The sequence below is a fragment of the Cryptosporangium sp. NPDC051539 genome, from assembly GCF_044454545.1.
In the GTDB taxonomy this organism is placed as follows: domain Bacteria; phylum Actinomycetota; class Actinomycetes; order Mycobacteriales; family Cryptosporangiaceae; genus Cryptosporangium.
In genome coordinates, this window is sequence record NZ_JBITDV010000024.1 from 1 (window position 1) to 51,001 (window position 51,001).

Here is a 51,001-nt window from a genome sequence, read left to right on the forward strand (position 1 = left end):
ATGACTCACTTCGGTCGATTCATCATGGCGTAGAGAACCTTGATGATCTTCCGAGCCGGTCATGCCCGTCTTGCTGCCACCAACAGCGGCGCTTCCACTCCAAACAGGACACCACTGCGACTTTGCCGGGGCCCTGCCCCTCGGACACGTCAACCCCCGCAAGCGATGTTTTCGCTGGTGGGGGTTCCGTGCTTCTGAGCTCAAGCGCATTGAGTTCATCCGTTCGCCCGACCGCCCCTCCGGATGGGCCTAGGGCGTGTTTTAGAAGTGGGTCCGCCGGTCTGAGGTCACGGCGTGGCGGTGGCAGATGAGTGACGAGGTCTCCGGTATTTGGTTCTGCGACCAAGCAAGAACTGCATACCGGAGACCTCGTGCCGAGCGTAGCGGTGACGAGGCGGCATGACCTGAGTGATGCGCAGTGGGCTGTCCTGGCTCCGCTTCTGCCTGCGCGTTCGTCGTCGGGTCGTCCGCCGAAGTGGGAGAAACGGCAGCTCATCGATGGGATTCGGTGGCGGATCCGGATCGGTGCTCCGTGGCGTGACGTCCCGGTGGAGTACGCGCCGTGGCAGACGGTCTACGGGTTGTTCCGCTGCTGGCAGCGCGACGGCACGTGGGACCTGATCCTCGCCGCGTTACAGACGGCCGGGGACGCGGCCGACGTCATTCCTTGACGGCTCTCGACGACGCTCGTAACATCCCATGTTCGTATGGCGCACGAGTGGGCGTCTAGTGAACAGGCGGAGGGGCTGATGGCGGAAGACGCAAGAGCCTGCCCGGTGACCGGCTTAGGGTCCATGACGACGGCAGCGAGGCTCAGCCCGTTCGCGGAGGAGTACCTACGGGACCCATACCCGGTCTTCGGCCAGGCAAGGGCCGAGGCCGGTGCGTACTACAGTGACGACCTCGGATACTGGGTGCTCACCCGATACGACGACATCCGGCAGGTCGTCAGGGACACGACTAACTTCTCCGCGGACGCCTCGAACACGGCCCTGCAGCCGTTCAGCCCCGCCGTCATCGAGGAACTCGCCAAGGCCGACTTCCGCCCGGTCCGCGTCCTGGTCGACAACGACCCGCCCGACCACGTCCGCGTCCGGCGCCAGGTCAACAAGGCGTTCAACGTCAAGCGTCTGAAGCTGATGGAAGACCCGATCCGCGAACTGGTGCGACGTCACATCGACCGCTTCGCGGCCGAGGAGAGCGTCGAGTTCGTGTCGGCACTCGCCTGGCCGCTGCCCGCTCTCGTGCTCTTCCACCTCTTCGGGATGCCCGAGTCGTACTTGGACGTCGTGAAGAACGGGTCGGCCGACCGGGTGATCCTCACGACCGGGCGTCCGGACGAGGAGGAATCGCGACGAGCGGCCAAGGGGCTCGCGGAGTTCTACGCACTCTGCCGCCAACTCATCGCGGAGCGACTGGAAACGCCGCGGGACGACTTCCCGAGCGACCTCTTCCGTGCGGGTGCCGGTGAAGAGGCCGCTCTGAGCACGCCCGAGTTGATCCAGGTCATGTACTCGATGCTCTTCGCCGGTCACGAGACGACGACGGCGCATCTCGTCCACCTGATGCGCCGGGTGCTGCTCGAACCGGGCCTGTGGCAGCGGTTGCGGGACGACCGCAGCCTGATCCCGAACGTCGTCGAGGAAGTCCTTCGGCTCGAGCCGCCGGTCATCAACTGGCGGCGGCGTGCGAAGCACGACGTCGAAGTGGCCGGCGTGACGCTCCCGGCCGGGGCGAAGGTCTTGCTGCTCCTCGGCTCCGCCAACCACGACGGCGCGCGGTTCGACGCGGCCGACGAACTGAGGCCGGAACGCGGTGACGCCCGGGCGCACCTGTCGTTCGGGTTCGGTGAGCATCTGTGCCTCGGTGCACCGCTGGCCCGGATGGAGGGCCGGATCGTCCTGGAGGAGATGGTCGGCCGGTTCGCCGCGCCGCGTATACCGGATCAAAAGCTGGAGTTCCTGCCGAGCCTTCTCTTCCGGTCGCCGAAGGCGCTCACGATCTCGTTGGACTAATTGCGCATCTGCAGGATGCGCTCGATCTCGCGGCCGGTGGCCTGGAGTGCGGGTAGGTACTCGCGCTCCAGGGTCGTGATCGACGTGCGGCTCGCGTGCGCGGCGACGCTGATCGCCATCGTCGGCCGGTTCGCCTGTCGGAGCGGGACGGCGATCGCACAGATGCCCGTCTCGATCTCCTGGTCCATCGCGCAGTAGCCCTGCTCCTTGACCATGGCGAGCGTCCGGGCCAGTTCCCCCGGGTCGGTGATCGTCCGCTCGGTCTCCCGGTGCAGTGCGGCGGTCTTGAGGTACTCCTCCAGTTGTGCTTCGGTGAGGTCGGCCAGCAGGACGCGGCCCAGCGCGGTGAGGTAGGCCGGGATGCGCGTCCCGACCCTCAGCGCGAGCGTCATGATCCGGGGAAAGCTGGTCAGCGCGCGCGCGACGAACACGACGTCGTGTCCGTCCAACACGCCGGCCGAGCACGACTCGTGAAGGTTCTCGGCGAGCTCGTGCAGTTCGGCTTGGAGCGTCTGGTCGACCGACATCGTGGAGAGATACGAGTATCCGAGATCAAGGATCGTCGGCCGGAGGCTGTAACGACCGTTGTCGTTGGTGGCGTACCCGTCAGCTTCCAGCGTGTGCAGGAACCGGCGGGCGGTCGCGCGATTCAGTCCGGTCAGACGGGCGACCTCGGCGATCGTCAGCGTCGGCTGGCTCTCGGAGAAGCAGCGGATGACGGCGAGGCCCCGGCCGAACGCAGTGACGTACGGGGACCGGGCTTCGTCCTCGATCGGCGCGGCGTCCGCGGTGCCGGCGATCGGCATTTCCTGGCTCACGGTGTCCCTGGATGTGTCGATTCGGTGCGCCGGATCGAACCGGTGCTCGGACAGGTGCGGCGATCATAGGTCCCGATGTGCCCGTTGACACCTTCGCGACCGCAGCTTAGATTTTCGCACACATGGGCGGTGTGCGAACATCAAGCGTCGAATCTTCCGGCGGCCTCGCCAGCGGATCCAACGTCGCAAGGGAGCGCGTGGTGGCTGAACTAGCAAAACGGGGGTCGGGTGATTCGATCCTGGACGTCCGCAACCTGGGTGTCCGCTACGGATCGATCACCGCGTTACGCGGTGTGGACGTGTCCGTGGGCCAGGGCGAGATCGTTGCCCTGCTCGGTCCCAACGGCGCCGGAAAGAGCTCGTTGGCCCGCGCTGTGACCGGAATGCTGCCGCAGTACGGCGGCGCGCTGAGCACGGGGACGGTCGCCGTCCGCGGTACCGAGGTGCACCGGCACTCACCCGCCGCGATCGTGAAGACCGGCGTCAGTCAAGTCCTCGAAGGTCGTCAGACGGTGATGGAGCTGACGATCGAGGAGAACCTCAAGGTCGGCGGCTACACCCGGCGTGGCGGCGGCTCCGCGGAGGTGCTGGAGCGCGTTCTCGAGCTCTTCCCGGTCCTGCGCAAGCGCTTCCGTGATCGCGCCGGCTACCTGTCCGGCGGCGAGCAGCAGATGCTCGTGATCGGCCGCGCGCTGATGCAGGAGCCCACGGTGCTGGTTCTGGACGAGCCTGGTCTGGGACTGTCGCCGAAGATGGCGGCACACATCTACGACCTGATCCGGCAGATCAATTCCGACGGTGTCGGCGTGCTGCTGATCGAGCAGAACGCGAACGCGGCTCTGGAGGTCAGCGACTACGCCTACCTGCTCGACTCAGGCCGGGTCGAGCTTGAGGGGACCGCCGCTGACGTCGCCGCCGACGACCACGTCAAGGACTCCTACCTCGGCCTCGGCGAGGGAGCGGGCTCCTACCGGCGGGTACTGAATTTGCCGGAACCGACGGATTCCGAGAGCCCCGACCGGCTGGTCGTCGAGAACCTCGGCCTGAAGATCGGCGGGATCAAGGCGATCTCGGATGTCTCGTTCTCGGTGCGCGACGGCGAGTTCTTCGCGGTGATCGGGCCCAACGGCGCCGGAAAGACGTCACTGCTCAACTCGTTGAGCGGCTTCTACCGTCCGCAGCAAGGCTCGATCACGTTCGACGGGACCCCGCTGCTGGGCAAGTCACCGGCCCAGATCGCCCGGCTTGGCACCGCGCGGACGTTCCAGAACATCGCACTCTTCAACAAGCTGCCGGTGATCGACAACGTGATGGTCGGGCGCGAGCGCTTCCGCCGGGCCGGTGCTCTCTCCGGAGCGCTGTGGATCGGCCGTTCCCGGCGGGAGGAACTCGAGTCCCGCCGGATCTGCAGCGAGCTGATCGACCTGATGGGGCTGTCGAAAGTCCGCGACCAAGCCGTCGGCGAGCTGTCGTACGGGCAGCGCAAGCGCGTCGAGCTGGCCCGGGCGTTGTCCTCGGAGCCGCGCCTGCTCCTGCTGGACGAGCCGGTGGCCGGGATGAACTTCGACGAGACCGCCGAGCTGGCGTCCTATGTGCTCCGGGCGCGCGAGCAGATGAACTTCACGGTGCTCCTGGTCGAGCACGACCTGCACCTGATCATGGACGTCGCCGATCGGGTGCTCGTCCTCGACTTCGGTCAGGCTCTCGCGCTCGGTACCCCGGCCGAGGTGCGGGCCGACCCGGCCGTGGTCGCCGCCTACCTGGGAACGGTCGAGGTGGCAGCATGACCGACGTCGTGCAGACCGGGCTGTCCGGGCTCGCGCTCGGGTCGCTCTACGGGCTGATCGCCCTGGGGTTCGTGATCGCGTACAAGGCCACCCGCGTCATCAACCTGACCCAGGGTGGTGCTGCGCTGCTCGGCGCGTACCTGACGTACTGGCTGCACGTTCAGGCGGGGTTGAACTACGTGCTCGCCGTCCTGCTCGCGGTCGCACTGTGCGCCGGGCTCTCCGCCGTGATCGAGCGCTGGCTGATCGAGCCGGTGCTGGACCGCGACATGCACGCCTCGCTGATGGTGACGATGGGTGGGCTGATCGTTTTCCAGGCGATCGTGGCCGGTCTCTGGGGGAGCGATCAGCTCAACCCGGACGACCCCTGGAAGCTCGACAAGGTGACGCTCGGGGGAGTGTCGATCACGACCAGGGATCTCTGGGTGATCATCCTGGCCGCGGTCGCGGTGATCCTGTTCTTCTTGTTCTTCCGGTTCACGCTGGTCGGTACCGCGATGCGGGCCACTGCGTTCCATCGGGTCGCGGCGTCCGCGCAGGGCATCGACTCGAAGCGGATCGGGATGCTGGCCTGGGCGATCGCCGGTGGTCTGGGCGGCCTGGCCGGAATCCTGCTCGGCACGACCGTGGGCGGCGGGCTCCAGCCCGGAATTGCCAACGCCGCGCTGGTGGCGCTCTCGGCAATCATCGTCGGTGGCCTCGACTCGCCCGGCGGCGCCGTGCTCGGCGGCATCATCATCGGGCTCGCGCAGCAGTACGCGGCCAGCTACGCGCCGGCCTTTCTCGGGCAGGACGTCTCGACAGTTCTTCCGTACGTCGTGATGGTCGCCATCCTCGTCTTCCTTCCCACCGGCCTGCGCGGTACGGCCGAGATCCGGAGAATCTGATGACCGTTCTTCAGGATCGCGCCGGGGTACCCGAAGTCCGTACCGCCGACCTGGCCAAGGAGATCCGTCTCGTCCGCAGCTGGCCGCAGGCGACCGGGCTGGTGCTCTTCCTGGTCGCCGCGGTTCTGGTGCCGCTCAGCGTCGCCAGTGCGTTCTGGTCATCGCTGATCGTGCTCTCGGCGATCGCCGGGATCGGTGGGATCGGGCTCAACCTCTCGATGGGCTACGCCGGTCAGCTCTCGCTCGGCCACTCGGCGTTCCTGGCGGTCGGCGCATACACCGCCGCGGTGACCGGCGGCAACGGATGGCCGCTCTACCTGTGGCTGCCGGCAGTCGCGGTCGTCACCGGACTGCTCGGCTGCTTCGTCGGACTGTTCACGTTGCGGTTGCGCGGCCCGTACCTGGCCATCGTTTCGCTCGGCTTGGTGTTCTTCGCGATCTACCTGTTCAACAACTGGGAGTCGGTCAGCGGCGGCGTCAACGGGCTGTCGTTCGACCTCCCGAGTTCGCTCGGTCCGCTCGACTTCACCGGGCTCTCGGTGGGTGGCGTGTACTTCGGGCGGGAGCAGAGCTTCGGGGTCCTGTGCTGGCTGCTCGTCGGCCTGGCCCTGCTGCTCTCCCGGAATATCGTCCGCAGTGGGTTCGGCCGGGCCATGCTTGCGGTTCGCGAGCAGGACATCGCCGCCGAGGTGCTCGGCGTCCGGCCGTTCCGGACGAAGGTCGTCGCGCTCGGGATCGGGAGCGCGTTCGGCGGCGTCGCCGGTGCCTTGCTGGCCAACGAACTCCAGTACGTCCTGCCGGCCGGGTTCGACCTGAACATGTCCATCCAGTACGTGGCGATCATCGTGCTGGGCGGTATGGGCACCACGTTCGGACCGGTGATCGGGGCGGCATTCGTCACCGCCGTGCCCCAGCTGATCAACATCTACGCCGCCCACATCCCGTTCGTGAAGGACGCGAACGAACCCGGCTTCGGCCTGACCAAGGACAATGCCGGGCTGGTCATCTACGGCGTGCTGATCATCGTCACGCTGCTCGCCGAGCCGGAGGGTCTCTCCGGCCTCGGGCACCGGCTCGTCCGGGTCACCCGGCGGCTGGTGCCTGCTCGAAGCAAACCTGCCTAACCCCCTCCCGTTCCCCTATCCCGGCGGTTCCCCGGCCCCGGGCCGGTGCTGCCTGCCCGGATTCCCTTCAGAAAGGGAAGTACAACGATGTACAGACACAGATTGACCGGCCTCGCGGTCGTCGCGGCAGCCGCGCTGCTGGCGGCCGGATGCGCCGGCACCAGCAACCCGAAGTCCGCCGCCAAGGCCGACACGCCGGGCTACGACGCCGCGACCAAGACGTTCACGGTCACCGCCATCCTCCCGCTGAGTGGCCAGCTGGCACCCGCCGGCACCGCGATCTCGGCGGGCGAGGAGATCTACTTCCAGGCGCTCAACGCCAAGGGCGGCATCGACGGAAAGTACAAGGTCACGTACCGGGGCGAAGATTCGCAATACAACCCGCAAACCGCGATCCCGCTGTACAACCGGGTCAAGGGCGAGAGCGTCCTGATCTCGGGCTTGCTCGGCACCTCGATCCTCAACTCGCTCAAGCCGCAGTTCGCGACCGACACGATGACGGTGGTCGCCGACTCGAGCAGCGGTCTGCTGCAGCACGAGCCGAACCTGCTGCCGTACGGGTCGTCGACGCAGACGAACATGATCAACCTGGCCTCCTACGCGGCGACGAAGCTGGGCCACCAGGGCGACGTGTTCTGCTCGGTGACCCAGGCCGACGACCTCGGTAAGGAGAACCGTGAGGGCGTCCAATTCGCGGTCAAGGCACTCGGCCTGAAGTTCGGCGTGGACACCCCGGTGCAGACCACCGACACCAACTTCACGCCGCAGGTCCAGCAGCTGAAGAAGGCCGGCTGCCAGGTCGTCATGCTCGGTGCCACGACCAGCCAGGTCCCCGGTCTGGTCTCGGCCGCGGTACAGCTCGACTACCAGGCCCAATGGATGGGTCAGAGCAACGTCTACGTGCCCCAGTTCGCGACGTCACCGATCGCGCCGTACCTGCAGAAGAACCTGCTGACCTCTTTGATCGGGGTGGACTGGGCCAATACCGCGCCCGGCATGGCGGCTCTACGGGCGGCGTACGACCAGTACGGCAAGGCCGCGGGGGCCAAGCAGAGCTCTTTCACACAGCTCGGCTATGCCCACGGCATGCTTGTCGAGGCCGTGCTGAAGAAGGCGATCGCGAACGACGACTTCAGCCGCGAGGGCATCCTCAAGGCTAGCCAGCAGATCGGTGACCTCGACTACGGCGGCATTCTGCCCACGTACGGCTACACCGAGCCGGCGAAGCGCACGGCGCCGTTCGTCACGTCGATCTTCAAGGTCGACCCGAGCAAGCCGATGGGTCTCGCGCCGGTGGCCGTCGACTACGAGAGCCCTGAGGCTTCGAAGTTCACCGCGGAGTGATTTCGCGGGTGTCGGGCGCGTTGCCCGGCACCCGCACCCGCCCGGTTTCACCCTTGACGTGGCTCGACGCCCGTCCTAACGTCGTTCATATAGCGCCCATGTGGTCGCTCTGCGAACATCTGGAGGTCTGGCTTGATCACCGTCGAAGAGACCGAGGAGCTGACCAAGGTCGGACCGGGTACGCCGACCGGTGAGTACCTGCGTCAGTTCTGGCTGCCGTTCCTGGGCTCGGACGCCATCGAGGCCGGCGGCCAGCCGTTCCCGGTCCGGCTGATGAGCGAGAACCTCGTCGCATTCCGTCGCGAGGACGGTCAGATCGGCCTGGTCGACGTCGCGTGTGCCCACCGCCGGGCGCCGCTCCTGTACGCCCGCAACGAGGGCTGCGGACTGCGTTGCGTCTACCACGGCTGGCAGTACGACATCGACGGCCAGTGCACGGACATGCCGGCCGAGCCCGCGACCAGCCGCTTCAAGAAGCACATCAAGATCAAGGCCTACCCGTGCCGGGAGCGCAACGGCGTCGTCTGGACGTTCCTGGGCCAGGGCGAGCCGCCGGAGCTGCCCGAGGTCGAGTGGAACCTGCTGCCGCCGGACCGAGTCCACGTCTCGTTCCGGGTGCAGGAGACGGACTGGCTGAGCTCCTACGAGGGCGAGATCGACTCCGCCCACGCCCCGATCCTGCACGGCCGCCTCGACTCGACCAGTAAGCGGTCGCGCACGACGATGGCCCGCTCCGGCCGCCCGGTTTTCGACGTCATGCAACAGGCCTTCGGGGCCAGCATCGGCGCCCGCCGCACGGTCCCCGACACCGACGAGCTCTACTGGCGGGTCAACCAGTTCGTGATGCCGTTCTACACGCTGGTTCCGCCCAAGAGCGAGGAGTGGGCCGAGCTCACCGGTCACGCCTGGGTGCCGATCGACGATCACCACACGCTCGCGGTCGGATTCACCTACCTGCCCGACCGGCCGTTGAAGGATCGCATGGCCGACGTGTTCACGAACGGCTTCAAGGGCCGCGAGACCGGTCACCCGAGCGTGAACGCGTACGACCCGGACGTGCCGCAAAACGTGCCGTACTGGAAGTACGTCACCAAGTACCGCCACGACACGAACTACCGGTTCGACTACGGCCTGCAGCAGACCACCTACTTTTCCGGGCTGCCCGGCCTCTGGGTCCAGGACGTCGCCTCGCAGAACGGCGCCCAGCACGCCTCGCGGAGCCAGGAACACCTCACCTCAAGCGACGCCGGGATCGTGATCGTCCGCCAGGTGCTGCGCGACTGCGTGGCCGCCTACGCGGCGAGCGGTGAGTTGCCCGCCGCGGGCACCGACCCGTCGTCGTACCGGGTGCGCGCGGTGGCCGGGCTGCTGAAGTCCGACGAGGCCTGGGTCGAGGCCCTGAGCGAGTTCATGTTCAAGCCGGTGGGCGACTCGCTCGGCTACCGCGTTCCGTGAGTCGGAAGGACCAACTGGTGAAGATCGCTGCCGACCGCTCGCTCTGCAAAGGGCACGGGCAATGCGAGCTGTTCGCTTCCGACTACTTCGAGATCGACGATGACGCGCTGGTCGTCCTGCTGAAGGACCAGGTGGCGTCAGGTGACGAGAGCGCGGTACAGGAAGCGGTCACGCACTGCCCTGAGCTTGCGCTCCGGCTTGAGCAGGTCTGATGAAGGTCGGCGAGTACCTACGAGTGCCGTACCTGGTGACCGCCCAGTCGGTGGAGCGGCCGGACGGCTCCTGGGCGCGTCACGTCGAGCACCCGGAGCTGCCGGACTGCACCGCCGAGGCCGAGTCGATCGTCGATGCGCTCACCCAGCTCGAGACGAAGCGGATCGAGACCGTGGTTTCGCTGCTCAAGTCCGGGCGGACGCCGCCGATGCGTCCGTACCTGCTCGGTGACGTGCAGGCGCGGCAGCGGGTGCGGCGGGCCGGGCTGGCCGAGAAGATCGAGCCGCTGTGGGACACCGACGCCTCGTCGATGCGGGTCGGGTGAGCATGGGCACCGGAGCAGCCTTCATCGGAGTGGGCTATTCGGCGGTCGACCGCCGGACCGACCGCAGCCTGCTGTCGTACGCGCACGAGGCGTCCCTGGACGCACTGCGTGCGGCCGGGATCGCGCCGGACGCGGTCGACGGGTACGTGGGGATCGGGTCGAACCCGAACCCGTCGGCGGCCGTCGGGGACGGCGCGGATCACGTGTCGGCGTACCTGCTGGTCGACAGCCTCGGGCTGGGGCCGCTGGGCTGGGTCAGCGACGTCTCCGGGTTCGCGGTGAACATGGCCGCGACCGCGGCCGCGGCGATCCGGGCCGGATCGTGTTCGGTGGTGCTGGGGGTCCGCGCGGTCTCCGCCGGGTCGGTCGCGGGGAGGACACGCCCCGGCGGGCCGTCCTCCGCGCGGCCGGGTGCCGACGAGTCGGCGGCTGAGTCGGCCGGCCGGGCCGGGTTCGCGGCCGGCGAGGACCAATGGACGCGGCCGTTCGGGGCCGGGCCCCCTGGCACCCGGTTCGCCCTGCGGATGCGCCAGTACCTGGAGCGCTCCGGTGCGACCCGTAGTGAGGTCTTCCAGGTTGTGCGTGCGGCCCGCGCGCACGCTGCCAACAACCCGGTCGCCTATTTCCGGAACACCGACGTCATGCTGGACGAATACCTCGACGCGCCGATGGTCGCCGACCCGCTGAGCCGGCTCGACTGCGACCTCCCGGTGACCGGGGCGGGGGCCTTCGTGCTGGTCTCGGATTCCCTGGCCCGGGATCGCCCGGCCGCCTACCTGCGCGCCCACACGAACTGGACGAACGCCGACACCATCCTCGACCGGGCCGGTCTGATCTCCACCGACATCGACGTCTGCCAGCTCTACGACGGCTACTCGTTCATGGTCTACGAGTGGCTGGAACGCCTCGGCTGGTGTGACGAGAACACCGCGTGGAAATTCGTCGCCGACGGACACACCCGTCCCGGCGGTGACCTGCCGGTGAACACGTTCGGCGGCGCGCTCGGCGAGGGCCGTCTGCACGGGATGGGTCATCTCCGCGAAGGCATCGTCCAGGTGATGGGCGTCGCCGGCGCTCGGCAGGTGGACGACGTCGAACACTGCCTGGTGCAGATCGGACCCTTCGACCGGTCGGCGCTCGCGGTGCTGAGCAGAGAGGGGCAGTGAGCCGCATGGGCGCCCTGGAAGGTTGCCGGGTCCTGGAGTTGAGCCATCTCGCTGCCGCCGTTGCGGGCAAGACGCTGGCCGACCTGGGCGCGGACGTGGTGAAGATCGAGCCGCGCGGCGGTGAGGACGCCCGCCGGGCCGAGCCCACCGACGCCGACGGGCGCGGTCTCGAGTTCCTCGCGTTCAACGGAAACAAGCGCAGCGTCACGCTCGACCTCGGATCGGAGGCCGGACGAGAGATCTTCGCCCGGCTCGCCCGCACCGCCGACATCGTCCTCACCGACTGGGAACGGATCTCCGACCCGGCCGAGGCCGACGCGTTGCGCCTGCTGGCGACCGACGCGAACCCGGCGCTGGTGTGGTGCGAGATCTGGCCGTACGGGCGGGGCGAGTACGAGGCCACGCACGCCACCGAGTTCACACTGCAGGCGCAGGGCGGGCACCTCTACCTCAACGGCGAGATCGACCGCCCCCCGGTGCGGATCAGCGCGCCGGTGGCGTCCGCGCAAAGCGGCGCCGAAGCGGCTGGCGCGGCGCTGATGGCCTACTACCACGCGCTGCGCACCGGCCAGGGCCAGCGGGTCGACGTCTCGGTGCAGGCCTGCGTCGTCTGGACGCTGCTCAACACGACCATGACCTGGCAGTGCCTGGGCATCGACGAGGTCCGTGGCGGCTCGGTGAAGCGGGAACGGGGAAACCCGTTCTACACCCGGCTGGTCTGGCCGTGCCGGGACGGGTTCATCCAGTTCGGCCCGGTCGGCGGCGGCGGCGGCAAGGTCCGCGAGGCGTCCTACTCGACGCTGGTCGAGTGGATGCGTGAGGAGGGCTTCTACCGGCCGATCCTGGACGCGCACGACTGGAACGGCCCGGCCCGGTTCGCCGTCCCGCAGGAGGCCTACGACGAGGTCACCGAGGCGATCGGGGCGTTCGTCCGGTCCCGGACGCTGTCCGAGCTGATCGAACGCGGGATGAAGCGCCGGATCCTGCTCGCGCCCATCTACTCCGTCCCGCAGTTGCTGGAAGCCGAGCAGCTGGTGGCCCGGGGGTACTTCCGGGAGATCGACGGGGTGCGGTACCCGGGGCCGTTCGCACGGCTGTCCCGGACGCCGCTGCGCGAACCCGGCCCGGTGCCGGAGGCCGGGGCGGACACGCGGGACGTCCTGGCCAGGCAAGCGGCGGAGGCGGTATGAGCGGCATCTTCGACGGCCTCCACGTCCTGGACTTCACCTGGGCTGCGGCCGGCCCGATCCTCACCAAGCAGTTCTCCGACAACGGTGCCGACGTCGTCAAGATCGAGTCGCGCAGCCATCCGGACAGCGTCCGGCTCGGCGGGCCGTTCTTCGAGGCGAAGCCGGGCATCAACCGCAGCGGCTTCTTCGCCGACTTCAACAGCTCGAAGAAGAGCGTCGCGATCGACCTGGGCAGCACCGAGGGGCGCGACCTGGTGCGCCGGATGGTGACCTGGGCCGACGTCGTCGCCGACAACTTCCGGCCCGGCGTCCTGGAGCGCTGGGGTCTGGGCCACGACCTGCTGGCGGAGCTCAACCCGCGGGCGATCCTGCTCAGCTCCTCGCTGTACGGCGAGGACGGGCCGTGCGCGTCGCTCGCCGGGTTCGGCGCGCAGGGCGCGGCTTCGGCCGGCATCCACGGGCTGACCGGCTGGCCGGATCTGCCGCCTGCCCTGCCCAAGGGTGCCTACACCGACTCGGTGTCGCCGCGGTACTCGATGGCCGCGGTCACCGCCGCGCTGATCCACCGCGAGCGCACCGGCCTCGGCCAGCGGATCGAACTTTCCCAGGTGGAGACGACCGTCGGCATCCTGGCCGGTCAGTTGCTGGAGTGGCAGCTCACCGGGCGGGAACCGCGGCGCTCGGGCAATCGCCAGCCGGGGCGCCGGCTGCACGCCGTGCTGCCCTGCGCGGGCGAGGACAACTGGATCGCGGTCGAGGTCCGGACCGACGCCGAGTGGCGCAGCCTCTGCGAGGCGCTGAACCTGGACGAGGCGCCGGAGGACGCCGAGCAGGCCGTCGCCGCGGTCACCGCGGGCCTTGACCGGTTCGCGCTGATGGACCGGCTGCAGGCCGCCGGGGTGCCGTCGGGTGTCGTACTCCGGGGATCCGACCTTCTCGCCGACCCGCGACTGCGGGCGCGCGGGCATTTCTGGGCGCTGCCGCACGCGGAGATGGGAACGCTCGACTACAACGGCCCGGCCTATCGCTTCGAGCGGACGCCGTCCGAGCTCACGAGCGCGGCCCCGCTGCTCGGCGAGCACACCGACGAGGTCATGCGGGACGTGCTCGGGCTGGACGACACGGAGATCACCCGGCTGCGAGAGGCAGGGGTACTGCAGTGACGAACATCTGGCCGGAGCCCCGCTTCGACTACCGCGACCCGGACATCCGCAACAACGAGGACGAGTACCTGGCCCGCCAGCGGGACGTCTGCCCGGTCATCCGCAGCGAGGACTTCGGCGGCTTCTGGGCGCTGACGAAGTTCGCGGACATCGCCGAGGCGGCCAACGACCACGAGCGGTTCACCACCACGGTCGGCCCGACGATCCCGCCCTACGGCCGGCCCTACGGCTCCAAGCCGCTGACGTCCGACCCGCCGGAGCACGGTGTCTACCGCAAGTTGCTCCAGCCGTTCTTCAGCCCGGCCGCGACGGCGGCGATGGAGCCGTTGGTGCGGACGATCGTCCGGGAGCGGATCGCCGAATTTGTCGGCCAGGGCAAGGGCGACCTGATGGCCGAGCTCGGGGAACCGGTTCCGGCCCAGGTGATGGCCGTGCTGCTGGGCCTCGACCGGTCGCGTTCGCAGCAGATCTCGCTGATGAACAAGAAGACCCAGCGCTCCTCGGTCGGCGAGGACCTCCGCAGCGCCGAGGAGGTGCAGGCCGAGATCCTGCGGTTCCTCACCGAGGAGATCGAGTCGCGCCGGGCCGGGCCCAGGGACGACCTGCTCAGCACGATCGTCCACAGCGAGGTCGACGGGGAGCCGGTCACCGACGAGATCCGCTACGGCATGGCGACGATGCTGATCGTCGCCGGCACCGACACGACCGTGAGCGGCATCGTCAACACGCTGTTCCACGTCTCGCGGTACGGGCCTGATTTCCGGCAGGCGCTGCTCGACGACCCGGAGAAGCTCGACCTCTTCGTCAATGAGGCACTGCGGTTCGACGCGCCGGTCTTCGGGCTGGCCCGATCCGTCGTCGGCGACGTCTGCCTGCGCGACGTCGAGATGAAGGACGGCGACCGGGTCCTGCTGCTCTGGGGCTCCGGCAACCACGACGCCGAGCGATTCGACGACCCGGACACGTTCGACCCGGACCGGCGTCCGGCCGCGAACCTGACGTTCGGCTGGGGCAGGCACCGCTGCCTCGGCGACAAGCTGGCCAAGTTGGAGATCCGGGTGGTCGTGGAGGAGGTCCTCGCGGCGATGCCCGAGTTCCGTCGTGTCACCGACGACCCGCCGCCGCTGCGGATGGATCTCGAACACGGTCCGAGTGCTTTGGAGGTGGTCTGGTGAGCACGCTGAGCGCGCGCGCCCTGGTCCTGGAGGAGCCCGGAACCGCGCCGGTGCTGGCCGAGATCGAGGTACTGGACCCCGGGACGGGCGAGGTCCGGGTGAAGGTGGCCGCCTCCGGGGTGTGCGGTACCGACGGCCACGCGATCGAGGGCACTCACCCGCTGCCGTACCGGCCGGTCGTCCTCGGCCACGAGGGCGCCGGGGTGGTGGAGAGCGTCGGTGAGGGCGTGACCGGGCTGAAGCCGGGCGACCACGTCGTCTGCGCCCTCGCGGTGCCCTGCGGAACCTGCCGGCAGTGCCGGCGCGGCCTCTCCGAGCACTGCAACAGCCCGGCCCGGCGGAAGGCGATGTCGGGGGTCCGGGCCGACGGCTCGACCCGGCTGCGCTACCGCGGCGAGCCCGCCTACCCGTTCTTCGGCGTCGGCACGCTGGCCGAATACACGACGCTCCGGCAGGAGCAGGCGATCCGGATCGACGAGTCGCTGCCGCTGGACGAGTTCAGCCTGGCCGGATGCGGTGTGGTGACCGGGTACGGTGCCGTGCTGAACATCGCCGGAGTCCAGCCGGGTGACACGGTCGTGGTCGTCGGGGCCGGTGGCGTCGGCGTGAACGTCGTCCAGGCCGCGCGGGCCGCGGGGGCGACGACCGTGGTGGCCGTGGACGGCCTTCCGGCCAAGCTCGACCTGGCCCGGAAGTTCGGCGCCACCCACGTCATCGACGCGTCCGCGGACGTCGCCGCCGAGTTGGCGGCCATCGAGCCGGACGGCGCCGACGTGGTGTTCGAGGTGGTCGGTAAGCCCGAACTGCTGGCGATGTGCCTCGGGCTGACCCGGGTCGGCGGCGCGTGCGTCATGGTCGGCATCCCGCCGATGGGGTCGCAGCTGAGCTTCGACGCGTTCACGCTGAGCGCCAACCGTCGGGTGCTGGGCTGCCGGGGCGGCGCGGTCGTGCCGGCCCGGGACATCGACCGGCTGGTAGCGCTCTACCGGGGCGGGAACCTCAACCTGGCTGACCTGATCGGGCAACGCATCGAGCTCGACGACGTGTTCGGGGCGCTCGACTCGCTCGGGCGCAGCGCGTTCGCCCGCAGCGTGGTGGTGTTCTGATGGTGCTCATCGTCGGCGGGTCACTCGCCGGCCTGCACACCGCCGAGGCGATCCGGGCCCAGGGCTACACCGGCCCGATCACGGTGCTGGACGCCGACGACGAGCCCCACTTCGACCGGCCCCCGATGTCCAAGGACTACCTGCACGGCACGATGCCGATCGAGCGGCTCCGCCTGCGTGAGCAGGCGCGCCTGGACGCGCTGGACGTCGACTGGCGGCTGGGGCAGCGGGCGACCGCGCTCGACGTCGACCGGCGCGTAGTGACCACCGGCTCGGATCTGGAGTACGACGAACTGGTCATCGCCACCGGCGTCGCGCCGATCGTCCCGGCCGCACTCGCGACACCACGCGCCCACGTACTGCGGACGAAGGCCGACGCCGACCGGCTGCGACGGGGGCTCCGTCCGGACGGATCACTTGTCGTGATCGGCGGTGGGTTCATCGGGCTCGAAGTGGCCGCCGCGTTCCGCAAGGCCGGGGCGGCGGTGGACGTCGTCGAGGCGCTGGACGCCCCGCTGCGGCGCCAGCTCGGCCCGGCGATCGGGGGCGCGCTGCAGCGGCTGCACGAGCGCAACGGCGTCCGCTTCCACCTCGGACGCCAGGCCGTGGCGGCCGACGCCCGCACGGTCACCCTCGACGACGGCACCGTGCTCGAATCCGAGACCCTGCTGGTAGCGGTCGGCTCCCGGCCCGGCACCGCCTGGTTGTCGAGCGCCGGCCTCGATCTCGCCGCCGGCCTCAACGCCGACGGACACCTCCGGGTCGCGCCGCACGTGCACGCCGTCGGGGACGTCGTCCGCTGGTCGCACCCGCTGGCCGGTCGCCCGGTCCGGGTCGAGCACTGGACGACCGCGATCGAGCAAGCCAAGTACGTCGCGGCCCGGATCACCGGGCGAGCCGACGACGCCCCGTTCCAAGCCCTGCCCTACTTCTGGACCGACCAGTACGACCGCAAGATCCAGGCCCACGGCTTCCCCACCGAGGACGCCGAGATCGAGCTGCTCGACGGCGACCTCGACAGCGGCAAGTTCGCCGCGCTCCACGTCGTCGAGGGCCGGGCCAGGGCGGTCGTCGGCATGAACAACCCGAAACAGATCCTGGCCGGTCGGCGGCGCGTCGTCGCCGACCTGGCTCTCCAGGAGGCACGCCCATGAAGACCTATCCGATGCAGCGCGAGAAGACCTGCCCGTTCGCGCCCCCGCCCGAGTACCAGGAACTCCGCGACACCGAGCCGATCTCCCGGGTCCGGCTCTACGACGGCCGTAAGGCCTGGCTGTTCACCCGGTACGAGGACATCCGCGCGGTGCTCGCCCACCCGGCGGTCAGTGCCGAGACGCTCAACCCGGACTTCCCGTTCCTCACGCCCGGCGACAAGATCTCCAAGCAGGCGCAGTCGTTCCAGCGCTGGGACGACCCGCGGCACGCGACCCGGCGTCGCATGCTGATGCCGTTCTTCACGATCAAACGGATCCGCGCGATGCGCCCGCGCATCCGGGAGATGATCGACGACATCTACGCCCGGATGCTCGCGATCGGGCCGCCGCTGGACCTGGTCGAACACCTGGCCCTGGCGCTGCCGTCGAGCGTCGCGTGCGACCTGCTCGGCGTCGACTACGAAACCCACGAGTTCTTCGAGTCGCGCTTCGCCGTCCGGCTCGACCGGCGCTCCACCGCCGAGCAGGTGCAGGCCGCGAACACCGAGGTCCGGGCGTTCGTGGACGACGTGGTGCGGTCGAAGTACGGCGCGAACAAGCCGGACCTCATCGGCCAGTTCGTCACGCAGCACGTGGAGACCGGTGAGGTGTCGCACGAGGATGCGGTCACCGACGCGGTGCTGCTCCTGCTCGCCGGCCACGAGACCACCGCGAACATGATCGCGCTGGGCACGCTGGCGCTGCTGGAGCACCCCGATCAGCTGGCCCTGATCCGCAAAGACCCCACGACGGTGCCGAACGCGGTCGAGGAACTGCTTCGGTTCTTGACGATCTCGCAGTCGATGGGCGTGCGGATCGCCGCCGACGACTTCGAGATCGCGGGGCAGCCGATCGCGGCCGGTGACGGCCTGATCCTCCCGGTCGCGGCCGGGAACTGGGACGACTCGGTGTTCAGCCACCCCGAGCAGTTCGACGTGACCCGCGAAGCACGCGGCCACATCACGTTCGGGTTCGGACCGCACGTGTGCCTCGGGCAGCCGCTGGCCCGTCTGGAGCTCGAAGAGGTCTTCTCCACACTCTTCGACCGGTTCCCCGGCCTGCGGGTGGACCTGCCGCCGGACGAGGTCCCGTTCAAATTCGACGCGGTCTTCTACGGCCTGCACCGGCTCCCGATCGTCTGGGACGAGAAGGAATCAGCATGAAACTCACCGTCGACGAGGGAAAGTGCGTCGCTGCCGGTCTTTGCGTGATGACCGATGACGTGGTCTTCGACCAGGACGAGGCCACCGGCATCGTCACCCTGCTCACCGACGAACCGGCCCCGGCGAACCGCGAATCCGCGCGGGAAGCGGCCCGGATCTGCCCGGCCGTCGCGATCACGATCCACGAGGACGCACAGTGACCGTCACGCCAGAAATCGACGTCGACATCCGCGCAAACATCGCGCTGCCCCCCACCGACCTGCTGATCGGCGGCGAATGGCAGCCGGCCGCCGCAGGGGAGCGGTTCGACGTCATCGACCCGGTGACCGAGCGCGTGATCGCACAGGTCGCCCGAGGCCGCGAAGCCGACGTCGAGCGAGCGGTCGCGGCCGCGCGCGCGGCCGTCGACGGGGGAGCATGGTCGAAGCTCTCCGGCGTCGAGCGCGGCAAGTTGCTGTTCAAACTGGCTGACCTGATGGAGCGCGATTTCCGGCCGATGACGCTGGTCGAGACCCTCGACATCGGCCAGCCGCTGAAAAACCCGGCCGGCGCGATCGCCGCCCTGCGCTACTACGCCGGATGGGCCGACAAGATCGACGGGCGGCACGTCTCACTCCCGGACGCCAACGGCCGCCCGACCCACACCTACGTGCGACGCGAGCCGATCGGCGTCGTCGCGGCGATCACCCCGTGGAACTCGCCGCTGATGACCGGCGCCTGGAAGATCGCGCCCGCGCTGGCCGCCGGCTGCTCGGTCGTGATCAAGCCGCCGGAGGACGCCCCACTGTCCACCCTCTACCTCGGCGCGCTTGCCCTGGAGGCGGGCTTCCCGGCCGGGGCGATCAACATAGTCCCCGGGTTCGGGCTCGAGGCCGGAGCCCCGCTCGTCGCCGCGCGAGGCGTCGACAAGGTGACGTTCACCGGTAGTACGGCCGTCGGCAGGCAGATCGGCGCGACCGCGACCGCGGCGCTCAAGGCGGTGACGCTGGAGCTCGGCGGGAAGTCGCCGCAGGTGGTGTTCGCCGACGCCGACATCGACCGGCACATCCCGATGATGGCCCGGCAGTTCTATCTCAACTCCGGCCAGGTCTGCGCGGCCGGATCGCGCCTGCTGGTGCAGCGATCGGCTCTCGATCGGGTGCTCGAAGGCGTCGCGGCCCAGCTGAAAAAGGTCCGGGTCGGTGACCCGTTCGACCCGCGGACCCAGATCGGTTCGCTGATCAGCCGCAAGCAGTTCGAGCGGGTCTCCGACTACATCGAGCAGGGCCGGTCCCAGGCCGAGCTCGTCACCGGCGGCAACCGCATCGGCGACTCCGGCTTCTTCGTCGAACCGACGCTGTTCACCGGCACCAACGACATCGTGATCGCGCAGGAGGAGATCTTCGGCCCGGTCGGCCTGGCGGTGCCGTTCGACACCTACGACGAGGCCATCCGGCTCGCCAACGACACCCCGTACGGGCTGGCGTCAGTCGTCTACACCAGCGACATCAGCACGGCGCACCGCGCGGCGGCCGACATCAAGGCCGGCATGGTCCGGGTCAACGGCGGGGCCTCGGTGCCCGCCCTCCAGGTGCCGTTCGGCGGCATGAAGGCCAGCGGCGTCGGCCGCGAGCTCAGCTACTCGGGCATCGAAGCCTGCACGGTCGAGAAGACCGTCAGCTTCGAGCTCTGAACCGAAGGGAACACTGATGTTCGACGATCTATCCGGCAAGGTTGGCTTGGTCACCGGCGCGAGCCGGGGCATCGGCCTCGCCTACGCCACCGCGCTGGCCGAGGCGGGTATGAAGGTCGTGCTCTCCGACGTCCTCGACGAGGACGGCGAGAAGGCTGCGGCCGAGCTGCGCGGCCAGGGTCACGACGTGCAGTACCACCGTGGCGACGTGACCGACGAGGAGTCGGTCCGGGCGCTGGCCGCTTACACCGCGGAGACCTACGGCGGCATCGATCTGCTGGTCAACAACGCCGGCATCTGGGGCGACCTCGAGTTCGCCTCGGTGTTCGACATCTCGTCCGAGCGCTGGGACAAGTCCTTCGCGGTCAACGTCAAGGGCGTCTTCCAGATGTCGGTCGCGGCCGCCCGCCACATGGAGGGGCGTCCGGGCGCGGCGATCATCAACCAGGCGTCGACCGCGCCCTACATCGCGACCCCGCGCACGGCCGACTACAGCGCAGGCAAGGCAGCGGTGATCACGCTGACCAAAACCCTGGCCAAGAGCTTCGGCGACCTCGGCATCCGGGTGAACGCGCTCGCACCCGGCGGCATCGCGACCGAGGCGTCGCTGAACAAGTCGGTGGACCTGTTCGCCGACGCGGCGGTCGCCCAGCAGTGCGTCAAGCGGGCGGGCCAGACCTCCGACCTGATCGGCCCGCTGATGTTCCTGGCCAGCGAGGCTTCCGGCTACATGTCCGGCCAGACCCTGGTCGTCGACGGCGGAAAGACGATGACCGCGTGAATCACGACCGGCTCTACGTCGGTGGCCGGTGGGTCGCGCCCACGTCCGGCGAGACGATCGTGGTGGTCTCGCCGTCCACCGAGGAAGTCATCGGCACGGTCGCGGCCCCGTCGATCGCCGACGCCGGTGCGGCGGTCGCCGCGGCCCGGGCCTCGTTCGAGGCCGGGACCTGGCGGCGCACCCCGGTCGCCGAGCGGATCGCCGCGCTGCGCCGGCTGGCCGACGCCTACGAGGCCCGCGTCCCCGAGATCGGCGACCTGCTGACCTCGGAGATGGGAGCGATCAGCCGGTGGACGCAGTTCGTCCACGCCGGCGGATCGGTGGCGCTGATCCGGGCGGTGTGCGACGACGCCGAGCAGTACCCGTGGGAGGAGCCGCGGCTCGGCGGATCCGCGACGATCCTCCGCGAGCCGGGCGGCGTCGTGGTGGCGATCCCGCCGTGGAACGTGCCGCAGTCGACGCTCCTGTCCAAGCTCGTCCCGGCGCTGCTGGCCGGCTGCTCGGTGGTCGTCAAACCCTCGCCGGAGACGCCGCTGGACGGGCTGGTGCTGGCCGAGCTGATCGACGGGAGCGGGCTGCCCGAGGGCGTGGTCAGCATCCTTCCCGGTGGGCGCGAGATCGGCGAGGCGCTGGTCGCGAACCCCGAGGTCGACCACGTGGCGTTCACCGGGTCGACCGCGGCCGGGCGCAGCATCGCTGCGGTCTGCGGGCGGGACCTGAAGCGCGTCACGCTGGAGCTGGGCGGGAAGTCGGCGGCGATCGTGCTGGACGACGCCGACCTCGACGTCGTCACGGCTGGGCTCAAGGCGACGGCGTTCAACATCAGTGGCCAGGCCTGCATCGCCCAGACCCGGGTGCTGGCACCGCGGAGCCGGTACAACGAGATCGTGGACGCGCTGGCCACGATGGTCGACGGCCTGCGGGTCGGTGACCCGTTCGATCCGGCGACCGACCTCGGTCCGCTGGTCAGTTCGGTGCACCGGGACCGCGTCCGGGATTACGTGAAGACCGGGGTCGCCGAGGGCGCCCGTGCGGTGGTCGGCGGGGTCGATGCGCCGACCGGCACCGACCGCGGGTGGTTCCTGTCGCCGACGCTCTTCGCCGACGTCGACAACAAGATGCGCATCGCGCAGGAGGAGATCTTCGGCCCGGTCCTGTCGGTGATCCCCTACGACACCGATGCGGACGCCGTGGCGGCGGCGAACGACTCCGACTACGGCCTGGCCGGAACCGTCTGGACGACCGACCCGGCGCGGGCCGACGCGGTGGTCCGGGAGGTTCGCACCGGCATGATCGGCGTCAACGCGTTCCGGCCGCACTTCTCGATGCCGTTCGGCGGCGTCAAGGCGTCCGGGATCGGACGCGAATTCGGCCGCGAGGGGTTGGACGCGTTCGTCGAGCCGAAGGCGTACTACCACGGATGAGTGCCCCCGTGCCGACCGCGGAGACCCGTCCCTTCTGGGACGGTCTGAAGGCTCGTGAGCTGCGCGTGCGCTGGTGTTCGGCGTGCGGGCGGCTCGAGCATCCACGGGCGCTGCTCTGCCCGCGCTGCCTGAACCCGCTGGACTGGCGGCCGGTGTCCGGGCGCGGCCGGGTCACGTCCTGGACGGTGGTCCGGCGCTCGTTCGTCCCCGGTTTCGCGCCGCCCTATGTGGTAGGTGCGGTCGGGCTGGACGAGCAGCCGGACCTGGTCCTGGACACCACGTTCGACATCGGCGCTGACGCGCTGAGCACTGGGCTGCCGGTCGAGGTCGTTTTCCACGACGACCGACGGGGCTTCAGCCGATACGCGTTCACGGCCGTTGACAGCGGTCGAAATCCACTCCTAACCTGAGCGCACAACGACCACATGTTCGCCAAGAGAACTTCGCTAACCATCAGGATGGGGGGAGATATGGACAGCTCCGTCCTGCCCGCGACACTCGACGACCAGTTCATCAATGGTCGGCCGGTCGCCGGAGCTCGCCGGTTCGAAGTCCGCGACCCCGGCCGCACCGCGGACGTCGTCGCCACGGTCGCCGAGGGCGGCCCCGAGGATGTCGACGCTGCGGTCGAGGCCGCGACCCGGGCCGGCCGGTCCTGGGCCGCGACTGAGCTCGACCTGCGCATCGAGCTCCTGACCGCAGCGATCGAGGCCGTTGAGGCCGACGCCCTCGCCGAGTTGCTGGCCCGGGAGAACGGTGGGACCCGGTTCGAGTCGACGATGGACCTGTCCCGTGGGCTGGCTCTGTTCCGTGACCTCCTCGGCCGCGCGGACCGCGTCCTCGCCGACCGGACCGTCACGGCCGACGGGTACCGCATCGTCACCGAGCACCGCCCGATCGGCGTGGCCGCGCTGATCGTCCCGTGGAACTCGCCGATCGTGCTCACGCTCCCCAAGCTCGCGCCGGCGTTGATCGCCGGAAACACCGTGGTCGTCAAGCCTTCCGTGCTCGCCCCGGTCACGCTCGGACGGGTGCTCCGCACGATCGCCGAGCGTCTGCCGGACGGCGTCGTCAACGTCGTCCACGGTGACGTCGAGGTGGGCAGCGCGCTCGTCGCGCACCCGGGCGTCCGCAAGGTGTCGTTCACCGGAAGCGTCGCGGTCGGCCGACAGATCATGGCCGCCGCGGCGGCCTCGGTGAAGCGGATCAGCCTGGAACTCGGCGGTAACGATCCCGCTGTCGTCCTCGACGACGTCGATCTGGCCGACGCCGCTCCGCTGCTGGCCCGGGGCGCCTACACGAGGGCCGGGCAGATCTGCTTCGCGGTGAAACGGGTTTACGTACCGCGCTCGCGGCACGACGAGGTGGTCGACGCGATCAGCGCGGCCGTCGACGGCTTCCGGGTGGGGCACGGACTGAACCCGGAGACGACGTTCGGCCCGCTGATCAGCGCGGCGGCCAAAGCCCGGGTCGAGGGCCTGATCGAGCGGGCGGGCGGACAGGTCCGGACGCTGGGCGCACCGACCGCCGAGGTCGACTGGGACGGCGGCCACTACCTGCTCCCGCGCTTGGTCACCGGCCTGTCCCAGGATGCCGAGCTGGTGGCTACCGAGCAGTTCGGCCCGGTACTCCCAGTGGTCGCTTACGACGACGTCGAGCAGGCGGTCGCCATGGCCAACGACTCCGGGTACGGCCTGTGCTCCTCGGTGTGGAGTGCCGATCCCGACCGTGCGCTCGGCGTCGCCCGGCGGCTCGAAGCCGGGGGCACGTTCCTCAACAGCCACAACGTCAGCTCGCTGTCGTTCGACATGCCGTTCGGCGGCGTCAAGCAGAGCGGCATCGGCCGCGAGCGCACCGACCTCGGCCTGCTCGAATACGTCGAAGAACACGCGATCCGCGTGCCGGAAGGAACCCGATGACCGACGTCGACCGAGAGCTCGCCGAGCTTCGGGCCCAGATCAAGGTCCAGCGCGAGCCGCTGCCCCGGCCGCCGGAGAACCTCGAGCTCGTCGTGCGCGAGAAGGACCTGTCCTGGTACACGCCGGCCGACAACCCGGCCCGGCTCGCCCCGGTGGTCGGGACGCCGATCAAGGCGTTCGAGCTGTGGCTGCAGGAGTTCGTGCCCGGCGGCTCGTCCGACATGCAGCGGCACCACCACGAGGCGGTGCACTACGTGATCACCGGCCAGGGCTACAGCGAGATCGGCGACCGCCGCTACGACTGGACGCAGGGCGACTTCGTCTGCGTGCCGCCGATGATGTGGCACCGCCACTACAACGGCAGCGGGACCGAGCCGGTCCGGATGCTGATCATCGAGAACTCGAAGCTGCTGGAAGCCCTCGGGCTCAACTTCCGCGACTCGGTCGGGCTGCTGACCTGGGACGAGTTGCAGACGAAGCTGGGCGGAGCACGCTGATGCGGCTGGCCACGGACGCGATTCGCGGCGTCTTCGCCATCATGCCGACCCCGGCACTGGACGGCGCCGACGACCCGGCGATGGCCGACACCCTCGACCGGGCCGAGACCGAACGGGCCGTGAACGCGCTGATCGCCGACGGCGTCGACGCGATCATGAGCACCGGAACGTTCGGCGAGTGCGCGACGCTGACCTGGGACGAGCTGCGCGACTTCGCCGACATCCTGGTCCGGACCGCCGCCGGCCGGGTCCCGGTACTGGCCGGGGCCACCACGCTGAACACCCGCGACACGATCACCCGGGCCAGGGCGCTGCGCGATCTGGGCGTCGACGGGTTGCTGCTCGGGCGTCCGATGTGGGCCCAGTGCGAGGGCGCGAACTTGGTCGGGTTCTACCGCGCGGTGGCCGAGGCGGTGCCCGAGCTCGGGATCATGGTCTACGACAACCCCGAGGCGTTCAAAGGCAAGATCAGCGCGGCCGACTACGCCGAGCTGGCGCGGATCCCCAACGTGGTCGCGGCCAAGTACCCGGTGTTCGGTCCGCAGTTCGGCCCGGACGTAGACGCGGTGGCCGGGGGGATGCGCCTGCTTCCGGTGGACCGCGACTGGTGCACGGCATTCGGGCTGTCCGACGACGTGGTGGCCTGCTGGAGCGGATCGGCGTCCTGCGGGCCACTCGCGCATGTCGAGATGGGTCGGCGGCTGCTCGGCGGCGACGTCGCCGGCGCGCAGGCGGTGGCCGCGGAACTGGGTGCGGCATCGGCGGGCTTTTTTCCCAACGGTTCGTTCGCGGACTTCTCCCGGTACAACATCCAGCTGGAGAAGATTCGCATCAACGCGGCGGGGTACGTGAAGGCCGGCCCGTGCCGGTCGCCGTACGCACACTGCCCACCCGAGTACGCCGAGGGCGCGGTGGCCTCCGGAAAGCGGTTCGCCGCACTCGACGCGTCGTACCGGAGCGCGCGATGAGCGACTTCGAAGACCGGTTCACGATCGCCGAGCTCGCGCAGACCGAGCGGATGGCGCGGGACACCAAACAATGGGACCTGATGGCGTCCTGCTACGTCGAGGCCAGGTCGCGGGTGTTCCTGTCCTGGATCGACGGCACCGCGGACGAGTTCATCGCGGCCTCCCGAAGGATGGGCGAGGAGCCGGGCGGCCACGCCCTGCACTCGAACGGGCCGTCGCTGGTGCGAGTCGAGGGCGATCGGGCACTGGTCGAAACGCCGTGCGCGATCCTGTTCCGCCGGGTGTTTTCCGGAGTCGCGTGCGACATGACGTCCTACTGCCGGCACCACTCCCGGGTTTCGCGGATCGACGGGGCCTGGCGTCTGGAGACGTTCGTGGGCGTGTACGAGAAGAACATGCTGGCGCCGGTGATCCCGGGAACGCCGTTGCCGCTGGACCTGGAATTGCTGGCCCGGATGCGGGCGTCCTACGCGTTCCAGTCGTACTTCCGGGCGCAGGAGGGTAAGCCGGTCCGGTCCGACCGGCCGGGCGTCGACCGGCCCGACCTGGTGACGCGCTTCCGCAACGCGGAGGAAGCGTGGCTGGCCGGTGCGGACGTGCCGCTGGGGGTCGGCGACGATGACTGATGTCGTGGTGGTGGCGGGCGGCGGTCTGGCCGGGCACGCGGCGGCGCTGGCCGCCGCTGAAGCCGGCGCGGACGTCGTCCTGCACGAGAAGCAGCCGGACGTCGGTGGCTCCTCGGCGCTGTCCGGCGGCGGGCTGCTGTTCGCGGGCACCGCGCTCCAGCGCGAGGCGGGCGTCGACGACTCGGCGGCGGCGCTGCGCGCCGATCTGGCCGAGGCCGGTCGGGGCGCGAGCGATCCGGTGCTGCTCGACGCGTACGCGGACGCCCAGGCCGGCACGTACGAGTGGCTGGCCGGTCTCGGGGCGGCGTTCACGCTGGTCGGCCCGCGCTTGCACGTGCTACCGCAGGGCGCCCTCGTGCGCCTGCTGCACGAGCGGGCATTGGCCTCGCCTCGGATCCGGTACCACGCGAATTCTTCGGTGACAGCCTTGCCGGGTGCACAGGTCGTGCTGGCCACCGGAGGGTTCTCCAGGAGCCCGGAGCTGATCGAGCGGCTGGCCCCGCAATGTGCGGGCGCGGTGCCGATGGGCGGTGCGGGCAACACCGGCGACGGCCTGCGGATGGCGCTGGACCGTGGGGCCGGGCTCGCCGGGATCGAGTACGTGGAGGCGTCGTTCGGCGCCTCGGTCACCCCGGGTGTCCCGCCGCGACTGCTCTACGCACAGTTCGACGGCGGGGTGATCGTCAACGCGGCCGGCGAGCGGTTCGCCGACGAGCGCAACGACATCAAGGCGCTCGGCCGGGCCTCCGCGGCCCAGCCCGGAGGAACCGTCTACCAGGTCTTCGACGCGTCGGTGATGGCGCTCTCGAAGGAGACGCCCGCGCCCCGGAACTTCGCCGCCGCCCTGCGCGACGGGCTGCTCGTCTCCGCGGCCTCCCGGCCCGAGTTGGCCGGCGTCCTCGGCGTGCCCGCCGACGCGCTGGAACGGTCGGCGAGCGGACTGACGAACCCGCCGTACTACGCCTACGCCTGCCGCGCAGGTCTGACCACGACCTACGGCGGCCTGCGGGTCGACGGATCGATGCGGGTGCTGGCCCACGACAGCGCGGTGATACCCGGGCTGTTCGCGGCCGGGGAACTCGTCGGTGGTTTCCACGGCGCCGGCTATCTGGTCGGCAGCGCCCTGGGCAAGGCCGCCGTCTTCGGCCGCCTCGCCGGACGCCACGCCGCCGCGCTCCCCGTCCTCTCGTGACCGGTCCACCCATGACCACGAAGCATCAGGAAAAACAGGTGATCACCATGCCGCGGAACTCCATTCGCGTCGCCATCGTGGGCGGCGGCATCGGCGGTCTGGCTGCCGCCAACGCGCTGCTGCACCGAGGCGTCGACGTCCAGGTGTACGAGCAGGCTCCCGCACTCGGCGAGGTCGGAGCCGGGGTGCTGATCACCCCGAACAGCTTGCGGCTGATGCACCGGATCGGGATCGGGGACGCGGTCGCGGCGGTAGGTGCCGGCGTCGGCGACGGTTCGCGCTACTACCGTGAGGACGGCTCGCTCGTCGCACCGATCCTGACCACCGACTCCAGCGGCTGGAACGGCATGTTCGGCGTCCACCGGGCCGACCTGGTCGACGTCCTCGCCGAGGCGCTTCCGTCCGAGAGCGTCCACACCGGGTACCGGGCTGTCGGGTTCTCGCAGGACGCCGACGAGGCGGTCGTCCGCTTCGACAACGGCGCCGAAGTGCGCGCCGATGCGGTGATCGCCGCCGACGGAATCCACTCCGTGCTGCGGAGTTGCGTCGCCGAACCGTCGGCGCCGATCGATTCCGGCTCGGTCGCGTACCGCGGCCTGGTGCCGGCCGAGCGGGTGCCGTGGTGGCCCACCGGGATCTCCCAGCTCTGGATGGGCGAGCAGCGGCACTTCCTGGTTTACCCGGTACGAGGTGGCACATTGATCAACTACGTCGGCTTCGTGCCGTCGCATGAGAAGGCAGCGGAGTCGTGGACGGCGCTCGGCGACATCGACGCCCTGCGCAAGGAGTTCGCGACCTGGGACCCGGTCATCCCGCGGCTGCTCGCGGAGGTCGAGACCACCAACTGGTGGGGCCTCTACGACCGGGACCCGCTGGCCAACTGGACCCAGGGCCGGCTGACGCTGCTCGGCGACGCCGCCCACCCGATGCTGCCGCACCTCGGTCAGGGGGCCAACCAGTCCATCGAGGACGCCGTCGCCTTGGCGGTCTTCGTCGGTCCGGCGACCCGGGAGAGCCTGCCCGAGGCGTTGCGCTGCTACGAGAACCTCCGTCGGCAGCGCACCCAGCAGGTGCAACTCGGCGCGCGGGCGAACGGCCGGCGCTACGACTCGCACTTCGAGGACCTCTCCGAACGGGACGCCGAAATCGCCGGGTCGGTGCGGTTCCGCTCGTGGCTGTACGACTACGACGCCGAGGCCGCCGCCTTAGAGGCACTGGCGGCAAGCTAGGAGGTTCACATGACGCCGGCCTACATCTGTCTGTCGCACAGCCCGTTCATGGCGGTTCCGCGCCTGGCCGACGCCGGGTACGAATACCGCGCGGCCGTCGACGAGGCCAGGAAATTCATCGGGGAGATCGCGCCCGACGTGGTGGTGATGTTCGCCCCCGACCACATGAACCTGCTCAACCAGGTGCGGCCGCCGTTCACCGGGATCCTCTCGGGTGACACCGTGCCGGAGTTCGACATCCCGCGCGTCTCCCTGGCGGTGCACCCGGTGGCCGAGCAGCTGTTCCAGGACGTCGTCGCGCGGGACGTCGACCTCGCCGTCGGGGAGGACGTGTCGGTCGATCACGGACTCGGGCTCACCTTGCTGCAGCTCTTCGACGCACCGGCGCAGGTCCCGCTGGTACCGATCGTCGTGAACGCGATCGGCTATCCGATCTTCCTGGTCGCGCGGGCGCGGCGGGTTGGGGAGGTGATTGGCGAGGCGCTGGCCTCCTTCGACGGGACCGTGCTGTTCATCGGCACCGGCGGACTGAGCCACAACCCGCCGTTCCCGGAGCCCGCGCCCGGCGCGAAGCGCTTCAGTCCGCAGGAGCGGGAGGCGTCCCTGGCGACCGCGCTCGACTACCTCGACCCGGACTGGGACCGCGGCCTGCTGGCCGAGATGTCAGCCGGCGACGCCGACTGTTTCAGCCGGCTGACCCAGCCGGAGCTCGACCGGCGCGGCGGTGGTGCGAACGAGGTCCGGACGTGGGCCGCGGCCTGGGCGGCCGCGGGCTCGCCGCCGGCCCGGTTCACGTCCTACGAGGCTGTTGAGCCCTGGATCACCGGCATGGGCGTCGCCTTCGGCGCCTAGGATCCGGCGCGCCCTGCGCTGGTTCAGGCCACCACTCCGGTGGCGCGGAGCGGGGCGATCTCCTCCGCGGTGACGCCGAGTTCCGTCAGTACGGCATCCGTGTCTTCACCGGGCGACGACGCCGGGCGTGGCGCCGCCGTCGGCGTGGCGCTGAAGCGGGGTGCTGGTGCGGGTTGTGGATGCCCGTCGGTGGTTCGGACGAAGGTCTTCCGGGCGGCAAGGTGGACGTCGTCCGGCGCTTCGTCCGGGCTGAGCACCGGGGTGACGCACGCATCGACGTCAGCGAACCGGCGGCCCCACTCGTCCCGGGGCCGGGCCGCGAACGCGTTCGCGAACGCTGTGCGCTGGTGGTCCCAGGTGGACGGATCCGTCTGCCGGGCGACGTCGATCACGTCGCTGAGCCCGAGTTCGGCCACCAGCGCGCGGAAGAACGGAGGCTCGCTGGCCCCGACCGCGACGAAGCCCTGATCCGCACACCGATACGTCGTGTAGTAAGGCCGCACGCCGCTGAACATGCTCGTGCCGCGCTCGCGTGGCCAGGTGCCCCGGGCGAGCATCCCGTAGGTCATCGCCATCATCAGGGCCGAGCCGTCGACCATCGCCGCGTCGACGTCCTGCCCGGCCCCGGAGATCCGCGCCTGCAGGACCGCGGCCAGGACCCCGACGGCCAGCAGCATTCCGCCGCCGCCGAAGTCGCCGAGCAGGTTCAGCGGCGGCAACGGCGGCGCGTCGGCGGTGCCGAGCGCTCCGAGTACACCGGACGCGGCCAGGTAGTTGATGTCGTGCCCGGCCCGTTGCGCGGCCGGGCCGGTCTGCCCGTACCCGGTCATCCGCCCCACCACCAGCCGGGGATTGACCGCTCGCAGGGCGTCCGAATCAAAACCGAGGCGATCGGCGACGCCGGGCCGGAAGCCTTCGATCATCGCGTCCGACCGGTCGATCAGACGTTTCACGAGCATGACGCCGTCAGCGGTCTTGAGGTCGGCCACCAGGGACCGCCGTCCGCGGCCGAGCACCGGGTTGCCGGGCCGGTCGATCTCGGCCGGCCGGTGGATCCGGACGACGTCCGCGCCCAGATCGGACAGCACCAGGCCGCAGAACGGCACCGGTCCCATGCCGCCGAGCTCCACGATCCGGAGGCCCGCGAGTGGTCCCGCGGTCATCGCCGGTGATCCCAGGAGCGGATCGTGATCGGTTCGACGAGGACGGCGAGGCGTTTCGCCATCGTCCGATCGACGTCCGCGGTCGCTTTGGTGGAGTACCGGCCGGCGACACTCTCGTGGACGAGGCGCTTCGTCGCCGGGGAGTTGTCCAGAACGGCGCGCCCGGCGATCTGGACGCCGCGTAGTTCTCCGTGCGTGGTGCCGGTGTCGACCAAAACGGTGAGTCGCGGGTCTCGCGCCAGATTGCGGGCCTTGACCGACTGCGACCGCACGGTGAAGGCAATCCGGCCGTCGTCGACGAAGCCGTACCAGACGACGGTGAGATGGGGTTGCCCGTCAGGCATGGTCGTCGCGACCACCATGCGCTGCCCGGGTACGACCAGCAGGTCGGGTAGATGTTCGCCTAGCGCCCAAACGTTCATCAAATGCAGAGTAGCGTCAGCGGCGTCACGCGTCGATAGGCGTGACGAGCCTGCCGCTGGTCAGGAACTCCTCGATGTTCCGGAGCACCAGGTCGGCCATCGCCTGCCGGCTCTGGATGGTGGCGCTCCCGATGTGCGGCGTGAGGACGACGTTGTCGTGGTCCCGCAGTGCTGCGGATACGTGGGGCTCGTGCGCGTAGACGTCCAGCCCGGCGCCGCCGACCCGACCGGCCACCAGCGCCTCGACTAGAGCCTCTTCGTCGACGATCGTGCCCCGCCCCACGTTGATCACAACGCCGTCCGGTCCGAGGGCATCCAGGACATCGCGATCGACGAGATGGTGGCTGGCGTCGCCTCCGGCTGCGGTCACGATCAGAGCGTCGACGTCGGCCGCCAGTTGCCGGACTGATGACGCATAGGGATACGGCACGTCGGCCGGCCGGCTGCGGTTGTGGTACCGGATCGCGCAGCGGAAGCCCGTGAGTCGGTCGGCCACGGCGCGCCCGATCCGGCCCAGGCCAACAATTCCCACCCGCGTACCGGTCACCTGCCGAGTCAGCGGAAAAGTGCCGTCCGTCGCCCATTTACCGGCCCGGACGTACCGATCAGAGGCACTGATGCGGCGGAACACGTCGATGAGCAAGCCGACGGTGAGGTCGGCGACGCAGTCGTTCATCATGTCCGGTGTGTTGCTGATGGCCACCCCGCGAGCTCGGGCGGCCACCAGGTCGGTGGCGTCGTACCCGACGCCGCAGGTGACGATCGCGCCCAGGCGGGGGAGCGCTGCGAGGAGACCGGCGTCGACGCCGGTGACCCCGGTCGTGACCGCGACGGTCACATCAGAGCCGTGCGCGCGGAGAAACGCTTCGCGGTCGTGTTCGGGTAGAATCCTGGCCCCGAATCGTTCGCGCAGTGCGCTCGGAAGACCACCGGACAGACGTGCGACCTGGAGTACCTTCATGCCGCCGATGGGCGCACCATTGTTAGCTGGCGCATCGTTTGGTCCGTCTGACAGTAGGCGGCGGTGAGGGCTTCGCTCGGGCGGCTCTTGGCGTGGAGGTCGGCGAGGTTACCTTCGACGGTGCCTACTACTTCCACGGCACTCGCGTGATGCGTTCGCATGCCTTTCTCGAAGAGGGAATCTTGCCGCTGGGCGCAGTTCTCGACCGTCTCTGGAAGGACTTGTACGGGCTCTGCTCCGGGGCGGTGACGCCGTCACGGTGGAGCGCGCTCCGGGAGGAGTCGGAAGGCGACGCTCCGAGCCCGATGCGCGGTAAGCACGGCGCCTACCTGTACCGGATGAAGTTCGTGGATGGGTTCCACTTTGGCCCGTATGCCTCGTTGGTGCGCGCCCATGCGATGAACCCGATCGACGGTGAACACGACTACGTGAAGTCGCCGGAGATCGTTGAGGACATCGCACGGTGTCTCGAGCTCGACCTGCAGGAACTATTCGAAGCCCGAGTCCGAAGCTGTGTAGTGAAGTTCTTCCATCGCGACGTGGATTTGCATGCCGTTGAAACCCGCGACGTTGTTCGTTTTGGGCCGGCTTCACGGACGGCCACTCGGTCGCAGCACCGTGTACGGCCTCGATTGTCGCGGTGCTGTGCCCGCCGCTGGCGGCCGGTGTAGCGGGGATTGGCCAGGATGCTGGCCACTGAGGTGATCTCAACGATTTCGCGTGGTGAAGTCCGGCGACACGCGCAATCGGGGCTGATCGGGCAGTGGTAGCTGAGGACGTGGGGTCCTCAGTAGACAGAAATCACCACAAGATCAGCCCAGACCGAGGACCCCACGTGATCGCCTATCGTGCCATGCTCGACGTCCCCGGGAACTGGTGTCCTGCCTGGCCGGGCTGCTGCGCGCGCAGCGCCGGACCCGCCGTACTCCGGCTGGAAGCAGGGTGTTGACCAGCCGGGAACAGGCGATCTTCGCCCTGGTGTGGTTCCGCAAACGCGAGGACCTCACGCTGCTCGCCGCGGGATTCGGGATCTCCCGGGCCACCGCCTACCGCTACCGCGACGAGGCGATGTACGTCCTGGCCGCCCAGGCACCCGATCTGCGCGAAGCCCTCGAACGCGTCGCTGCCGAGGGCTGGGCGCACGTGATCCTCGACGGGAAAGTCTTCGACACCGACCGGGTCGCCGAGACCACCACCAGCGTCAAAGGCGACACGATTCATGCGTGGTGTTCCGGCAAACACCGGGACTTCGGCGGCAACGTGCAAGCGGTGATGCGTCCCGACGGTCTCCCGATCTGGGTCTCGGAGGTTTTCCCGGGGCATCTGCACGACCAGACGGTGGCCACCGATAGCGGCGCGCTCGGCGCCCTGTACTGGGCCGCAGCGCACCTCGACCTGCCGACCCTGGCTGATCTGGGCTACGAAGGCGCAGGCCAGGGCGTCCACACTCCGATCAAGAAGCCCGCCGGCGACCAGGTTCTGGACACCGACAACCGTACCTACAACCGCCTCCAACAGTTGCGTCCCTGATAGTGGTGTGACGCGGTTGGCGTGATCGTCGGGCGGCCCGGTTGGGCTGAACGAGGAACGCGGCCATCGCGTGATCTTTCGAGCGAACCTCTCACAGCACTCTCGAAAGGGCATCGACGCGATGACCGCACCACACATGATCGACCCTGGCCGCCTGCTGGGCCAAGCCCTCTCCGACGCCTCCCCGGACCTGATGCGTTCGTTGTTGTCCACGGTGATCAACGCGCTGCTCTCCGCCGACGCCGACGCGGTCTGCGGCGCCGAATACGGCACGAGTTCTCCGGATCGGGTCAACACCCGCAACGGCTACCGCCACCGCGACCTGGACACCCGCGTCGGCACGATCGACGTCGCCATCCCGAAACTCCGCACCGGGTCCTACTTCCCCGAGTGGCTCCTCGAACGCCGCAAACGCGCCGAGACCGCCCTGATCAGCGTCGTGGCGACCTGCTATCTGCTCGGCGTCTCGACCCGGCGGATGGACAAACTCGTCCAGTCCCTCGGTATCACCAGCCTGTCCAAGTCCCAGGTCTCACGGATGGCCACCGACCTGGATGAACAAGTCACCGCGTTCCGCACCCGCCCGCTCGAGGAGTCCGGGCCGTTCACGTTCGTGGCCGCCGACGCGCTGACGATGAAGGTCCGCGAACACGGCCGCGTCGTCAACGCCGTCGTCCTCGTCGCGACCGGTGTGAACGCCGGCGGGCACCGCGAGGTCCTCGGCGTCACCGTCGCCACGAGCGAAACCAAACAGGCGTGGAACATGTTCCTCGCCGATCTGGTCGCCCGCGGTCTGACCGGCGTCGCGCTGGTCACCTCCGACGCCCACGCCGGGCTGGTCGAGGCGATCACGGCGAACCTGCCCGGAGCGACCTGGCAACGCTGCCGCACCCACTACGCCGCGAACCTCATGAGTGTCTGCCCGAAGTCGGCGTGGCCAGCGGTCAAGACGATGCTGCATTCGGTCTATGACCAGCCCGAGGCCACCGCGGTGCACGCCCAGTTCGACAAGCTGCTGGACTCCGTCGCCGCGAAACTGCCGGCCGTGGCCGGGCACCTGGACGCCGCCCGCGCCGACATCCTGGCCTTCACCGGGTTCCCGAAAGAGATCTGGCGGCAGATCTGGTCGAACAACCCCAACGAACGGCTGAACAAGGAGATCCGGCGTCGCACCGACGTCGTCGGGATCTTCCCCGACCGGGACGCGGTGACCCGCCTGGTCGGCGCCGTCCTGGCCGAACAACACGACGAATGGACCGAAGGCCGCCGCTACTTCTCCCTCGACGTCCTCACCCGCGCCCAGCTGCACCCTCTGGACCCGCCGGCCGCCACCGACACCGCCCTGCCTGAACTGGAGACCACAGCAGCATGACCAGCCCGACCCCCAGCCCGTTGCCCAACGCTGACCAGCGCGCCGCGTTCAACGCCGCCCAGCTCCACACCGGAGCCGAGACCGGCTTCTGGGACGACCACGGCCGCCCCGCACCCTGGCCCGACGACATCGATCAATGGCAGCCCGCCACCGGCGAACCCATCAACCACCAACCCGGACAATCACCCTTCTGACCCCGCATCAACTCGAAGATCAACCGAAACACCACGTCCAGGGACTTGACCAAGGCCTGGGCCGGGCTGGCGAGACCAAGCGTGGCCAGCCCGGTGACAGTAGCCAGAACGATGCTGGCCGCACGTATTTTGGTGATCCTCGTCGAGTTCCTTCGCATCGGGAGTGAAGAAGAGGGTCACATCGAGGGCTGAAACGGCGCTGAACCGGCGTCAGCGCAGGCAGCCTGCGCTCGTGGTCGGCCCGAGACCGGGACGAGCCCCCACGAATTGGAGCGGAGCGCCTTACTCACAGCCGCGACGAGTCCGATGAGGAACCGTGCGATCGTTGCCAGTCTGGAGCGCAGGGTAGAGGCGATCTCCTCGTCGAGGCGGCGTCCGTGCAGGTAAGTGGCATCCGAGCGAAGGAACACACAGCTCAATGTGCTCTCGGTCAGCACCGCTATCCACACGGCTCCGGGTCAGTGGGCCTACCCGCGCCGAGCCGAACTGGACCACGTCATCCCCTGATACCTGGCCGCCGGGTATCTCGACCGCGCGGACCGGCGCACGTTCCGCGTCGACTGGATTACTCTGCGGACGCCCAACGGTCTTCGCTTCGCCACGGGTGAGGTGCCGGCGGCGACGTCGCGTCGTAAGTGACCGTTGCGCTCCGCGGCTCGGACGAGGGGAACTGTCGCGTTGAGTCCAACTGCACCGATAAAGCCAGTTGGTGGCGAGACTGTTATTTGCTCATCGACAGGGATGCTGGAGCGGCAGCCCTGGGGCGTAGAGTTGCCACGTAGTTTTGTCTAGAGGCTCGGGCACACGTTGACAGGCTTCCTTTGCGGGGTTCTGCGTCAGGTCACGCAGCCATGTCGTATCCCATAGCTTTGCCGCGTCGTCGCCGGTGGCCAGAGTGTGGCCGTCCGGGCTGAACGCCACCGATTTCACGGCTCCGGTCTGGCTGGTCAACGGTGCTCCGAGGAGCCGAGCTTGTGCACGGTCGGTCAGGTCCCATAACCGGACCGACCCACCGTCGTTGCCGGCGTCGCCACCGATGGCCAGGGTGCGCCCGTCCGGGCTGAATGCCACCGACTGCACGGCATCGGTGGTGTTGGTCGGGGGTGATCCGAGGGGTTTGGTGCGGGTTCGGTCGGTCAGGTCCCACAACCGCACCACACCATCGGCGTCCCCGGTGGCCAGGGCGTGCCCGTCGGGGCTGAACGCTATCGAGGTCAACGTACCGGTCTGGGTGGTCAGTGGTGTTCCGAGGAGACGGGGATGTGCACGATCGGTCAAGTCCCACAACAGCACCACGCCGCCGGCGTCGTTGGCGCCGCCGGTGGCCAGGGTGTGCCCGTCCGGACCGAATACCACCGCGGTCACGGAGCTGGTGGAGGTCGGCGGCGATGCGAGGCGCCTGGGGCGGCTGCGGTTGGTCAGGTCCCATAACTGCACTGCACCGCTGGCGTTGCCGACGGCCAGGGTGTGCCCGTCCGGGCTGAATGCCACCGAGTTCACGGGACCGGTCTGGACGGGCAGTGCTGATGCGAGGGTCTGGGTTCGGATTCGGTCGGTCAGGTCCCACAACCGCGCCACACCGTGGTCGTCCGTGGTGGCCAGGGTGTGTCCGTCCCGGCTGAATGCCACCGATTCTGTGGTACCGGTCTGACTGATCAGCGGTGATCCGAGGGGACGGGGATGAGCACGGTCGGTCAGGTCCCACAACTGCACGATGCCGCCGTGGCCATTGGCTCCACCGATGGCCAGAGTGCGCCCGTCCGGGCTGAACGCGGAGTGCACGGAGCCGGTCTGGCCGGTCAGCGGTGATCCGAGCGGGCGGGGATGAGCCTGGTCGGTCAGGTCCCACAATTGCACCGCACCGCCGTTGCGGCCGATGGCCAGGGTGTGTCCGTCCGGGCTGAATACCATCGAGCTCACGGAGCTGGTGCCGGCCAGTGATGGTCCGAGGGGCTGAGCGTGGCTGGGGCTGGTCAGGTCCCATAGCCGCACCGTAGGTCCATCCTCGTAGGCGGCGTTGATGGCCAGGGTGTGCCCGTCCGGGCTGAACGCCACAAAGTAGTAGTAAAGGGTTTTGCTGGCCAGCGGTGATCCGAGGAGGCGGGGATGAGCCCGTTCGGTCAGATCCCACATTTGCACCCCACCGCCGTAGTCGCCGATGGCCAGGGTGCGCCCGTCTCGGCTGAACATCATCGAGTCCGCGTCGCGCGCTTTGGAGCCGCTCCGTAACGATCCGAGGAGGCGGGGATGAGCCCGTTCGGCCAGATCCCACATCTGCACAACATCGCTCGCGCCGCCGCCGCCGATGGCCAGGGTGTGCCCGTCCGGGCTGAACGCTAGCGAGTTGAAGGAACTCGTGCCGGTCAGCGGCGGTCCGAGCGGACGCGGATGGGCGTGGTCGGTCAGATCCCACAGCTGCACCGCACCACCGGCTCCGCTGGTGGCCAGCGTGTATCCGTCCGGGCTGAATACCGCCGACCCCCCACCGCGGCCGCCCGGAAGCTGGGTGGAGGGAACGCTGACCAGCAGAGTGTTGGCGAGATGGTTGCGGGTTTCCGGCCCGGGGTTGAGGGCCTCGGCAGCAGTGTCGAGTTGGATGGCGAGGCAGCCATCGATGTCGCGGACGTACTCGGCCTCGGAGTTGAGAGCTCGGGCGGCGGAGATGCGTCGAGCGTCGAGCGTCGATCGTCGCTGAAAGATCGCGGCGCTCGCGGCGACTAGCGCGAGAGCGAGGAAGATCGAGAGAACCGCGATGGTGCGGGTTCGCGCTCGACGGGCCTGTCGTTGCCGGCGTTGCTCCAGCTGGTGTTGCCGGCGGGCATGGGCGGCCGAAGCGGTCAGAAACGCTACGGCCTCGGGCGGCAGGTCGGCCTCGTCAGCGGCGGCAGTGACCGCGGCGGCCGTAATGCTGGGCATTGCGCCCATCGCCGCGAAAGTGGTTTCGATCCGCCGGTCGTTCCAGAGCATGGCCTCTGTGCGGCCGCCTCTGCGCCAGTCCTTGGCAGCTTGGTCGACGGTGCGCGCGGCGTGCAAGGTGTTGGCTCGTGCGGTGAGCACGGTGTCGAACAGAGGCCATGCGGTCAGCAGCGCCTCGTGCGTGAGACCCACGTGCGGGAGGCGCACGCCAGGGTCCGCATCGTTGTCGTGTTTGTCCTGGTCGAGTAGTCGTTCCTGGATCAGGATCTTGGCTGCGCTCTGCAGCGGGACAGGGAGCCGGTCGGTGCGCACCCGGCGGCGAGCGCGGCGGCCGTCGGAGTCGATTGTGACCAGCCGGGTCAGTCCGTCCAGGACTTCGGTTTGGGTGAGCCCGGCAGCCTGCGCGGCGGCGTGAAGGGCGGTATCGGCGTGACGCGCCAACGCTCCGGCGACTCCGCCCAGCTCCTCGTAGCGGCGTGCGGAAAGCGATTGCCCGTGTTCGAGGCCGTCTGCGAGTTCGTGCAGGGTGAAGGCCAGGAGGGGGAGTGCTTGCCCATCGCCGGTGTCGGTCACCAGCCGCCGGGTCAGTTCCTCCTCGACCACCAGGCCGGCGACGTGGGCCGGGCCGGTGATCACCAACGGCAACAGTCCTGCGGGCATCGGCCGTAGCGGGAACACCTCAACACGGGCGTCGGCCAGCGCGGCCAGACTCAACAAGTCGTCGACGAAGTCCGCGCGGGCGGTAGCAACGATCCGCGCTAGCCCGCGATCGATCGCGTCGGAGACCGCGGTGAACAGCCACGCACCCGCCTCGGCCCCGGCGGGGGTGATCAGCTCCTCGGCCTGGTCCACCGGTAGCAGCAGCCGGCGGCTATCGGAGCCTCCGACCGCGGACAACAGATCCTCTGTCACCGCGGCCATGCCTCCGCTCTGCTCCTGAGACAGGAGCCGGGCTCGGAGCTTCGAGGCCGACCACGCGCCCGCGTCCAGGCCGGCACCGGAGGCTGTTGCGGCCAGAGACCGCGCGAGCGCACCGACCGGATCGCCTGCCGGGGCGAACGCCTCGGCCACCAGCCACGCCGGATCATCGGCCAGCCCCGGCAACAGCCCGGCGCGGATCAGCGAAGATTTCCCGCACCCTGAGCGGCCTGTGAGCATCAGCAGGCCCGGTCCATCCGGGCGAGCCGCCGCCGCGACGCTCTTACGCAGCTGGCCGATCTCTGTGTTGCGACCGAAAAATAACTGCTGCCGCCCGGCGGTGAACGCCTCTAACCCTGGGTAGGGGTTCGTGCCCTCTTTCCATCTGGCGCGGCCCCCGGCTTGCCAACGCCGCAATGTCTCTACCAGCCCCGTCCGCGTCGCTTCGGCATCGGCGCCGTAGTCCACGTACTGCACGCGTGAGGGCTCCAGCATCGGATGCTCGGCGCCGGTCTCGGCACGGACCGGCACCAGCAGGCACCCCAGCGCATCGCCGATACCGATCTCCACCGCACACCACATCGAACGCGCGAACGCGCCGGTCACCACGCACACCACCGCGTCGGCGGCGCGTAACTCGCTAAAGAGGCGATGCCTCCACACCTCGCCGCCTGCGATCCCGTCAAGGACGTCAGCGGCCAGGTAAGCCTGATGTCCCGCGTCGGTGATCCACGTATACAACTGCTGGGCCACAGGCAGGTCCTGCGACGCGTGGCTGACGAAAACTCGCACCCCGGCCCCTGACTCGATCCCCGCGACTGCCAGTGGCGGCAAGGTACACCCGCCGCGACGAGGCCGAGACAAATGGGTCGCCCGCGAAGACCGGCGTGCCACGGCATCGCTGGCTCCGCCGGCTGGCATTTGCTTGCGCGGATCACTGTCCGGCCCTGGGTGGAGGAGCAGGCAGGACCGCGGCTCACTCCTCGATCTCCGCTGTCGACAAGTGCGCCGCTGGTCAGGCGGACGGTCGGTCCTCAAGCAACGAATGCGGTGCAGCGGACGGCGAGAGTGGTGCCGACGGGCGCAGGCCCGTGTCCTCCTACATCCCTGCGGTTGCGCGCTTCTGGTGCAGTTCCTCTACCGACAACCAGGGTGACCGATAGTGGATCATTCGATGGCAATTCGAGCATAATAAAGCGAGGTCGCTCAGGCTCGTCTTGGTCGGACCCGAGTCGGCGAGCGGTCGCCTGTGGTGACATTCAATGAAGTCGGCTCCATGGGGGCCGTACGCCACCTCGAAGTCGAACTGGCAAACCTCGCATGAAAGGGCTGCGCCAGCCTTCCGAACCGCCGCGATCTTCTTGGAGCGAAGTTTCCTGTCGCGTTCTCGCGTGTAGTGCCAGCGAGCCAGCAGAGTGCCTTCGTCCGCCACAATTTCATTTGGCTGATTAAAGTCAAGGACTAATGGTGCCTGGTCAACATCGACCAGCTCCGACGTCACGCCCTCCAGCACATGCCTACATTCGACGATCCAGGCCAGATCGTCGCCCCTGACCGTTCCTCGACTCGAAGAGAAGGTTCGGCAGGAGTTGCGAATCTTTACGAGGTTGAGCGAACCTCCCTTGGGCTCGGCTTCAGGATGGTGTATCCATGATCCGACGATTTCTCGTTGCCGAACAGATCGTGGTGGCGGCAGAACCGATTTGAAGGCGAAATCATCGAGGTCCGGATAGTCTGCCCATTCGGCCATCTCGAGGCTCCCTCGTTCGCTGCGCGTTCCGGCTATGGCCCCGTCTTCGGTGGTGGTGGAACCCTGGGTCGGGCTGGCGCGTTCAGGTGTCACCGTAGCGGGCGAGTAGCGCCCTCTACGGTGGCACGACACGGTAGGTGCGCGTCGACTCACGCATATCGTGGTGGGTGCGCATCCAGCTGGACCACCACCGAGCCGACCGACGCGCCCCAGCAGCGGCCCGCCGCCGTCGGCACGGCGACAGCCTGATCGGCGCCTGCCCGCAAATGACTGGGCTGAGCGCTCGGATCCGGGAATTCGCTCACACTGTCGCTGAGCGCCGGGCCTGTGGCGGCGTCCGCGCGATGCGCCGTCGTCGGCGGGGCTCCCAGCGCTGCTGGCTGCCGCCCGACGCCGTTGAGTCTGGGCGTGACCATCCATAATGGTGTCACGGTCGGCGTCCGGGTGGCCCGGAAGTTTGACTGCAGAGGTCAGATCATGGTCGCGATCAGCGGTGATAGGCCCTCGTGCCCGCCGTATCGGCGGACACGGCCGTCGCGTTGTTCGAAGCCGACGCGGTCGGCCGGGGTGTTCCAGTGAATAATGGTGTGACACGACCAGTGGAAGTCGACGCCTTCTTGGTCGACGCTTGTGGGTGCCAGGACGAATAGCAGAAGGCACTCTTGACGGCGCTCGGGTTGGCGGGCGTCGTCTGCGGCTTGGCGTTTACTGCCTAGCGCAACGCGAGACGGCTGCTGATGCGGAGAGTTTCCGGCCATTAATGTGCAGTCGGAGTCATCGCGGATAGCGCCGCGCCGATCGACTTAGCGGTTTGAACGGCCAGGAAGAGCAGCGCACCGGTGCCGAGCGTCGCAACGAGGACCTCACGCCATGACGTCTTCTCGCGCTGCAAGAATGGCTGAATTACCCGTCTCGTAGCTACATTGGGAGTCGGCGTTCTCGGCTTCCGCGACAGCAATGGGCGCCTCGGTCGCGAGGAACTGATCGTCGCGACCGCAGCCGCGTCGGCCCTCCTCAACGGAAATCCGCAGTGCGGGAGGAGAGGTTCCATGACTCCTGATCAGAGTGCCCGCATCCGTGCGCCGTACGTCCATGTCGCACTCGTTATGCAGGCACGTCGTGGTGATCGGAGCGCAATCCGCGGTGACACCGACCCTCTGCTCGACCCCAGCCGATCGGCTCCAGTGACGCAATGCTGGTTCACCAAGCAAGCGACCGCTCGTGTGACGATGCTGCGGATGTCTTCTGAGCCCGCTCAGGTTTCGTACGAAGCCGACCGATCAGGAGTGCGTCGGAACCGTGACCGGGCGATGGGGTGATACGCGTCGTGAGCCGCGGGTGGTGGATGTACGCGGGTTTCGGGACGCTGTAAGCGCTCACGCTTGCGCTGTGGGGCGTCGCGTCCGCCGGGGCATCGTTGGACCCCGATCACGTCAGCCGGTTGGGCCGCGGGCTGTTCGGGCTGGTCGGCCTGATCGCGGCGGTCGGGGCCGCACGGACCCCGGGGCTTCCGCTGCGGTCCCGGCGCGCCTGGTGGATGGTGGGCGCGGCCTGCGCTCTGCTGGTGATCACCCCGCCGGTCGTGCTGCTGCTGGAATCCGAGGGGATCACCCCGACGGTCGACGTCACACACGTGCTGTTCGTCGCGGCGGTGTTCGTCGCCCTGCAGATGTTCCCGTTGCGGCGCACCTCTCGCCGCGGCCGGTGGCTGACCGCGTTGGACACGCTGACCGTCGTCACCGGCGGAACCATGATCCTCTGGTACACCGCCTTCGGGCCCTACGTGGCCGCGCACGGCCTGTCGCTACCCGTGCTGGTCTCCATCGGGGTCTACCCGGTCGCCGACATCGCGTTGCTCTACAGCGTGGCGCGTCTGCTGCTGCACGGCGCGGACACCGCCGCACAGCGTCCGCTGCGGATCCTTGCCGCGGGCACGCTGGTCCTCTTCACCGGTGACGTCGTCCACGGCTACCTGCAGCAACGTGGCCTGGATCATCTCGACTCGCCGTGGCAGTTCCTGTGCTGGGTCACCGCCGACGCACTGCTGGCGCTGGCCACTGCCGAACAAAGCCGGTCAGCGGCCCGGCCCGCCCCGATGGCATACGCGGGCCGGCGCATGGCCACCTACCTGCTCCCGGTCGCTGCCGTCGCGGTCAGCGACGTTCTCATCCTCGTCGCCGCGTTCCGCGCCGGTGCCTTCTATCCCTGGGGCGGGCTGGTGCTCGGTGTCACCGCGCTCAGCGCGCTGGTCCTGTTCCGTCAGATCGTGGTGCAGCAGGAGAGCGACGAGCGTGCGGTCACCGACGGGCTGACCGGCCTGGCCAACCGGGCACGCATCCACACCGGCTTGACCCGCGCCCTGGCCCGCGGCGCCCGCACCGGCCGCTTCACCGCCGTGCTGGTCATCGACCTGAACAGGTTCAAAGACGTCAACGACACTCTCGGCCACTCCGCTGGCGATCAGTATCTGATCGCGTTCATAGCAGACCGCCGCGGCGTGCTTGCAGGGAACGCTCCAGTCCGGGCAGGAGCAGTCCATCCCGAGCTGAGTGGTCGAGGTGGGGAACAACGGCGTTCCGCACCCGGCGAAGACGTCCTCGATCTCCGGGGGCAGCTCACCGGCCAGCAGCGCGGCCCGGTACAGCGCTGCCGCGGCGAAAGCCGCCTCGACCCGGGCCCATTGCCGATCGGTCAGCGCTGGCACGACCAGCTTCACCGCGTACGGGCGGCGCCGGCTGCCCTGGACGTCGGCGTACATGGTGCCGGACCCCACCGCCAGGCTGAGCACCTGGCCCTGCCGGGCGTAGGAGCGGCCGCGGGCCAGCCGTCCGCTGAGATCCAGTGACTCGAGCACCTGGAGGAAACGGCGTGACCACCAGGTGGTGCCGATGCGGCCTCGCTGGCTACGCAGGCTGATCCCGCCGTCGGCGCGGCGTGGCTTGGAGCTGTAGTAGTCGAAGGCCATCGTCGCTACTCCGATACCGCGTCGGGAGAAAGAGTGATCAGATCGCGCAGCTCGCTGACGCTCAGCTCGGTCAGCCAGCCCTCGCTGGTGCCCACGATGCGTCTGGCGGGGCGGTAACCTTGGCGAGCCGGTTCCCATCCTCGCCACGCGGCGTCAGGGCATCGTCAGCACGGCTCCGTGCCCACGGACACAGTTCGGGCCCGCGCGTCCGCTTGGTAGGTCGTCACCGGGCCGACGACCGGCAGGAGTACTGGGGGTCGCCGCGTGCCGTCGTTGCGCATTTCGTTGCTACCCAGGCTCGCGGTCATGGTGGACGACCAGCCGGCCAAGGCCTTCCGGAGTATCCGCACCGAGGCCTTACTGAGCGTTCTGGCCGTGGACGGCGGCGCTGTCACGCGGACCCGTCTGGCCGGACTGTTATGGCCCGACTTGGCCGAGCCGCTCGCCCGGCACAACCTCCGGCAGACCCTGCTCCAGCTGAGGCAGTCACTGGGTGCGGCCACGGCGTCGGGCGGGGCGCCGTTCCTGCTGGTCGACCGCCGGTCCGTCGAGCTCAACCCCGCAACCTGCGATGTGGACGTCACGATGCTGCGTGCCCATCTGGCGGACGCGGGGCGCCACCGCGGCGCCGGCGACCCCGCCGGCGCCGCCGGGGCGAACGAACGGGCCGTCGCGCTGTACCGGGGGGCCCTCCTGGACGGGTGGACGATCCCGGGCAGCGACTTGTTCGACGAGTGGCTGGGGCAGGCGCGCCTGCGCCTCCACCAGGAGGTAGTCGACGCCGTCGCGGCATTGACCGCCTACTACGACGAGTGCGGTGACATCGCGCAGGCATTGGTGCACGCCCGCCGATGGGTGACGCTCGACCCGTTCAACGAGAACGCCTACCGCCACGGCATGCGCCTGCTGGCGGCGTCCGGGCAGCCGGCGGCCGCCCTCGCGCTCTACGAGGAGTGCCGGGCGGCCCTGGCCGCCGAGCTCGGCGTGGAGCCGGACGACGCGACGAGCGCGCTCATGGCACGCATCCGTTCGGGCGGCGAGCGCCGCGACCTCCGAGCGCCCCGCGGACGACCCGCGACAGGGGTGCAACACATTCCGCAGGTAGGCCCGTTGTTCGGACGCGCGGGGGCGCTGGACACGCTGCGAGGCTGGCTCCTCGAGGACGCCTGCCGGCTGGTGGGTGTCGTCGGGCTCGGCGGGATCGGCAAGACCGCTGTGGCCGCCCAGCTCGTCGCGACCGTCAGTGACGCCTTCGAGGGCGTCGTCTGGTGGTCGCTGCGCAACGCGCCGCCACCGGAGGAGACTCTCGCTGCCTGTCTCCAGGCGCTCGCCCCCGGCGCCGGTACCCCGCCCCGTGTCGGCCGCACGCAACTGGACGCCCTGACCGACGTCCTGATGGACGTCCTGCACGCCCGGCGCTGCCTGATAGTGCTGGACAACGCCGAAAGCGTCCTGGAACCGGGCGCCCGGGCCGGCATCTACCGCTCCGAGATGGAGCCTTACGGGCGGTTCCTGGAGCGCGTCGCGGCGGAGCCGCACCGGAGCGCGGTCGTCGTGACGAGCCGCGAGCAGCCGCTGGAGCTAGCGCCGGCCGCCGCCGACCAGCGGGAAGCCGAGCGGCCCGGCCGCAGTGTCGTGGGTTCCGATCCGGGTCCGGTTCGGATTCTGCGCCTGCCCGGGCTGTCCGTCGGGGCCGGTCTGGCGATGCTGCGTCCTCGGGGCGTCGTCGACGAGCGCAACACCGCCCACCTGGTGCGACGCTACTCGGGCAACCCTTTGGCCCTGGAGGTCGCGGCGGCCACCGTGCGCGAATTCTTCGGCGGTGATGTGCGCGCCTTCCTCGGCCAGGGGGCGCCGGTGTTCGACGACATCCGCGCCGTCCTGGAACAGCAGTTCGCGCGCCTGACCCCGCTCGAACGCGACGTGATGATGTGGCTCGCGGTCGAACGGTCACCGGTCACCGTGCAGCACCTGCGCGAACACCTGTCCGACCGCGAGCCGTGGTGGGCGGTCCTGGAGGCCCTGCGCTGGCTGCGCCGGCGGTCGTTGCTGGAACGCTCCCGAGACCGTTTCCTGCTGCAGAGCGTCGTCATGGAGTACGCCACGGATGTCCTCGTTGCCACCATGGCACGGGAGGTCACCGACGGGGGTATCGACCGCTTCGGCCGGCACGCGCTGTCGTGTACGCACACCAGCGAGCACGTGCGGCAGGCGCAACAGCGGCTGAGCGTCGCCCCCTTGGTTCGCGAGTTGGTCGCACGGCTGGGGCACGACGGGCTGGTGGCTCGGCTGCGGGCGCTCCCGGACGAGCTGCGGGCGCGGCCGGAGCTGGCGGCCGGCCACGCGGCAGGCAATGTGCTGACCTTGCTCGTGGCACTCGATGCAGACCTGACCGGGCTGGACCTGCACGACCTCGCCGTGCGCAGCGTGGACCTGCGCGGGGTGCGCGCCGCGGAAGTGGACCTGCGCCGCGCCGACCTACGGGGCGGTCTCTTCACCGAGGACATGCCCCCGATCACCGCGATCGCCTTCGACCCCGGGGGGACGTTCCTGGCCGCCGGCGCCACGGACGGCAGCGTCCGCCTGTGGTCGGCCCCGGAGGGCCGGCTCACCCGCCTCTTCCGTGGGCACACCGGCGCCGTCAACGGCGTGGCGTTCAGCCCCGACGGGACGCGGGTGGCCACCGTGGCGATGGACGGCGTCCTCCACGTGCACCAGGTGGACGATCGGCAGCGCTCCGTCGGCCCCGATGTCCCGGGACCGCCAAAGCTGTTCGAGGCGGCTCATCGTACCGGGCTGGTCGCCGTCACCTGGGGCCCGGACGGCACGTTGGTCAGCAGCGACTATGACGCCGTCATCCGGATCCGGTCCGCGGACGGAACCCCGCTCCGGCAGATGCACGGGCCCGGCGGCCCCTCCTTCGCCCTGGCCCTGCATCCGGACGGCGACCTGCTGGCCAGCGGCGACCAAGACGGTGCCGTCCGCCTGTGGGACCTGCGAAACGGACAACTGCTCACCACGCTGCTCCAGCTCAGCGACCGGGCGATGGCGGTCGCCTTCAGCCCGCACGGTGACCTACTCGCCGGCGCGGGGCTCGACGGGACGGTCGCGCTGTGGCGGATCCGTCCCGAGGAACTGCTCACGGTCCTGGAGGGCCACACGTACGCCGTGTCCTCACTTGCCTTCAGCCCGGACGGCAAGCTCCTGGCGAGCGCGTCCTGGGATCACACTGTCCGGCTGTGGGACGTGACCGGCCAGCAGCCCGCCGGACTGATCGATGGCCACACCTCGCACGTCAGCTCCGCCCGGTTCAGCCCGGACGGAGACCGGCTGGCGACCGGCGGGTACGACCACACGCTCAGGCTCTGGGACGTCGCGTCCCGCCGACCCGTGGCCGTCCGCCGGGGGCACACCGCCTGGGTCTGGTCGCTCGTCTGGACCACGGACGGCACGACCCTGCTCAGCGCCCATCACGACCAGACGGTGCGGATGTGGGACGTCGGCCGGGGCGCCGTCCGCCACGAGCTGCGAGGGCACCTCGGAGAGGTGGTGTCCGTCGCCCTCGACCACCACGGGACGCTCATAGCTAGCGGCGGGAACGACCGCAGTGTCCGGGTGTGGTCGGCTCAGGGCCAGCTCCTGCGAACTTTGGCGGGCTCCCCGGCGGCTTTGTACCAGGTGTGCCTCAGCCCGGACGGCCGCCTGGCCGCGGCGGGCGACGTCAGCGGCACCGCGACCGTGTGGAGCGTGACCGGCGAGCGCCTTCTCCAACTGCGGCCGGGACCGGACAACTTCGCCTCGCCCGTGGCGCTGGGCAGGACGCCCGGTCGCCACCGTCCGGTCCTGGTAACTCCCGGTGAGGGGTTCACGATCCGCCTGTGGGACGCCATGGACGGCCAGCTGCTGTCGACGTTGGACGGGCACGACTCCGTCGTCACCGATCTGCTGCTGAGCCCGGACGCCACGATCCTGATCAGCAGCGGGTCCGACTGCACGGTGCGGGTGTGGGACGTGGTGACCGGGGTCCTGCGGCACGTGCTGCGCGGGCCCACCACCTACATCATGTCGGTGGCCCGCAGCTTGGACGGCCGGTGGATCGCCGCGGGCGGCCTCGACGGGGACGTCCACGTCTGGGACGCCGCCACCGGCGAGCAGCGCCACGTGCTGGCCGGTCACGGCGGAGGTGTGTTCGCCGTGGCGACCGACCCGGCCAGCCGGGTACTCGCCAGCGGCAGCGCCGACGGCACTATCCGACTGTGGAATCTCGAGACCGGCGCCTGCACCACCACGCTGCGCCCCCCGGGCCCCTACCGGGGGATGCTCATCGACGGCGCTGTCGGCGTCACGGACGCCCAACGCGATGCCCTGCGGGCGCTGGGCGCCGTCGGCCAGCTGAGGTGAGGGCTGACTCAGCCCGGGGACGGCACCCTATTGAGCCAGCCAGCTGCAGCCCATGGCGCCACTGGTGTCCGAGAGGAAGACGTAGGGACGCAGCCCGGCCGTCGGCTGGTCGCGGGCTGCTGTGACGCCTGGCGCCGAGGCAACACTGAAGCTCCCCGAGGGGTCCAGGGGGACCCAGACGGTGATTCCGCTGTGATCCGGGCTGCCGTCCCAGCGCACGGACCAGGCGTTGCCGCGGTCGTCGAGCATGAAGGTTGCCGGCAGGTAGCTGTCGATGCCCCACGCGGCCACCCCGATACCGGTACGAAAGTCGAGCTCGGGCAGGGGCCCTATGGCGTTCCACTGCCAGATGGTTCCGTTCCACCAGTTGCAGTACAGGTTGCCGTCGGTGCCGATGAGGAAGGCGTAGGGGCCGTAGGCGAGCGGCGCGTCGTCGGTCGTCCCGATCGCTCCGACGGCTGCGGCCAGGCTGACGCCCGGCGGGGCTCCCATGCTGCCCCCGGCCCAGAGGGTGTCGTCAAACCAGTACTGCCACAGGGTGCCGTCCTCGAGCAGGAGGAACACGTAGGGCCGTTGCTGCTCGGCGGGGGTGTTGCGGACGGTCAGGACACCCACGGGCGCACGCACCGCCGCCCCGGGGGACCCCACGCTGCTCCACTGCCACGCGGTGCCGTCCCACTGGGACTGCCACACCACTCCGTCGTTGCCCAGTACGAACAGGTAAGGGCACGCGGGTGCCGGTGGCGCGCCCTGAACGGAGAGCGCACCGATACCCGACGCGATCCCGACGGCGCCACCGCCAGGCGGTGGCGGGGGGATCCCCAGGTTCGTCCACTGCCATCGGCCGTTCTGTACGGAGCAGGCCCACGCGCCGCCGTCGTCGTCCAGGACGAAGGCGTACGGTACCTGCCCGCCGTCGTCGGCGTCGACGGCGACCACCCCGAGCCCGCCCTCGGCGGCCAGGACGGCGGCGGGAGGGGACCCGGCGTTCGTCCACAACCACGCGTCGCCGTCCCAGGTCCCGACCCACAGGTCCACCGGCGGGTTCGAGGAGCCGGAGGTGCCCAGCAGGAACACGGAGGGCCACGACGGCGCTCCGCTCGCGGTCTGCGCCGAGAGCACGCCGACGGGACCGGACTGCATCATGCCCGCTGGGAGGACCATCGTGGTCCATCCCCATCCGGACCGCGTATCCGGCGGAGGAGCGTAGTTCAGCGCGATGGCGCCGCCGGGGTTGGCGTTGCTCAGTACCTGCGCCGACTGACCGCAGTTGGTGACTTGATTGGTGGCGGTCCAGGCCAGAGTCGGGGCCGAGGATCCGGTCTGGATCGAGATGTTCTGGAAGGTCGTGCGCTGGGCCGCCGGGTACTGGTCGCATTGGTTGACGAGGTAGGCTCCCAGCCCCACCGTGCACCACGTCAGCTCTTCGACGGTGAGAATCGGCAGGATCGTCGCGTTCACCCCGACGAAGCCGCAGGTGTAGCTTCCGTCTGACCGTAAGTTGTGGTTGATGAAGGCGGTGAGCTCGTCCCCCGGGGAGACGTAGGTTAAGCCACTGCCAAAACTGATCGACCCGCCGGCCGACAAATAGTAGCTGCCGATCGTCCAGGCCGGACCTTTCGGTGCGGGATACCAGACCAGTGCCGGCGCCAGGAGGCTGTCCGAGTTCTGGATGCCGGGGAACAGGGACACCTGCTGACCGGCGATGTTCGAGGGCGGTGGCGGCACCAGCAACTCCACAGTGAACGACGTGATCGGGGTTCCGGTGGTATCGGTCCAGCCGGCATAGGCGACCCACGCGTCGGTGAACGCGTTCGACGGTTCCGCGGCGGTGCGGGCCCATGTCGGAGCACCGTCGAGCATCACGGGATCAACCTCGGCCAAGGTCGTCGCATCGACGACCCTCGGCCTACCGTCACGCATCAGCACGATCTCGCCCGGACCGACGAGCTGGGTCTTGGACGGATCCCGTCGACGGATCGATCTGCGCGCTTGATGGTTCGCCACGTCGTCGTCTCCTCGCCAGCGATCGCTCTCCACGGACTCTCAGCCCCGGAGGGGTTCAGGGCATGCCGGTGGCACATACGCCTCTCTGCCGGCCCTCCGGTGCGGCCACGACGTCCGGAGACCGGCCGTGGGAGGGACGGCCGCCGGTCACCACGGCGCACTGGTCCACCATCCTCGCCGCCCCGCGTCAGCAAAACGTCAGCACAGCTCCTGCCGCAGTCACAGTCCAGGCCCGCGCGTCCATTCGGCGGGCCGTCCACCCTGCCATGGTCGTCGCCGGGTACGCGGTCTGTGCGGTGCTGCGGGTCCGCGGTGAGGAGGAGAGCCAGCCGGCTGGCCGGACAGGACCGAAGACCCGGCCGGCCGGGTCCAGCGACCGCAGCGGGCCACCGGACCTACGTCGCAGGATGGAGTCGTCCGGACCCCAGACCTCCGAGGAGCAACCATGACTGAGGCAGGAGTCGGCGGCGGGCGCATCGTCGTCGGCGTCGACGGATCGAAGGCGTCGAAGACGGCGCTCGGGTGGGCGCTGCGCCAGGCGCGGCTGACCGGCGCGGTCGTTGATGCGGTGATCGCCTGGCACCCGGTCGTCATGTTCGGCTACGCACCGCCTCCGGGGGACTTCGACGTCGAAGGCACCGCTGGCACGGTGCTGGGCGAGACTCTCGGTGAGGTGCTCGCCGGTGAGACGGTCGTGACGGTCCGCCGCCACGTCGTGGAAGGGGCAGCGAGCCAGGTGCTGGTCGAGCAGGCGCGCGACGCGCAACTGCTGGTGGTGGGTAACCGCGGGCACGCCGGCTTCGCCGAGGCGCTACTCGGTTCCGTCGGCCAGTACTGCGTCCACCACGCGAACTGCCCCGTGGTCGTCGTCCGGTGACCGAGGCTCGGCTTTCCGCCTCGTCCGCGGCCAGCCGATCGGCGAGCGACCGTCGTCAGCTCGGGTGGTCGGGGCTAAGGAGCTTGGTGGCGAGGATCGCGGCCTGGGTCCGGCGTTCGAGGCCGAGCTTGGAGAGCAGGCTGGAGACGTAGTTCTTGACGGTCTTCTCGGCGAGGAACATTTCCTCGCCGATCTGGCGGTTGGTCATGCCCTGGGCGATCAGTTCGAGGATCCGCCGTTC

At 69.4% G+C, this 51,001-nt stretch carries 41 protein-coding genes and 3 pseudogenes; 35 read left to right on the plus strand and 9 right to left on the minus strand.

The window, feature by feature from the left end:
* Window positions 1-371 precede the first annotated feature (371 nt).
* Together ACIBZJ_RS42135 and ACIBZJ_RS42140 are read left to right on the plus strand one after the other, a co-directional pair.
* A pseudogene (locus tag ACIBZJ_RS42135) lies at window positions 372-660 on the plus strand (transposase); the annotation flags it as partial.
* A gap of 134 nt (window positions 661-794) precedes the next feature.
* Window positions 795-2,015: a cytochrome P450 gene (locus ACIBZJ_RS42140; protein WP_395939234.1), complete on the plus strand. Its 1,221-nt coding sequence runs from the start codon at window positions 795-797 to the stop codon at window positions 2,013-2,015.
* Here ACIBZJ_RS42140 and ACIBZJ_RS42145 read toward each other — a convergent pair.
* Window positions 2,012-2,833: an IclR family transcriptional regulator C-terminal domain-containing protein gene (locus tag ACIBZJ_RS42145; protein WP_395939235.1), complete on the minus strand. Its 822-nt coding sequence runs from the start codon at window positions 2,831-2,833 to the stop codon at window positions 2,012-2,014. The genes ACIBZJ_RS42140 and ACIBZJ_RS42145 overlap by 4 nt on opposite strands.
* A gap of 200 nt (window positions 2,834-3,033) precedes the next feature.
* Between ACIBZJ_RS42145 and ACIBZJ_RS42150 the strand changes: the two genes are divergently transcribed.
* From ACIBZJ_RS42150 to ACIBZJ_RS42275, 26 genes are all read left to right on the plus strand, one after another.
* On the plus strand, window positions 3,034-4,620 hold the full coding sequence (locus ACIBZJ_RS42150) for an ATP-binding cassette domain-containing protein (RefSeq protein ID WP_395939236.1): 1,587 nt from the start codon (window positions 3,034-3,036) through the stop codon (window positions 4,618-4,620).
* On the plus strand, window positions 4,617-5,507 hold the full coding sequence (locus tag ACIBZJ_RS42155; protein ID WP_395939237.1) for a branched-chain amino acid ABC transporter permease: 891 nt from the start codon (window positions 4,617-4,619) through the stop codon (window positions 5,505-5,507). Before ACIBZJ_RS42150 ends, ACIBZJ_RS42155 begins: the two co-directional genes overlap by 4 nt.
* Window positions 5,507-6,631 carry a branched-chain amino acid ABC transporter permease gene (locus ACIBZJ_RS42160; RefSeq protein WP_395939238.1) on the plus strand — a complete coding sequence of 375 codons (1,125 nt, stop codon included), beginning with the start codon at window positions 5,507-5,509 and terminating at the stop codon, window positions 6,629-6,631. The genes ACIBZJ_RS42155 and ACIBZJ_RS42160 overlap by 1 nt, the downstream gene beginning before the upstream one ends.
* 102 nt (window positions 6,632-6,733) lie before the next feature.
* Entirely contained in the window at window positions 6,734-7,975 is a 1,242-nt protein-coding gene (locus tag ACIBZJ_RS42165; RefSeq protein ID WP_395939239.1) for an ABC transporter substrate-binding protein, read from the plus strand.
* A gap of 132 nt (window positions 7,976-8,107) precedes the next feature.
* Entirely contained in the window at window positions 8,108-9,430 is a 1,323-nt protein-coding gene (locus ACIBZJ_RS42170) for a Rieske 2Fe-2S domain-containing protein (protein WP_395939240.1), read from the plus strand.
* A gap of 17 nt (window positions 9,431-9,447) precedes the next feature.
* Window positions 9,448-9,642, plus strand: a complete 195-nt coding sequence (locus ACIBZJ_RS42175) for a ferredoxin (RefSeq protein WP_395939241.1) — start codon at window positions 9,448-9,450, stop codon at window positions 9,640-9,642.
* Window positions 9,642-9,968, plus strand: coding sequence for a hypothetical protein (locus tag ACIBZJ_RS42180; protein ID WP_395939242.1), 327 nt, complete (start codon window positions 9,642-9,644; stop codon window positions 9,966-9,968). The genes ACIBZJ_RS42175 and ACIBZJ_RS42180 overlap by 1 nt, the downstream gene beginning before the upstream one ends.
* A 2-nt stretch (window positions 9,969-9,970) precedes the next feature.
* Window positions 9,971-11,134, plus strand: coding sequence for a thiolase family protein (locus ACIBZJ_RS42185; RefSeq protein ID WP_395939274.1), 1,164 nt, complete (start codon window positions 9,971-9,973; stop codon window positions 11,132-11,134).
* Between the two features lie 5 nt (window positions 11,135-11,139).
* On the plus strand, window positions 11,140-12,324 hold the full coding sequence (locus ACIBZJ_RS42190) for a CaiB/BaiF CoA transferase family protein (RefSeq protein ID WP_395939243.1): 1,185 nt from the start codon (window positions 11,140-11,142) through the stop codon (window positions 12,322-12,324).
* Window positions 12,321-13,487, plus strand: a complete 1,167-nt coding sequence (locus ACIBZJ_RS42195) for a CaiB/BaiF CoA transferase family protein (protein WP_395939244.1) — start codon at window positions 12,321-12,323, stop codon at window positions 13,485-13,487. Before ACIBZJ_RS42190 ends, ACIBZJ_RS42195 begins: the two co-directional genes overlap by 4 nt.
* Entirely contained in the window at window positions 13,484-14,662 is a 1,179-nt protein-coding gene (locus tag ACIBZJ_RS42200) for a cytochrome P450 (RefSeq protein WP_395939245.1), read from the plus strand. Before ACIBZJ_RS42195 ends, ACIBZJ_RS42200 begins: the two co-directional genes overlap by 4 nt.
* Complete coding sequence (locus ACIBZJ_RS42205; RefSeq protein WP_395939246.1) at window positions 14,659-15,768, plus strand: zinc-binding dehydrogenase; 1,110 nt, start codon at window positions 14,659-14,661, stop codon at window positions 15,766-15,768. The genes ACIBZJ_RS42200 and ACIBZJ_RS42205 overlap by 4 nt, the downstream gene beginning before the upstream one ends.
* Window positions 15,768-16,922 (plus strand): NAD(P)/FAD-dependent oxidoreductase, encoded by a 1,155-nt coding sequence (locus ACIBZJ_RS42210; protein ID WP_395939247.1) that lies wholly within the window; start codon window positions 15,768-15,770, stop codon window positions 16,920-16,922. The genes ACIBZJ_RS42205 and ACIBZJ_RS42210 overlap by 1 nt, the downstream gene beginning before the upstream one ends.
* Window positions 16,919-18,124: a cytochrome P450 gene (locus ACIBZJ_RS42215; RefSeq protein ID WP_395939248.1), complete on the plus strand. Its 1,206-nt coding sequence runs from the start codon at window positions 16,919-16,921 to the stop codon at window positions 18,122-18,124. The genes ACIBZJ_RS42210 and ACIBZJ_RS42215 overlap by 4 nt, the downstream gene beginning before the upstream one ends.
* The gene (locus ACIBZJ_RS42220; RefSeq protein WP_395939249.1) at window positions 18,121-18,324 is read left to right on the plus strand and encodes a ferredoxin; all 204 of its coding nucleotides are present in this window, start codon (window positions 18,121-18,123) and stop codon (window positions 18,322-18,324) included. The genes ACIBZJ_RS42215 and ACIBZJ_RS42220 overlap by 4 nt, the downstream gene beginning before the upstream one ends.
* Window positions 18,321-19,796: an aldehyde dehydrogenase family protein gene (locus ACIBZJ_RS42225; RefSeq protein WP_395939250.1), complete on the plus strand. Its 1,476-nt coding sequence runs from the start codon at window positions 18,321-18,323 to the stop codon at window positions 19,794-19,796. The genes ACIBZJ_RS42220 and ACIBZJ_RS42225 overlap by 4 nt, the downstream gene beginning before the upstream one ends.
* A gap of 16 nt (window positions 19,797-19,812) precedes the next feature.
* Complete coding sequence (locus ACIBZJ_RS42230; RefSeq protein WP_395939251.1) at window positions 19,813-20,577, plus strand: SDR family NAD(P)-dependent oxidoreductase; 765 nt, start codon at window positions 19,813-19,815, stop codon at window positions 20,575-20,577.
* On the plus strand, window positions 20,574-22,001 hold the full coding sequence (locus ACIBZJ_RS42235; RefSeq protein WP_395939252.1) for an aldehyde dehydrogenase: 1,428 nt from the start codon (window positions 20,574-20,576) through the stop codon (window positions 21,999-22,001). The genes ACIBZJ_RS42230 and ACIBZJ_RS42235 overlap by 4 nt, the downstream gene beginning before the upstream one ends.
* Complete coding sequence (locus ACIBZJ_RS42240; RefSeq protein ID WP_395939253.1) at window positions 21,998-22,411, plus strand: Zn-ribbon domain-containing OB-fold protein; 414 nt, start codon at window positions 21,998-22,000, stop codon at window positions 22,409-22,411. Before ACIBZJ_RS42235 ends, ACIBZJ_RS42240 begins: the two co-directional genes overlap by 4 nt.
* Before the next feature lie 60 nt (window positions 22,412-22,471).
* Window positions 22,472-23,920 (plus strand): aldehyde dehydrogenase family protein, encoded by a 1,449-nt coding sequence (locus ACIBZJ_RS42245; RefSeq protein ID WP_395939254.1) that lies wholly within the window; start codon window positions 22,472-22,474, stop codon window positions 23,918-23,920.
* Window positions 23,917-24,417 carry a cupin domain-containing protein gene (locus tag ACIBZJ_RS42250; RefSeq protein WP_395939255.1) on the plus strand — a complete coding sequence of 167 codons (501 nt, stop codon included), beginning with the start codon at window positions 23,917-23,919 and terminating at the stop codon, window positions 24,415-24,417. The genes ACIBZJ_RS42245 and ACIBZJ_RS42250 overlap by 4 nt, the downstream gene beginning before the upstream one ends.
* The gene (locus ACIBZJ_RS42255; RefSeq protein ID WP_395939256.1) at window positions 24,417-25,385 is read left to right on the plus strand and encodes a dihydrodipicolinate synthase family protein; all 969 of its coding nucleotides are present in this window, start codon (window positions 24,417-24,419) and stop codon (window positions 25,383-25,385) included. The genes ACIBZJ_RS42250 and ACIBZJ_RS42255 overlap by 1 nt, the downstream gene beginning before the upstream one ends.
* Window positions 25,382-26,011 (plus strand): nuclear transport factor 2 family protein, encoded by a 630-nt coding sequence (locus tag ACIBZJ_RS42260; RefSeq protein WP_395939257.1) that lies wholly within the window; start codon window positions 25,382-25,384, stop codon window positions 26,009-26,011. Before ACIBZJ_RS42255 ends, ACIBZJ_RS42260 begins: the two co-directional genes overlap by 4 nt.
* Complete coding sequence (locus ACIBZJ_RS42265; protein WP_395939258.1) at window positions 26,004-27,203, plus strand: FAD-binding protein; 1,200 nt, start codon at window positions 26,004-26,006, stop codon at window positions 27,201-27,203. The genes ACIBZJ_RS42260 and ACIBZJ_RS42265 overlap by 8 nt, the downstream gene beginning before the upstream one ends.
* Before the next feature lie 11 nt (window positions 27,204-27,214).
* A complete protein-coding gene (locus ACIBZJ_RS42270) occupies window positions 27,215-28,432 on the plus strand; it encodes an FAD-dependent monooxygenase (protein WP_395939259.1) in 1,218 nt (405 codons plus the stop codon).
* A 9-nt stretch (window positions 28,433-28,441) separates the two neighbouring features.
* Entirely contained in the window at window positions 28,442-29,284 is an 843-nt protein-coding gene (locus ACIBZJ_RS42275) for a hypothetical protein (RefSeq protein ID WP_395939260.1), read from the plus strand.
* A gap of 23 nt (window positions 29,285-29,307) precedes the next feature.
* Here ACIBZJ_RS42275 and ACIBZJ_RS42280 read toward each other — a convergent pair whose 3' ends face one another.
* Genes ACIBZJ_RS42280 through ACIBZJ_RS42290 form a run of 3 tightly spaced genes read right to left on the minus strand, consistent with a single transcriptional unit; the run spans window position 29,308 to window position 31,830 of the window.
* Window positions 29,308-30,447 (minus strand): CaiB/BaiF CoA transferase family protein, encoded by a 1,140-nt coding sequence (locus ACIBZJ_RS42280; protein WP_395939261.1) that lies wholly within the window; start codon window positions 30,445-30,447, stop codon window positions 29,308-29,310.
* Complete coding sequence (locus ACIBZJ_RS42285) at window positions 30,444-30,869, minus strand: pyridoxamine 5'-phosphate oxidase family protein (RefSeq protein ID WP_395939262.1); 426 nt, start codon at window positions 30,867-30,869, stop codon at window positions 30,444-30,446. The genes ACIBZJ_RS42280 and ACIBZJ_RS42285 overlap by 4 nt, the downstream gene beginning before the upstream one ends.
* Window positions 30,870-30,894: 25 nt before the next feature.
* Window positions 30,895-31,830, minus strand: coding sequence for a 2-hydroxyacid dehydrogenase (locus ACIBZJ_RS42290; protein ID WP_395939263.1), 936 nt, complete (start codon window positions 31,828-31,830; stop codon window positions 30,895-30,897).
* A gap of 92 nt (window positions 31,831-31,922) precedes the next feature.
* Between ACIBZJ_RS42290 and ACIBZJ_RS42295 the strand changes: the two genes are divergently transcribed.
* From ACIBZJ_RS42295 to ACIBZJ_RS42310, 4 genes are all read left to right on the plus strand, one after another.
* Window positions 31,923-32,501 (plus strand): hypothetical protein, encoded by a 579-nt coding sequence (locus ACIBZJ_RS42295; RefSeq protein ID WP_395939264.1) that lies wholly within the window; start codon window positions 31,923-31,925, stop codon window positions 32,499-32,501.
* A gap of 274 nt (window positions 32,502-32,775) precedes the next feature.
* Entirely contained in the window at window positions 32,776-33,360 is a 585-nt protein-coding gene (locus ACIBZJ_RS42300; RefSeq protein ID WP_395939265.1) for a transposase family protein, read from the plus strand.
* Between the two features lie 121 nt (window positions 33,361-33,481).
* Entirely contained in the window at window positions 33,482-34,732 is a 1,251-nt protein-coding gene (locus tag ACIBZJ_RS42305) for an IS256 family transposase (RefSeq protein WP_395939266.1), read from the plus strand.
* Window positions 34,729-34,926 (plus strand): hypothetical protein, encoded by a 198-nt coding sequence (locus ACIBZJ_RS42310; RefSeq protein WP_395939267.1) that lies wholly within the window; start codon window positions 34,729-34,731, stop codon window positions 34,924-34,926. Before ACIBZJ_RS42305 ends, ACIBZJ_RS42310 begins: the two co-directional genes overlap by 4 nt.
* A 729-nt stretch (window positions 34,927-35,655) precedes the next feature.
* Here ACIBZJ_RS42310 and ACIBZJ_RS42315 read toward each other — a convergent pair.
* Both ACIBZJ_RS42315 and ACIBZJ_RS42320 read right to left on the minus strand, forming a co-directional pair.
* The gene (locus ACIBZJ_RS42315) at window positions 35,656-39,681 is read right to left on the minus strand and encodes a TIR domain-containing protein (RefSeq protein WP_395939268.1); all 4,026 of its coding nucleotides are present in this window, start codon (window positions 39,679-39,681) and stop codon (window positions 35,656-35,658) included.
* Window positions 39,682-39,859: 178 nt separating this feature from the next.
* Complete coding sequence (locus tag ACIBZJ_RS42320) at window positions 39,860-40,510, minus strand: HNH endonuclease (RefSeq protein WP_395939269.1); 651 nt, start codon at window positions 40,508-40,510, stop codon at window positions 39,860-39,862.
* A gap of 2,116 nt (window positions 40,511-42,626) precedes the next feature.
* On the opposite strand from ACIBZJ_RS42320, the pseudogene ACIBZJ_RS42325 reads away from it, so the two are divergent.
* A pseudogene (locus ACIBZJ_RS42325) lies at window positions 42,627-42,977 on the plus strand (diguanylate cyclase domain-containing protein); the annotation flags it as partial.
* 36 nt (window positions 42,978-43,013) lie between these two features.
* Here ACIBZJ_RS42325 and ACIBZJ_RS42330 read toward each other — a convergent pair.
* Window positions 43,014-43,475, minus strand: a pseudogene (locus tag ACIBZJ_RS42330) (hypothetical protein); the annotation flags it as partial.
* Between the two features lie 306 nt (window positions 43,476-43,781).
* On the opposite strand from ACIBZJ_RS42330, the gene ACIBZJ_RS42335 reads away from it, so the two are divergent.
* On the plus strand, window positions 43,782-47,876 hold the full coding sequence (locus tag ACIBZJ_RS42335; RefSeq protein WP_395939270.1) for a BTAD domain-containing putative transcriptional regulator: 4,095 nt from the start codon (window positions 43,782-43,784) through the stop codon (window positions 47,874-47,876).
* Between the two features lie 27 nt (window positions 47,877-47,903).
* Here the strand turns inward: ACIBZJ_RS42335 and ACIBZJ_RS42340 are convergent, their stop codons facing one another.
* Complete coding sequence (locus ACIBZJ_RS42340) at window positions 47,904-49,883, minus strand: hypothetical protein (RefSeq protein WP_395939271.1); 1,980 nt, start codon at window positions 49,881-49,883, stop codon at window positions 47,904-47,906.
* A gap of 445 nt (window positions 49,884-50,328) precedes the next feature.
* Here ACIBZJ_RS42340 and ACIBZJ_RS42345 point away from each other — a divergent pair, with 445 nt between their 5' ends.
* A complete protein-coding gene (locus ACIBZJ_RS42345) occupies window positions 50,329-50,760 on the plus strand; it encodes a universal stress protein (RefSeq protein ID WP_395939272.1) in 432 nt (143 codons plus the stop codon).
* Window positions 50,761-50,815: 55 nt separating this feature from the next.
* Here ACIBZJ_RS42345 and ACIBZJ_RS42350 read toward each other — a convergent pair.
* Window positions 50,816-51,001 (minus strand): response regulator transcription factor (locus tag ACIBZJ_RS42350; protein WP_395939273.1); only part of this gene is annotated, 186 nt, incomplete at its 5' end.

Bases quoted from the DNA above. Each gene is read 5' to 3' on its own strand.
- ACIBZJ_RS42140 (WP_395939234.1), top strand. From the start codon at position 795: ATGACGACGGCAGCGAGGCTCAGCCCGTTCGCGGAGGAGTACCTACGG.
- ACIBZJ_RS42155 (WP_395939237.1), top strand. From the start codon at position 4,617: ATGACCGACGTCGTGCAGACCGGGCTGTCCGGGCTCGCGCTCGGGTCG.
- ACIBZJ_RS42160 (WP_395939238.1), top strand. From the start codon at position 5,507: ATGACCGTTCTTCAGGATCGCGCCGGGGTACCCGAAGTCCGTACCGCC.
- ACIBZJ_RS42180 (WP_395939242.1), top strand. From the start codon at position 9,642: ATGAAGGTCGGCGAGTACCTACGAGTGCCGTACCTGGTGACCGCCCAG.
- ACIBZJ_RS42185 (WP_395939274.1), top strand. From the start codon at position 9,971: ATGGGCACCGGAGCAGCCTTCATCGGAGTGGGCTATTCGGCGGTCGAC.
- ACIBZJ_RS42190 (WP_395939243.1), top strand. From the start codon at position 11,140: ATGGGCGCCCTGGAAGGTTGCCGGGTCCTGGAGTTGAGCCATCTCGCT.
- ACIBZJ_RS42195 (WP_395939244.1), top strand. From the start codon at position 12,321: ATGAGCGGCATCTTCGACGGCCTCCACGTCCTGGACTTCACCTGGGCT.
- ACIBZJ_RS42210 (WP_395939247.1), top strand. From the start codon at position 15,768: ATGGTGCTCATCGTCGGCGGGTCACTCGCCGGCCTGCACACCGCCGAG.
- ACIBZJ_RS42215 (WP_395939248.1), top strand. From the start codon at position 16,919: ATGAAGACCTATCCGATGCAGCGCGAGAAGACCTGCCCGTTCGCGCCC.
- ACIBZJ_RS42220 (WP_395939249.1), top strand. From the start codon at position 18,121: ATGAAACTCACCGTCGACGAGGGAAAGTGCGTCGCTGCCGGTCTTTGC.
- ACIBZJ_RS42230 (WP_395939251.1), top strand. From the start codon at position 19,813: ATGTTCGACGATCTATCCGGCAAGGTTGGCTTGGTCACCGGCGCGAGC.
- ACIBZJ_RS42240 (WP_395939253.1), top strand. From the start codon at position 21,998: ATGAGTGCCCCCGTGCCGACCGCGGAGACCCGTCCCTTCTGGGACGGT.
- ACIBZJ_RS42245 (WP_395939254.1), top strand. From the start codon at position 22,472: ATGGACAGCTCCGTCCTGCCCGCGACACTCGACGACCAGTTCATCAAT.
- ACIBZJ_RS42250 (WP_395939255.1), top strand. From the start codon at position 23,917: ATGACCGACGTCGACCGAGAGCTCGCCGAGCTTCGGGCCCAGATCAAG.
- ACIBZJ_RS42255 (WP_395939256.1), top strand. From the start codon at position 24,417: ATGCGGCTGGCCACGGACGCGATTCGCGGCGTCTTCGCCATCATGCCG.
- ACIBZJ_RS42260 (WP_395939257.1), top strand. From the start codon at position 25,382: ATGAGCGACTTCGAAGACCGGTTCACGATCGCCGAGCTCGCGCAGACC.
- ACIBZJ_RS42265 (WP_395939258.1), top strand. From the start codon at position 26,004: ATGACTGATGTCGTGGTGGTGGCGGGCGGCGGTCTGGCCGGGCACGCG.
- ACIBZJ_RS42270 (WP_395939259.1), top strand. From the start codon at position 27,215: ATGACCACGAAGCATCAGGAAAAACAGGTGATCACCATGCCGCGGAAC.
- ACIBZJ_RS42275 (WP_395939260.1), top strand. From the start codon at position 28,442: ATGACGCCGGCCTACATCTGTCTGTCGCACAGCCCGTTCATGGCGGTT.
- ACIBZJ_RS42280 (WP_395939261.1), bottom strand. From the start codon at position 30,447: ATGACCGCGGGACCACTCGCGGGCCTCCGGATCGTGGAGCTCGGCGGC.
- ACIBZJ_RS42285 (WP_395939262.1), bottom strand. From the start codon at position 30,869: ATGAACGTTTGGGCGCTAGGCGAACATCTACCCGACCTGCTGGTCGTA.
- ACIBZJ_RS42290 (WP_395939263.1), bottom strand. From the start codon at position 31,830: ATGAAGGTACTCCAGGTCGCACGTCTGTCCGGTGGTCTTCCGAGCGCA.
- ACIBZJ_RS42305 (WP_395939266.1), top strand. From the start codon at position 33,482: ATGACCGCACCACACATGATCGACCCTGGCCGCCTGCTGGGCCAAGCC.
- ACIBZJ_RS42310 (WP_395939267.1), top strand. From the start codon at position 34,729: ATGACCAGCCCGACCCCCAGCCCGTTGCCCAACGCTGACCAGCGCGCC.
- ACIBZJ_RS42315 (WP_395939268.1), bottom strand. From the start codon at position 39,681: ATGCCAGCCGGCGGAGCCAGCGATGCCGTGGCACGCCGGTCTTCGCGG.
- ACIBZJ_RS42320 (WP_395939269.1), bottom strand. From the start codon at position 40,510: ATGGCCGAATGGGCAGACTATCCGGACCTCGATGATTTCGCCTTCAAA.
- ACIBZJ_RS42335 (WP_395939270.1), top strand. From the start codon at position 43,782: ATGGTGGACGACCAGCCGGCCAAGGCCTTCCGGAGTATCCGCACCGAG.
- ACIBZJ_RS42345 (WP_395939272.1), top strand. From the start codon at position 50,329: ATGACTGAGGCAGGAGTCGGCGGCGGGCGCATCGTCGTCGGCGTCGAC.